Annotated in this window: 44 protein-coding genes, 6 tRNA genes and 1 pseudogene; 48 read left to right on the forward strand and 3 right to left on the reverse strand. The window is 41.0% G+C overall.

The annotated features are described in order from the left end of the window. Positions 1 to 17 precede the first annotated feature (17 nt). The 6 genes from ACUW6H_RS09035 to ACUW6H_RS09060 all read left to right on the forward strand — a co-directional run bounded on the left by ACUW6H_RS09035 (position 18) and on the right by ACUW6H_RS09060 (position 535). Positions 18 to 90 (forward strand) — tRNA-Phe (locus ACUW6H_RS09035). A 17-nt stretch (positions 91 to 107) separates the two neighbouring features. Next, positions 108 to 188: transfer RNA gene (locus tag ACUW6H_RS09040), tRNA-Tyr, on the forward strand. Between the two features lie 11 nt (positions 189 to 199). Further along, positions 200 to 270 (forward strand) — tRNA-Trp (locus tag ACUW6H_RS09045). A 14-nt stretch (positions 271 to 284) separates the two neighbouring features. Continuing rightward, positions 285 to 357, forward strand: a tRNA-His gene (locus tag ACUW6H_RS09050). A gap of 13 nt (positions 358 to 370) precedes the next feature. Then, a tRNA-Gln gene (locus ACUW6H_RS09055) sits at positions 371 to 442 on the forward strand. Between the two features lie 9 nt (positions 443 to 451). Continuing rightward, positions 452 to 535, forward strand: a tRNA-Leu gene (locus ACUW6H_RS09060). Positions 536 to 607: 72 nt separating this feature from the next. Here the strand turns inward: ACUW6H_RS09060 and ACUW6H_RS09065 are convergent. After that, positions 608 to 859, reverse strand: a pseudogene (locus tag ACUW6H_RS09065) (tyrosine-type recombinase/integrase); the annotation flags it as partial. A 138-nt stretch (positions 860 to 997) separates the two neighbouring features. Here ACUW6H_RS09065 and ACUW6H_RS09070 point away from each other — a divergent pair. From ACUW6H_RS09070 to ACUW6H_RS09105, 8 genes are all read left to right on the forward strand, one after another. Beyond that, positions 998 to 1,687: a hypothetical protein gene (locus ACUW6H_RS09070; protein ID WP_231906650.1), complete on the forward strand. Its 690-nt coding sequence runs from the start codon at positions 998 to 1,000 to the stop codon at positions 1,685 to 1,687. Then, entirely contained in the window at positions 1,684 to 2,493 is an 810-nt protein-coding gene (locus ACUW6H_RS09075) for an Nmad3 family putative nucleotide modification protein (RefSeq protein ID WP_096405899.1), read from the forward strand. Before ACUW6H_RS09070 ends, ACUW6H_RS09075 begins: the two co-directional genes overlap by 4 nt. 37 nt (positions 2,494 to 2,530) lie before the next feature. Further along, entirely contained in the window at positions 2,531 to 2,728 is a 198-nt protein-coding gene (locus ACUW6H_RS09080) for a hypothetical protein (RefSeq protein WP_096405901.1), read from the forward strand. A gap of 522 nt (positions 2,729 to 3,250) precedes the next feature. Beyond that, a complete protein-coding gene (locus ACUW6H_RS09085) occupies positions 3,251 to 4,528 on the forward strand; it encodes a glutamate--cysteine ligase family protein (RefSeq protein WP_096405902.1) in 1,278 nt (425 codons plus the stop codon). Positions 4,529 to 4,603: 75 nt separating this feature from the next. Beyond that, positions 4,604 to 6,088 (forward strand): threonine synthase, encoded by a 1,485-nt coding sequence (thrC, locus tag ACUW6H_RS09090; protein ID WP_096405904.1) that lies wholly within the window; start codon positions 4,604 to 4,606, stop codon positions 6,086 to 6,088. 60 nt (positions 6,089 to 6,148) lie between these two features. Continuing rightward, a complete protein-coding gene (locus ACUW6H_RS09095) occupies positions 6,149 to 7,429 on the forward strand; it encodes an MATE family efflux transporter (protein ID WP_454364234.1) in 1,281 nt (426 codons plus the stop codon). A 3-nt stretch (positions 7,430 to 7,432) separates the two neighbouring features. Next, positions 7,433 to 8,053: an HAD family hydrolase gene (locus ACUW6H_RS09100; RefSeq protein ID WP_454364236.1), complete on the forward strand. Its 621-nt coding sequence runs from the start codon at positions 7,433 to 7,435 to the stop codon at positions 8,051 to 8,053. 165 nt (positions 8,054 to 8,218) lie between these two features. Further along, the gene (locus ACUW6H_RS09105) at positions 8,219 to 9,427 is read left to right on the forward strand and encodes a LysM peptidoglycan-binding domain-containing protein (RefSeq protein WP_096405908.1); all 1,209 of its coding nucleotides are present in this window, start codon (positions 8,219 to 8,221) and stop codon (positions 9,425 to 9,427) included. Positions 9,428 to 9,538: 111 nt separating this feature from the next. Here ACUW6H_RS09105 and ACUW6H_RS09110 read toward each other — a convergent pair whose 3' ends face one another. After that, entirely contained in the window at positions 9,539 to 10,396 is an 858-nt protein-coding gene (locus ACUW6H_RS09110) for a DUF975 family protein (RefSeq protein ID WP_454364238.1), read from the reverse strand. A 116-nt stretch (positions 10,397 to 10,512) separates the two neighbouring features. On the opposite strand from ACUW6H_RS09110, the gene tgt reads away from it, so the two are divergent. The 29 genes from tgt (at position 10,513) to gap (ending at position 39,641) form a co-directional block, all read left to right on the forward strand. Further along, the gene (gene tgt / locus ACUW6H_RS09115) at positions 10,513 to 11,655 is read left to right on the forward strand and encodes a tRNA guanosine(34) transglycosylase Tgt (RefSeq protein ID WP_001285237.1); all 1,143 of its coding nucleotides are present in this window, start codon (positions 10,513 to 10,515) and stop codon (positions 11,653 to 11,655) included. A gap of 101 nt (positions 11,656 to 11,756) precedes the next feature. Further along, complete coding sequence (locus ACUW6H_RS09120) at positions 11,757 to 13,574, forward strand: acyltransferase family protein (RefSeq protein WP_454364241.1); 1,818 nt, start codon at positions 11,757 to 11,759, stop codon at positions 13,572 to 13,574. 140 nt (positions 13,575 to 13,714) lie between these two features. Further along, complete coding sequence (nagA, locus tag ACUW6H_RS09125; RefSeq protein ID WP_268703441.1) at positions 13,715 to 14,866, forward strand: N-acetylglucosamine-6-phosphate deacetylase; 1,152 nt, start codon at positions 13,715 to 13,717, stop codon at positions 14,864 to 14,866. A 421-nt stretch (positions 14,867 to 15,287) separates the two neighbouring features. Continuing rightward, positions 15,288 to 15,974, forward strand: coding sequence for a hypothetical protein (locus tag ACUW6H_RS09130; RefSeq protein WP_268706020.1), 687 nt, complete (start codon positions 15,288 to 15,290; stop codon positions 15,972 to 15,974). 92 nt (positions 15,975 to 16,066) lie between these two features. After that, positions 16,067 to 18,685: a CAP domain-containing protein gene (locus ACUW6H_RS09135; protein ID WP_454364244.1), complete on the forward strand. Its 2,619-nt coding sequence runs from the start codon at positions 16,067 to 16,069 to the stop codon at positions 18,683 to 18,685. A 200-nt stretch (positions 18,686 to 18,885) separates the two neighbouring features. Next, on the forward strand, positions 18,886 to 19,251 hold the full coding sequence (locus tag ACUW6H_RS09140) for a DUF1033 family protein (RefSeq protein ID WP_409003188.1): 366 nt from the start codon (positions 18,886 to 18,888) through the stop codon (positions 19,249 to 19,251). Between the two features lie 64 nt (positions 19,252 to 19,315). Beyond that, a complete protein-coding gene (gene comGA / locus ACUW6H_RS09145) occupies positions 19,316 to 20,257 on the forward strand; it encodes a competence type IV pilus ATPase ComGA (protein WP_454364246.1) in 942 nt (313 codons plus the stop codon). Further along, positions 20,205 to 21,221 carry a competence type IV pilus assembly protein ComGB gene (gene comGB / locus ACUW6H_RS09150; RefSeq protein ID WP_268703458.1) on the forward strand — a complete coding sequence of 339 codons (1,017 nt, stop codon included), beginning with the start codon at positions 20,205 to 20,207 and terminating at the stop codon, positions 21,219 to 21,221. Before comGA ends, comGB begins: the two co-directional genes overlap by 53 nt. A 1-nt stretch (position 21,222) precedes the next feature. Then, positions 21,223 to 21,546 (forward strand): competence type IV pilus major pilin ComGC, encoded by a 324-nt coding sequence (gene comGC / locus ACUW6H_RS09155; protein ID WP_268703438.1) that lies wholly within the window; start codon positions 21,223 to 21,225, stop codon positions 21,544 to 21,546. Then, positions 21,509 to 21,943: a competence type IV pilus minor pilin ComGD gene (gene comGD, locus ACUW6H_RS09160; protein ID WP_454364249.1), complete on the forward strand. Its 435-nt coding sequence runs from the start codon at positions 21,509 to 21,511 to the stop codon at positions 21,941 to 21,943. The genes comGC and comGD overlap by 38 nt, the downstream gene beginning before the upstream one ends. Next, positions 21,906 to 22,208: a competence type IV pilus minor pilin ComGE gene (comGE, locus tag ACUW6H_RS09165; RefSeq protein WP_454364251.1), complete on the forward strand. Its 303-nt coding sequence runs from the start codon at positions 21,906 to 21,908 to the stop codon at positions 22,206 to 22,208. The genes comGD and comGE overlap by 38 nt, the downstream gene beginning before the upstream one ends. After that, positions 22,171 to 22,632 carry a competence type IV pilus minor pilin ComGF gene (comGF, locus tag ACUW6H_RS09170; RefSeq protein ID WP_454364253.1) on the forward strand — a complete coding sequence of 154 codons (462 nt, stop codon included), beginning with the start codon at positions 22,171 to 22,173 and terminating at the stop codon, positions 22,630 to 22,632. Before comGE ends, comGF begins: the two co-directional genes overlap by 38 nt. Beyond that, entirely contained in the window at positions 22,610 to 23,023 is a 414-nt protein-coding gene (comGG, locus tag ACUW6H_RS09175; protein WP_454364255.1) for a competence type IV pilus minor pilin ComGG, read from the forward strand. The genes comGF and comGG overlap by 23 nt, the downstream gene beginning before the upstream one ends. 32 nt (positions 23,024 to 23,055) lie before the next feature. Further along, positions 23,056 to 23,646, forward strand: a complete 591-nt coding sequence (locus ACUW6H_RS09180) for a class I SAM-dependent methyltransferase (protein ID WP_454364257.1) — start codon at positions 23,056 to 23,058, stop codon at positions 23,644 to 23,646. A gap of 58 nt (positions 23,647 to 23,704) precedes the next feature. Then, a complete protein-coding gene (locus ACUW6H_RS09185; protein WP_454364259.1) occupies positions 23,705 to 24,658 on the forward strand; it encodes a class I SAM-dependent methyltransferase in 954 nt (317 codons plus the stop codon). A gap of 50 nt (positions 24,659 to 24,708) precedes the next feature. Then, positions 24,709 to 25,899 carry an acetate kinase gene (locus tag ACUW6H_RS09190; RefSeq protein ID WP_454364261.1) on the forward strand — a complete coding sequence of 397 codons (1,191 nt, stop codon included), beginning with the start codon at positions 24,709 to 24,711 and terminating at the stop codon, positions 25,897 to 25,899. A gap of 160 nt (positions 25,900 to 26,059) precedes the next feature. Continuing rightward, positions 26,060 to 26,431: a ribonuclease P protein component gene (gene rnpA, locus ACUW6H_RS09195; protein WP_454364263.1), complete on the forward strand. Its 372-nt coding sequence runs from the start codon at positions 26,060 to 26,062 to the stop codon at positions 26,429 to 26,431. Beyond that, positions 26,406 to 27,233 carry a YidC/Oxa1 family membrane protein insertase gene (locus ACUW6H_RS09200; protein WP_192833044.1) on the forward strand — a complete coding sequence of 276 codons (828 nt, stop codon included), beginning with the start codon at positions 26,406 to 26,408 and terminating at the stop codon, positions 27,231 to 27,233. The genes rnpA and ACUW6H_RS09200 overlap by 26 nt, the downstream gene beginning before the upstream one ends. A 14-nt stretch (positions 27,234 to 27,247) precedes the next feature. Then, positions 27,248 to 28,234, forward strand: coding sequence for an RNA-binding cell elongation regulator Jag/EloR (jag, locus tag ACUW6H_RS09205; RefSeq protein ID WP_454364265.1), 987 nt, complete (start codon positions 27,248 to 27,250; stop codon positions 28,232 to 28,234). A gap of 51 nt (positions 28,235 to 28,285) precedes the next feature. After that, positions 28,286 to 28,909, forward strand: coding sequence for an HI_0552 family protein (locus ACUW6H_RS09210; protein WP_454364267.1), 624 nt, complete (start codon positions 28,286 to 28,288; stop codon positions 28,907 to 28,909). A 118-nt stretch (positions 28,910 to 29,027) separates the two neighbouring features. After that, on the forward strand, positions 29,028 to 31,004 hold the full coding sequence (gene tkt / locus ACUW6H_RS09215; RefSeq protein ID WP_454364269.1) for a transketolase: 1,977 nt from the start codon (positions 29,028 to 29,030) through the stop codon (positions 31,002 to 31,004). A 117-nt stretch (positions 31,005 to 31,121) separates the two neighbouring features. After that, positions 31,122 to 31,442: a preprotein translocase subunit YajC gene (gene yajC / locus ACUW6H_RS09220; RefSeq protein ID WP_454364271.1), complete on the forward strand. Its 321-nt coding sequence runs from the start codon at positions 31,122 to 31,124 to the stop codon at positions 31,440 to 31,442. Between the two features lie 48 nt (positions 31,443 to 31,490). Further along, the gene (locus tag ACUW6H_RS09225; RefSeq protein ID WP_454364273.1) at positions 31,491 to 31,934 is read left to right on the forward strand and encodes a low molecular weight protein-tyrosine-phosphatase; all 444 of its coding nucleotides are present in this window, start codon (positions 31,491 to 31,493) and stop codon (positions 31,932 to 31,934) included. Continuing rightward, positions 31,921 to 32,334 (forward strand): MORN repeat-containing protein, encoded by a 414-nt coding sequence (locus ACUW6H_RS09230; protein ID WP_268706006.1) that lies wholly within the window; start codon positions 31,921 to 31,923, stop codon positions 32,332 to 32,334. Before ACUW6H_RS09225 ends, ACUW6H_RS09230 begins: the two co-directional genes overlap by 14 nt. 296 nt (positions 32,335 to 32,630) lie before the next feature. Next, on the forward strand, positions 32,631 to 35,282 hold the full coding sequence (adhE, locus tag ACUW6H_RS09235) for a bifunctional acetaldehyde-CoA/alcohol dehydrogenase (RefSeq protein ID WP_096405936.1): 2,652 nt from the start codon (positions 32,631 to 32,633) through the stop codon (positions 35,280 to 35,282). A 124-nt stretch (positions 35,283 to 35,406) separates the two neighbouring features. Beyond that, complete coding sequence (locus ACUW6H_RS09240; RefSeq protein WP_454364276.1) at positions 35,407 to 36,327, forward strand: XRE family transcriptional regulator; 921 nt, start codon at positions 35,407 to 35,409, stop codon at positions 36,325 to 36,327. 175 nt (positions 36,328 to 36,502) lie between these two features. Next, positions 36,503 to 37,186 carry an ABC transporter ATP-binding protein gene (locus ACUW6H_RS09245; RefSeq protein WP_061410128.1) on the forward strand — a complete coding sequence of 228 codons (684 nt, stop codon included), beginning with the start codon at positions 36,503 to 36,505 and terminating at the stop codon, positions 37,184 to 37,186. Continuing rightward, positions 37,155 to 38,456, forward strand: a complete 1,302-nt coding sequence (locus tag ACUW6H_RS09250) for an ABC transporter permease (protein ID WP_454364278.1) — start codon at positions 37,155 to 37,157, stop codon at positions 38,454 to 38,456. The genes ACUW6H_RS09245 and ACUW6H_RS09250 overlap by 32 nt, the downstream gene beginning before the upstream one ends. Before the next feature lie 177 nt (positions 38,457 to 38,633). Next, positions 38,634 to 39,641, forward strand: coding sequence for a type I glyceraldehyde-3-phosphate dehydrogenase (gene gap, locus ACUW6H_RS09255; protein WP_000260681.1), 1,008 nt, complete (start codon positions 38,634 to 38,636; stop codon positions 39,639 to 39,641). 78 nt (positions 39,642 to 39,719) lie between these two features. Here the strand turns inward: gap and ACUW6H_RS09260 are convergent, their stop codons facing one another. Continuing rightward, positions 39,720 to 40,595: an RluA family pseudouridine synthase gene (locus ACUW6H_RS09260; RefSeq protein ID WP_454364281.1), complete on the reverse strand. Its 876-nt coding sequence runs from the start codon at positions 40,593 to 40,595 to the stop codon at positions 39,720 to 39,722. Between the two features lie 86 nt (positions 40,596 to 40,681). On the opposite strand from ACUW6H_RS09260, the gene pbp2a reads away from it, so the two are divergent. The 5 genes from pbp2a (at position 40,682) to ACUW6H_RS09285 (ending at position 44,451) form a co-directional block, all read left to right on the forward strand. Further along, on the forward strand, positions 40,682 to 42,877 hold the full coding sequence (gene pbp2a, locus ACUW6H_RS09265) for a penicillin-binding protein PBP2A (protein ID WP_454364283.1): 2,196 nt from the start codon (positions 40,682 to 40,684) through the stop codon (positions 42,875 to 42,877). A 52-nt stretch (positions 42,878 to 42,929) separates the two neighbouring features. Beyond that, positions 42,930 to 43,082: a 50S ribosomal protein L33 gene (gene rpmG, locus ACUW6H_RS09270; protein ID WP_001809375.1), complete on the forward strand. Its 153-nt coding sequence runs from the start codon at positions 42,930 to 42,932 to the stop codon at positions 43,080 to 43,082. Between the two features lie 9 nt (positions 43,083 to 43,091). Then, a complete protein-coding gene (gene secE / locus ACUW6H_RS09275; RefSeq protein ID WP_000505776.1) occupies positions 43,092 to 43,268 on the forward strand; it encodes a preprotein translocase subunit SecE in 177 nt (58 codons plus the stop codon). Positions 43,269 to 43,320: 52 nt separating this feature from the next. Continuing rightward, positions 43,321 to 43,857 carry a transcription termination/antitermination protein NusG gene (gene nusG, locus ACUW6H_RS09280; RefSeq protein ID WP_000376729.1) on the forward strand — a complete coding sequence of 179 codons (537 nt, stop codon included), beginning with the start codon at positions 43,321 to 43,323 and terminating at the stop codon, positions 43,855 to 43,857. Between the two features lie 120 nt (positions 43,858 to 43,977). Next, positions 43,978 to 44,451 (forward strand): sigma-70 family RNA polymerase sigma factor, encoded by a 474-nt coding sequence (locus ACUW6H_RS09285; RefSeq protein WP_454364289.1) that lies wholly within the window; start codon positions 43,978 to 43,980, stop codon positions 44,449 to 44,451. Positions 44,452 to 44,551: the final 100 nt, after the last annotated feature.

Consider the following 44,551-nt stretch of genomic DNA (forward strand, 5'->3'; position numbering starts at 1 on the left):
TCCTGCTCCCGCAATTTGGCTCGGTAGCTCAGTTGGTAGAGCAATGGATTGAAGCTCCATGTGTCGGCGGTTCGATTCCGTCTCGCGCCATATTTTATTTATAACTTGGAAGGGTAGCGAAGAGGCTAAACGCGGCGGACTGTAAATCCGCTCCTTCGGGTTCGGGGGTTCGAATCCCTCCCCTTCCATTACTTTAGTTACGGGCATAGTTTAAAGGTAGAACTAAGGTCTCCAAAACCTTCAGTGTGGGTTCAATTCCTACTGCCCGTGTTAATATGATTATGGCGGGTGTGGTGAAGTGGTTAACACACCAGATTGTGGCTCTGGCATGCGTGGGTTCGATCCCCATCACTCGCCTATTTTATATTATTGGGGTATAGCCAAGCGGTAAGGCAAGGGACTTTGACTCCCTCATGCGTTGGTTCGAATCCAGCTACCCCAGTTACTATTTGCCGGCGTGGCGGAATTGGCAGACGCGCTGGACTCAAAATCCAGTGTCCGCAAGGACGTGCCGGTTCGACCCCGGCCGCCGGTATAGTAATAAAGACAAGGTTTTTGCACCTTGTCTTTTTTTATCAGTTTTTGTTGAGTTAGCAATTTTTCCATTTTAAAATAAATCATCAAGTTTATTAGCCAATGTTTTCTGTTTGCTAGGGTACAAATGAGAATAAGTATCAATTGTTGTTGTAATAGATGCGTGTCCTAATCTTTCTTTGACAACAAGATAATCCTCTCCTTGATTTATAAGTAATGATGTATGAGAGTGTCTCAAATCATGTATTCTTATTTTCTTTAAATCTTTACCCCTTTCTAGTATTTGCTTAAACTTCTTATCAATCATATTTTTTGTAATTGTTATTCCTTGAGGTTATCCGAACGTTAAATTATCTTCAGCATGTATTTACAAAAGAGTATAATCCCTTTCATCAACAGAGCATTTTTGATATACTATATTTAATTAGAATATAAAAACTTTTGGAGAGAAGGAGGTAAAAGAGTGGACAAACAAACCATTTTTTACTGCTATAGAATGACTCATGATTATGGTATCAATCCTTGTGTCTTTACAGAAAATTATGATACAACTCCTCATCTTCTTACCGAAGGAGGATGTATGCTTCAGCTAAGAAGGAATATTAAAAAGAACTGGGCGGATAAAATAAACTCTAAGTCTGTAGATGCTTACATAATGGCTGTAGCAGGGCATTCAAATGATGGGAAAAAATGGAGAGATGATCAAGGAATGTTTATCACTCCAAAATATAATCATCTAATTTTTGTTGCTAAAATTAGTGAAATTTTAACAATGAAAGAATATTTACTTTCTCCAAAATCTAATAATAGAAGAGATGCTTATACTTATCAATGGCTGATTGAAAAGTATGGATTAAACCAATCAAGTTTTATGAAAGAAATAGTGATTCTTGCAGACCGTTTTAATTATTTTGGCAAGTCTCCACTTAAAATTCCTAAAGAAATTTTAGACTTTTTTCCGATGGGAGAACGAGCAAGAATGAATGGGAAACCATTCCCAAGATGGAATGCTAAAAATGGATTTTATAATTCGGAAGAGAGATTTACTGATGTGTTAGAATTAATGGAATTTGCTGAAACTATACTAGGTTCACAAAACAAAGTAATGGATTTGCCCTATCATCCATTCTTTATACGAGGAAAAGAATTGTGAAAATAATTTTATCAAGAAAGGGATTTGATTCATCCAATGGTTCCATCCCGAGTCCTATATTACCTGACGGGACGCTACTTTCATTGCCAATACCTGCCAAGTTTGATAGTATCTCTTTTGACGACTTAAACTATAACGGAGTATTATTTTCAGATATCTTAAGACAACTAAAAGGGAAAGAAGATAAAACAAATCATTATAATTGTCATCTTGATCCAGATATAAGAGGAAATCTTAGGAATACTCCTGTTTCTAACTGGAGAGCAGCATTTGGTCAAATTAAAAGCTCACAGGGATTATTAAGAAATCAAAATGTTTCTATCGGCGATCTTTTTCTATTTTTCGGATGGTTTAGACAAACCGAAGGAGATATTTACAACGGAACATTGCATTTTAAAAAAGATGCCCCGGATCTAAATATCATTTATGGTTATTTGCAAATTGGTAATATGATGAATGATAAAGAATCTCTGCAAAATATGTATCCATTTCATCCTCATTCTTGCGACCATATGAGTAATTTGCAATCAAATATGCTTTATATCCCAAGTGAAAACTTATCATTTTTACCTCAAGAAAAAGGATATGGAACTTTTAATTTTCACGATGACAGAGTATTAACAATGAATGGTAAATCAAGAAGTGTATGGAAAGAGATACCAGCGCTCATGCCTGAAAATATAAATGGGAATCATAAAAATTCTGCTAAAGATTGTGGTTTAAAATATTCTGGTATATGGCAAGAAAAAGTTTTGTTAGAAAATGAATTATCAAATTTTTGGGCTAAAGAGTTATTTTTGTTATAATAAAAAAACACTTACCCTAATTAAAGGAGAAAATAAAATGATTACATTAACTGTTGAAAAAGATTGGACTGGGAAATACACGTTTATAGTTTCGAATGGATTTGATAGTCAAAGTTTGACACCAGGAACATTTGTTTCAGATTTTCAAATCGACCAAGCTAAACAAAACATTCAGTATGCCGGAAGTATTGATGATGGTATTAGAGTAGTAAAAAATGCTTTAGGAATTATCTAAAAGAAAAATATTAGAGTCATTTATACAAAAATTAGACCTAATTTATGTCTAGTTTGTTAATATTCTATATACCTCAAATAATCGTACAAGTGTCTTGAATACCTCTGGATGAATATAACCTGTTGGGATATATCGTCTATTCTCTGATGATGCTCTTAGAACGATACGGTATGGAGTGTTACCAAAAAGTTACAAAAATTTGAAAAATGAGTCTATTTTGCAAGATTCAAAAGTCCTAAAACCCTATTAAATCAAGGTTATAAGAGTTAAAAAATGTATTCATAGAACTCAAAATCCAGTGTCCATTAGGACGTGCCGGTTCGACCCCAGCCGCCGGTATAGTATGAAATACAAGGTTTTCGGACCTTGTTTTTTGATTTAGTGAAGATTTTGATATTTTTCTTTAAGTACAGATAACTGATGAATGATCTTTTTCTTCTTATTCTAGTCATTTTTAGTGTATTTTTGGTATAATATTACTTATTCACAATTTATTTTGATTATGAAAGAGTTTGGTGATTAATGTCTCGGTCTGTTGAATTACTAAAGAAACGTTACTTAAAGAATATAAAAGAGAACCCAGATTTATTTATTGGGATTGAGTTAGAATTTCCGATTGTAAATTTAGAGGGTAAAGCTACAGATGGTGAAGTTGGTAAGGATCTCTTTCGGTATTTACCATCAGTACTGGGATTTACTATCGAAAAAGTGGATGATTTTGGGAATCCAATTCAGTTACTTGATCCAGTTAGCCAAGATACTATCTTATTCGAAGTCTCCTATACAACTATCGAGTTTGCATTCGGAAAGGCCGAATCTATCCAAGAGGTAGAAGAACGCTTTAACTTCTATATGGCTACGATTCAGAATAAGTTGGGCGAAGCTAATCATGCTATTGTTGGTTGTGGTATTCATCCCAACTGGGATAAAAATGAGAATTGTCCAGTGGCTTATCCCCGCTATCAGATGTTGATGGATTATTTGAATTTGAGTAGAAATGTTACTAAATCAGATTTACATCAATTCCCTGAGTATGGAGCCTTTATCTGTGGGAGTCAGGTTCAACTAGACGTTTCAAGGTCCAACTACCTGCGTGTTATCAATGCTTTTACGCAAATTGAAGCAGCAAAAGCCTATTTGTTTGCAAACTCTGAGTTTTCAGGGGCAGATTGGGATACTAAGATTTCCAGGGATATTTTTTGGGAAGAATCCATGCATGGTATCTATCCAGAGAATGTCGGTGTCAATACTAGACTCTTTAAAGACGAGGATGATTTTTTTGACTATCTAAATTATTCTGCGATTTTTACTGCGGAGCGTGATGGGCAGACCTATTATTTTTATCCGATTCAGGCTAGAGATTATTTGGCTACACCTGAAATTCAGGCATTTACCCTTAATGGGGATGAAGTTCTTATTTACCCTCGGGAGAAGGATTTTGAAACCCATCGTAGTTACCAGTACCAAGACTTAACGACTCGAGGAACAGTTGAATTTCGTAGTGTTTGTACGCAAGCTCTAGATAGAACTTTTACTTCTGCTGCCTTTCACTTGGGATTGTTGGTTCATTTAGACAAGCTTGAAGCTTACTTGCGAACTGCTCCATTTTTTACCACAGCTGGTCGTGATTATAAGTTTTTAAGACGACATTTTTCTAAAAAACAACTCACAGGTGAGGAAGAAGCTGCGATTCGAGAATTTTCTAAAGACTTACTCATCCTAGCTGAGGAAGGACTGGAGAAGAGAGGCAAGCAAGAAATGACCTACTTACAGCCTTTGAAAGAAGAATTGGGCCTATAATTTCTCTGATAAAGGGAGAATTTTCTGAAAAATCATGATATAATGGAAAAGACTATAGATAAAGGATAGAGATTCATGACATTAGTTTATCAATCAACGCGTGATGCGAACAATACAGTAACTGCCAGCCAAGCGATTTTGCAAGGTTTGGCGACGGATGGTGGTTTGTTTACACCGCTTACTTATCCAAAGGTGGATTTGGACTTTGAAACATTAAAAGATGCTTCTTACCAAGAAGTGGCTAAGTTAGTTTTGTCAGCCTTTTTAGATGACTTTACAGCTGAGGAGTTGGACTACTGTATCAACAATGCCTACGATAGCAAGTTTGATACTCCAGCTATTGCGCCATTGGTGAAACTGGATGGGCAATACAACTTGGAATTGTTCCATGGTTCAACGATTGCCTTTAAGGATATGGCCTTGTCTATCTTGCCATACTTTATGACGACGGCTGCTAAAAAGCATGGTTTGGAGAACAAGATTGTCATTTTGACAGCGACATCGGGTGATACTGGGAAAGCTGCTATGGCAGGGTTTGCCGATGTGCCTGGAACTGAGATTATCGTCTTTTATCCAAAGGATGGTGTCAGCAAGGTGCAAGAGTTGCAAATGACTACTCAGACTGGCGACAATACTCATGTTATTGCTATTGATGGTAACTTTGACGATGCGCAAACTAACGTCAAACATATGTTTAACGATGTAGCTCTGCGTGAAAAGTTGGCTGCCAATAAACTGCAATTTTCATCAGCTAACTCTATGAACATTGGTCGTTTGGTACCACAGATTGTCTACTATGTTTATGCCTACGCTCAGTTGGTCAAGTCTGGTGAGATTGTGGCTGGTGATAAGGTCAACTTCACAGTACCAACAGGAAACTTTGGAAATATCTTGGCTGCCTTTTATGCTAAACAAATCGGTCTGCCAGTTGGTAAATTGATCTGTGCTTCAAATGACAATAATGTTTTAACTGACTTCTTCAAGACACGTGTTTACGATAAGAAACGTGAGTTTAAAGTAACAACTAGTCCATCTATGGATATCTTGGTATCTTCAAACTTGGAGCGTTTGATTTTCCATCTTTTGGGGAATGATGCGGTTAAGACAGCTGAACTCATGAATGCCTTGAGTACACAAGGACAATATGAATTGACAGACTTTGATGCAGCGATTCTGGAACTCTTTGTAGCTGAATATGCGACTGAGGAAGAAACTGCGACAGAAATTAAACGTGTTTATGATACAGATGCCTACATCGAGGACCCACACACAGCTGTTGCCTCAGCTGTTTATAGAAAATACCAAGTGGCTACTGGCGATGCGACTAAGACAGTGATTGCTTCAACAGCTAGTCCATACAAGTTCCCAGTGGTTGCCGTAGAAGCGGTAACAGGAAAATCAGGCTTGACTGACTTTGAAGCCTTGGCTCAATTACATGACATTTCAGGAGTGGCAGTGCCACCAGCGGTTGATGGGCTTGAAACAGCTCCGGTTCGTCATAAAACAACAGTGGCAGCTGCTGACATGCAAGCAGCGGTGGAGACTTATCTAGGACTTTAAGACAGAGGAAGTAAACTCGGTTGGGAAACCAACTGAGTTTCTTTTCATCAGGAGGAGAGATTGTTTAAGAAAAATAAAGACATTCTTAATATTGCCTTGCCAGCTATGGGTGAAAACTTTTTGCAGATGCTCATGGGGATGGTGGACAGCTACTTGGTCGCCCACTTGGGCTTGATCGCTATTTCGGGTGTTTCAGTAGCTGGCAATGTTATCACGATTTACCAGGCCATTTTCATCGCTTTGGGGGCTGCTATTTCCAGTGTTATTTCAAAAAGCATGGGGCAGAAAGACCAGTCCAAGCTAGCTTATCATGTGACTGAAGCGCTGAAGATTACCTTGCTACTGAGTTTGCTTTTAGGAGCCTTGTCTATCTTTGCTGGGAAAGAGATGATAGGACTTTTGGGGACTGAACAGGCTGTAGCCGAAAGTGGAGGACTCTACCTTTCTTTGGTGGGAGGTTCAATTGTTCTTTTGGGCTTGATGACCAGTTTTGGGGCCTTGATTCGTGCAACGCATAATCCACGTCTACCCCTCTATGTTAGTTTTTTATCCAATGCCTTGAATATTCTCTTTTCGAGTCTAGCTATTTTTGTCCTTGATATGGGGATAGCTGGTGTTGCATGGGGGACTATTCTGTCTCGCTTGGTTGGTCTTGTGATTTTATGGTCGCAATTAAAACTGCCTTATGAGAAGCCATCTTTTGGTCTAGATAAGGATTTGTTGACTTTGGCTATACCGGCAGCAGGAGAACGTCTCATGATGAGGGCTGGAGATGTCGTTATCATTGCCTTAGTTGTTTCTTTTGGGACGGAGGCAGTAGCGGGGAATGCAGTCGGAGAAGTCTTGACCCAGTTTAACTATATGCCTGCCTTTGGCGTCGCTACGGCAACAGTCATGCAGGTGGCTCGAGCAGTTGGAGAGAATAATTGGGAAAGAGTCGCTAGTTTGAGTAAACAAACCTTTTGGCTTTCTTTCGTCCTTATGTTGCCCTTAACACTTAGCATCTATGCCTTGGGGACACCACTGACACATCTCTATACGACGGATCCTGTTGCGGTTGAAGCTAGCGTTTTGGTGGCACTTTTCTCACTACTAGGGACTCCCATGGCGACAGGGACAGTTATTTATACGGCAGTTTGGCAGGGCTTGGGAAATGCTCGCCTCCCCTTTTATGCGACAAGTATTGGGATGTGGTGTATCCGCATTGGGACAGCCTATCTGATGGGGATTGTGCTTGGTTGGGGCTTACCTGGTATTTGGGCTGGAACGTTATTGGACAATGGTTTTCGATGGTTATTTCTACTCTACCGTTACCAGCGTTATATGAGCTTGAAAGGATAGGAAATGGGAAAAACAGCTTTTATTTGGGATTTAGATGGAACCTTATTGGACTCTTACGAAGCGATTTTGTCAGGAATTGAGGAGACATTTGTTCAGTTTTCTATTCTTTATGATAAGGAGAAAGTGAGAGAGTTTATCCTCAGGTATTCGGTGCAGGATTTGCTGGAGCAGGTGGCAGAAGAGCGAAAGCTGGATGCGGAAGTACTCAATCAGGTACGTGCCCAGAGCTTGTCTGAGAAAAATGCCCAGGTAGTTTTGATGCCAGGTGCGCGTGAAGTGCTAGCTTGGGCAGATCAAGCAGGGATTCAGCAGTTTGTCTATACTCATAAGGGGGACAATGCTCTTACCATTCTAAGAAACTTGGGTTTGGAATGTTATTTCACAGAGATTTTAACCAGTCAGAGTGGCTTTGAGCGCAAGCCTAGTCCAGAAGCGGCGACATATCTGCTAGACAAATATCAGCTGGATCCTGATAACACTTATTATATAGGGGACCGGACTTTGGATGTGGAATTCGCTCAGAATAGCGGCATTCAAAGCATTAACTTTTTAGAATTGTCCTATGAAGGGAATCAGAAGATTCAAGCACTAGCAGATATTCCTCATATTTTTGAGGATAAGTGACGAGAAAATTGTGTCAGTTTTGTGACAGAAACCTAACAAACTATTTCAAGTAATAGTGTTTGTTACAAGGAATAGACAGTTCTGTTAAATAGGCCCGAGGGGGCTTTTTTTGTGCTTTTTTTGTGTTATGATAGACAGGTACTCATTTGAAAGGAATGTGAAAGAATGAAGAAAAGAATTATTTTAGCCTCAACAGTAGCCTTGTCTTTTGCGCCAGCATTGGCAACTCAAGCGAAAGAAATTGCATGGACAGCACGTACCGTTGAGCAAATCCAAAATGACGTGACGAAAAACGAGAACAAAAACAGCTATACAGTTCAGTATGGTGATACCCTGAGCACGATTGCAGAAGCTTTGGGGATAGATGTGACGGTTCTTGCCAATTTGAACAAAATCACTAATATGGACTTGATTTTCCCAGATACTGTCCTCACTACAACTGTCAATGAGGCAGAAGAGGTGACGGAAGTTGAAATCCAAACTCCTCAAACAGATGCTAGTGAAGAAGTGACGACTGCGACAGCTGATTTGACGACTAATCAAGTGACCGTCGATGAACAAACAGTTCAAGTAGAAGACCTTTCTCAACCAATTGAGGATGCTCCAACTGCAACAGAGACTGAAAAACCAGTAGAAGTAGCGCCAAGTTCAGAAGTTTCTGAGACAGCGACAGTTGCTGAAGAGACACCATCTACAGAAACACCTGTAGCTGAAGAAACAGCTGAAACGACTCCAGCGGAAGCACCAGTAGCAGCAACAACTCGCCCAGTTGAAGAAGCTCCTCAAGCAGCGACTACAGTAACCGAAGAAACGGCAGCAACAACTCCAGCAGAAGCACCAGTAGCAGCTGCTCCAGCAACTGAAACACCTGCTGATACAGCAGGATCAAGTGCAACAGAAGAAGCAGCATCAACAGCAACTTCTGACACTGCAACTTCGACTTATCAAGCAGAGCAAAGCCAAACTCCTTCAAGAACGTATTCAGCTCCAGCGGCTCCTGACTATGCAGGACTTGCTGTAGCTAAGTCTGAGAATGCTGGTCTTCAACCGCAAACGGCAGCCTTTAAGGAAGAAGTAGCCAACTTGTTTGGGATTACATCCTTTAGTGGCTACCGTCCTGGTGACAGTGGGGACCATGGTAAAGGTTTGGCCATCGACTTCATGGTTCCAGTGAGTTCAGCACTAGGGGATCAAATTGCAGAATATGCAGTCAAAAATATGGCTAGCCGTGGTATCAACTATATCATTTGGAAACAACGTTTCTACGCTCCATATGATAGTAAATATGGGCCAGCCTATACGTGGAATCCAATGCCAGACCGTGGAAGTGTGACCGAAAACCACTATGACCACGTTCACGTTTCAATGAACTAATCATTAAAATGGAAGTTGGGAACTGATTAAGTTCCCGCTTCTTTTTTGTGTGTAAATTCTTCAGGATAATAAGAAAAGCCGCATCCTGCAAGATGCTGCTTTTTTAGGTTTTTATCCATTTCGACGTTTACGGGCTAGTAGGGCTCTGTAAAAGAAGATGTGATTGTTTTGGATATAGGGAAGGATGGAGAAACTAGCAATTCCAAAAGTGATCCAATTGAGGAAGTGCCAAGGAAGTAGTTGTAGGTCGAGGACAAAGCGTTGAAATTTGTAACCTTTCACCAAGAATCGACTGGTTTTCAGAATTTGACTGGGTTTAGCCTGGCCTAAATCCAGAGTGTCGCAGAGGAGGAATTCTACCTGCGAGTAGGCATAATGTTGCGGGATATAGAGGGCATTTCCTACAATCATCAAGATGAGGCTCGCGAAAAAGTAGAGACCAAAGGTCATAAGGAATTGCTCGGTTTCAAGCGACGAGAGGTCTAGTTTTGGAAACTCAGGATGTAGGGCAACAAATCTACGAGCCAAGAGATTGCTATAAAAGAGGAAATAAACGCCTACTAAGTTTGGAATGCTCCATAAAAAAAGGTAGAAGCGTTTGAGGAGCAGAGTTAGGAAGGTTTGCGAGAAGCGCTCTTCAGCAAAGAGGGCCAGGCTTGATTTTACTGAGAGTTCTGTATCAGGATCCTTGAGGAGTCGGAGTGTCGCAAAAGCAGCACCTGCTAGAAAAATCGTGCTCATAAAAGAAACCACTAGCGGGAAGAGATAGGCTTGGAGCACTTGTGCCAGCATGCTGAAAAAGGATTGCTCTAAAACACTTTCTTGGAGACGAGCCAAGGGGTTGAGAAAGCCTGATAAGATGACCAGCATACTAGGAAGGAGATAGACCAGAAAGAGGCGGGGATTTTCAGCCTGAAATTGCCTCGTCTGCAGACGAATAGTTTTTAAATCAATTTTTGGGTATTTCATTCTCTCATTATACCATAGTTCGTGACAGTTCCTGGTTTTTTTGATAAAATCATACAGTATGCCTTTGGGCACAAAGTATGAACTGGGACTGTCTTTCCCAGCTTCGGAGGTAGAAAATGTCAGATTCACCAATCAAATACCGTTTGATTAAGAAAGAAAAACACACGGGAGCTCGTCTGGGGGAAATCATCACCCCTCACGGCACCTTCCCGACACCTATGTTTATGCCGGTTGGGACCCAAGCTACGGTCAAGACCCAGTCACCAGAGGAGTTGAAGGAGATGGGATCAGGAATTATCCTGTCTAATACTTATCATCTCTGGCTTCGTCCTGGAGATGAACTCATCGCTCGCGCAGGTGGTCTCCACAAATTTATGAACTGGGACCAGCCAATCCTGACGGATAGTGGTGGTTTCCAGGTTTATTCCCTAGCAGATAGCCGTAATATCACCGAAGAAGGAGTAACCTTTAAAAACCATCTCAATGGTTCCAAGATGTTCCTATCGCCAGAAAAAGCCATCTCCATCCAGAATAATCTGGGCTCAGACATCATGATGTCCTTTGACGAATGTCCTCAGTTTTACCAACCCTATGATTACGTTAAGAAATCAATCGAACGTACCAGTCGTTGGGCTGAACGTGGTTTGAAGGCTCATCGTCGTCCGCATGATCAAGGCTTGTTTGGGATTGTGCAGGGAGCGGGATTTGAAGATCTTCGTCGTCAGTCGGCTCATGACCTTGTCAGCATGGATTTTCCTGGCTACTCTATCGGTGGTTTGGCAGTAGGAGAAACCCATGAGGAAATGAATGCAGTCTTGGACTTCACAACCCAACTTCTCCCTGAAAACAAACCTCGCTACCTGATGGGAGTGGGAGCGCCAGATAGTTTGATTGATGGGGTTATTCGTGGGGTGGACATGTTTGACTGTGTCCTACCGACTCGTATCGCTCGTAACGGGACTTGTATGACCAGCCAAGGGCGTTTGGTTGTCAAGAATGCTCAGTTTGCGGAGGACTTTACACCGCTGGATCCAGAGTGTGACTGCTACACATGTAAGAATTACACACGCGCCTACCTTCGTCACCTGCTCAAGGCTGATGAAACCTTTGGTATCCGCTTGACTAGCTACCACAATCTCTACTTCTTGCTCAACCTTATGAAGCAAGTCCGTCAAGCCATCATGGATGACAATCTCTTGGAATTCCGTGAGTATTTTGTGGAAAAATATGGCTACAATAAGTCGGGCCGCAATTTCTAAAATGGAATTTATAGAAGCTAAAAAATCCTGCGTTTTCTCGTAGGATTTTTCTTCTTTTTTTGATAGAATAAAGTGTATAACGAAAGGGAGAATAAACTCGTATGCGCATTAAATGGTTTTCCTTGATTAGGATTACAGGTTTACTACTGGTACTCTTGTACCACTTCTTTCAGACCATCTTTCCTGGAGGCTTTTTCGGGGTAGATGTCTTTTTCACATTTTCAGGATTCTTGATTACCTCTCTCCTCTTGGAAGAGTTTGGTAAGAAAAGCCAGATTGATTTGCTGGGCTTTTTTAAGAGACGGTTTTACCGTATCGTACCACCTGTGGTTTTGATGGTTTTGGTGACCATGCCCTTTACTCTCTTAGTTCGTCAAGACTATGTTGCAGGTATTGGCGGTCAGATTGCTGGAGTTTTCGGCTTTGTGACCAACTTCTATGAAATGCTTACGGGGGGCAGTTACGAATCTCAGTTCATTCCCCACCTCTTTGTTCATAACTGGAGTTTGGCTGTTGAGGTTCACTACTACATCCTTTGGGGTTTGGCTGTCTGGTTCTTGTCTAAACGATCAAAATCTAGTAGTCAGTTGAGAGGAACCGTCTTTCTCCTGTCTGCGGGAGCATTCATCCTTAGCTTCTTCTCTATGTTTATTGGTAGTCTCATGGCTAGTTCCTATTCGTCTGTCTATTTTTCAAGTCTAACCCATGTCTACCCTTTCTTTTTAGGAAGTATCCTTGCGACAGTTGTGGGAGTTCGTCAGACGACTGATTTGGTCAAACAATTTGATCGAATGTGGAATCTTCGTCAGAATCTACTGGTGTTTGCTGCAGGGCTTTTGGTATTGTTGCTTCTGACTTTCTTTGTTAAGTTTACCTACCTGTTCGCTTACTTGTTTGGTTTCTTACTTGCCAGCTTAGCAGCCGTGGTCATGATTTTCGCTGCACGTGTCTTGCATGAGAAGACTCCAGAGATACAAGAACCTAGGATAATCACCTTTCTAGCGGATACCAGCTATGCGGTTTATCTCTTCCACTGGCCTTTCTATATTATCTTTTCTCAATTAATGGGGAATCTATTAGCTGTTATCCTGACAGTTATCTTTTCCTATTTCTTTGCTATCTTGTCCTTTTATATTATTGAGCCATTGATTGCTGGTAGGACCAATCCTTTCATTAGGAAAATCAGTAAACTGCCTCATATCAAATCCATTAGTGCTTCTAGTGTGGGAATCCTTGTAGTGATTGCTTTGGTGATTACTATTGTATCTCCCCAAGTTGGAGCCTTTGAAACAGACTTGATGGTCAATGGTTTTAAACAAGCGCAAACTAATATAGGACAAACAAAGACTCTTGCTGAACAAGCCGAACTGAGTCGCCTGGGAATTTCTGAGGGAACAAGTCTGATAGGAGATTCGGTAGCCTTGCGTGCCAATACAGCCTTACAAGAGGCGCTTCCTGAAGCAAATATCAATGCCCAGGTTAGTCGGACGACCAAGCAAGCCAATGACATCATGCTCAATAATAGTCAGAACAAGGCACTACTAAAAACAGTTGTCATTGCAACGGGAGTCAACAATCCTGAAGGTTATAAGAATGATTTGGACAGCATCGTTAGCAATCTACCGAAAGGACACCATCTCATTCTTGTTACACCTTATGAGGGAGATAAGAGCAAGGACACTTACACATCAGTGGAGCAGTATGCGGCTTATGCACGGGAATTAGCTGAAAAGAATCCTTACGTGAGCATCGCTGACTGGAATAAGGTTGCTAAGGAACACCCTGAAATCTGGGCTGGAACCGACCAAGTCCACTTTGGAAATGATAGCAACATGATTGAAGAAGGTGCTAAACTTTACGCAGAGACGATTGCAGCTGCTGTTAAGGCCGCTCAAGAACTACCTGTGAAATCAAAATAAAATCAAAGAGTTGGAGATATCCAGCTCTTTTAAAATATCTCTAGAAAATAGGTCTATACCATTTACAAATGAAAAAGAAAGGTTTATAATGTAATTGACATAATAAATTCTAGAAACAATCTATCAAGGAGGTTATCATTATGCCTAATTATATTAAAGCGGATCAGTTTTTCTATCCACACGGAGTTCGTCGTGGCGGCTACTTGGAACTTGTGGATGGTAAGTTTGGAAAGCATGTAGAAGAGATTCCTGAAGGAGCTGAGGTGATTGACTATACAGGTTATAGCATTGCCCCAGGACTTGTGGATACCCACATTCATGGATTTGGCGGTGTGGATGTCATGGATAATAACATCGAAGGAACGCTTCATACCATGAGTGAAGGGCTCCTCAGCATGGGAGTAACGAGCTTCTTGCCAACTACTTTGACTTCTTCTTATGAGCAATTGCTCGCAGTAACAGAAAATATCGGTGCCCGTTACCAGGAAGCAACTGGAGCCAAGATTCGTGGTATCTATTTTGAAGGTCCGTATTTCACAGAGAAATACAAGGGAGCTCAAAACCCTGCCTACATGAAAGATCCTCGTATGGATGAGTTTCGTGCTTGGCAAAAAGCAGCAAATGGCTTGCTCAATAAAATCGCCCTTGCGCCAGAACGTGAAGGTGTAGAAGACTTTGTTCGTACGGTTACGGGCGAAGGTGTGACGGTTGCTCTTGGACACTCAAATGCGACTTTTGATGAGGCTAAAAAAGCAGTTGATGCTGGAGCAAGTGTTTGGGTACATGCCTACAATGGGATGCGTGGGTTGACTCACCGTGAACTCGGTATGGTTGGAGCCATGTATCAATTACCTCATACCTATGCAGAGTTGATCTGTGACGGTCACCACGTGGATCCGAAAGCCTGCGAAATCCTTATCAAACAAAAAGGAACAGAAAATATTGCTCTTATCACAGACTGTATGACAGCTGGTGGATTGGAAGACGGCGACTACATGTTGGGAGAATTCCCAGTTGTCGTTGCAAATGGAACTGCTCGTCTCAAATCCACAGGTAACTTGGCGGGTTCTATTCTCAAACTCAAAGACGGTTTGAAGAATGTGGTTGACTGGAACATTGCCTCTCCACATGAAGCAGTCATGATGGCCAGCTTCAACCCAGCAAAATCTGTTCACATTGATGATGTCTGTGGACAAATCCGTGAAGGCTACGATGCTGACTTTATCGTGCTAGATAAAGATTTGGAATTGGTAGCTACCTATCTAGATGGTGTGAAACGTTATCAAGCATAAGAGGGAAAGCAGAAGTTAGAGACTAGCTTCTGCTTTTTTATTTTAAAGACTTTTCCCAGCCTCTTTTGTGTTGTTTAAAAAAATTAGATGGTGGTTTATCTAACTATATGTTTCAGATTCTTAAATTGATTGGTGAATTTCATGCAATCAAATTTGATTTGATAGTGATTGAAACTAAAAGTAATGATTTTAAACAATAATTTTTAAATGAAACTATTTTTTGATCAGTTTTGAGTGTTGTGACATACTCGATATCAATCATTTTCAGATAACAAAAATCTAGATAGATGGCAATAAAATATTTTATTGAAAGTAATAGAAATCGCTTGACAAAGGCATTCGGGGGGGGGGTATAATAGATAGTTGTATGATAAATATACTCAAAAATCGGATTATGGCTATAGGGAAATATTAAACCAATATGAATAAATACAATAGAGAAGAATTGCTTTATATGTTTGGGTATTGTTTTCAAGTTTTAAAAACAGTATCGGATTTGGACAAGGCCATTTCGGCTGAACAAAATAAAGCCTATGATGGTATTATGGATAAATATTATAGAATTAAAAAAGTATTTAACATAATTATTATCAGTTTTATTTTGATAGTAAATATATTCGGGCCCATTATATATAGAGAACCTATAACTTCGTTAATTATTTTACAAATACCTCTATCTTATGGATTCTTTCAATTGCTGTTTTTTCCTATTTTTGCTATCGTAAAAGCATTTTATAATCAGTCTGCCAAGAAGGAATTTTCAAATGCTTATGATAATGATGCTTCTAACAAATATCGCCAAAAAGGTGTAGAACTGTTGAGAGATAAGCAGTTCCTTGACTATAAAGAAGAAATTCCAGAAGATTATTTTAATATGGATGACCTATATCTCTTATATAGTTATCTAGAAACTTATAGAGCTGATAACTTTAAAGAAGCAGCTAATTTACTGGCGGAAGAAAAACACCGTGAAAGAGTGGAATACAATCAAGAATTGATGCAAAGTAGTTTAGCTACTATCCAAGATAATGTTCGCTATCAATCTGTAATTCAGACAATTCAATTATTAGAGACAAGGACTCATCATAGGATTATAGAAAACAGATAATGAGAGTATTAGAATACCGAACTTTGTTTCTCTTTTGAGAACAGGTTATAATGTGGAATTGAATCATTTTGAATTTTATACTAGGAGAAAATATGCAAAAGAAAGATATTTTATTAGGTGCTGGTTTAACTTCTGTTCTTGTCGGTGCTGGTGTTGTTAATACAACTGTTCAAGCAGATGAGTTTACACAACCTACCACACCAACAACCGTACAAAAAGCAGTAGTGACAGGTCAAGATTTGAGTAGGGCTCAAGAGGTTGCAAGATCTGCACAAACAACCATTGATCAAAAGACTAATGATGTTAAAGTTGCAGAAGGTCAACAGTCAACCGCTGAAAAAGCTGTAGCGGATGTCAAAGAAGACATCAAGATGGCGCAAAAAGCAGCTACAATTGTTGAAGAACAAAATAAGGTTATTGGCACCAAAACTGAACAGAAATCAGAACTCAATGCTGAACTTTCAGACGCAAAAATCGCCGAACAAACAGCAAAAAGTGAATTCGTAGCAGCTCAACAAGCGCATGATAATGCTACAAAAGCTGTTACAGTTGCGGAAAAAACTGTCGAAGAAAAGAAAGCTGCTTTGAATCAAGCAACTGCAACAACCAGTCAAGACCCTAAAGAAATTCAAACAGAATTGGATGACGTTAATAGTCAAGTGACTGCGAAATCTGCACAAATTGCGGCTACCAGCACTCGTATCGACGCTAAACAGCAAGAAGTGGATAATTACAAACCAGTCATCAAAACAATTGATTTGAATCCATCAGAACGTAATGTGGTAGCTCATGATAATCTTATGGATTACGCGCACAACCGTAATAACACACCAAAAGACCCATCAGGAAACCCAACAATGGAACCTGTAAACTTCCAAGGTGTTAAGGTTGTTGAAATCGAAGCGACTCAAGATATGTTGGATTTCCAAAAAGCTCTTGAAGAATATAACAAAGAGCCATATGACGTTGCCACTCGCACCTACAAGAAACGCCCAGTATTCCGCTACAAAGTGGACAACCGTGGATTGTCTCAAGCATTTGTGAAATTGCTTAATGAATTGCGTGAAGCAAATGGTGTAGCTGGAAATATGCAAGTGGATGAAGCTTACTTAGATTATGCCCAACAACGTGCTAATGAAATGCAACGTAACAATGTCTTGAGTCACGCGACATCATTGACTGCCCCAGGACACAAGAACGAAAAAGGTCTTGAAAATGTTATTGCTGGATATGGTGATGTCACATCATCCGAAGATGGATACATCAATTTTAACAATATTGTGACCAACGAAACATTGGCTTATGATATGTTGTTGAACTGGTATGATGACTACACAAACGTAACAGGTGCTAACCATGGTCACCGACGTGCCCTCCTAACACCTATGGGTGGTAAAATGGGTCTAGCTCTCGCTAACATCACGGGTTCTAACGACACATCACGTTATGCCGCATTTGAGAACAATGCGCACACAGGTAGCACTTATTCGACTGACGAGGATGGTACGACTTATCTAGAAGAAGAAAGTGAATCTAGTAAGAAGTTTTGGGATAACTACAATAACTTCAAGGATGATGCGCTCAACCCAACCTTCTATGGTCGCAAAATGAAATTTATCGCAGACCATCACTTTGTATTTGTGACTCACAAACAAGAAGGTGATGACAGCGCTATGGTAAGTGCCCTCAACGATTTAAAAGCCCTCAAAGCTCGTCAAGAAGGTGAACGAAATACCCTTGCCGCGCGTCAAACGGCATTGTCTGGTAAATTGTCAGCCGCTACACGTAGCAAAGAACAGCGTGCTACAGCTATTGCAAACGCAGCAAACGAATTGAACAAAGCGACTGCAACTCTTGCAACTGCTAAGTTGGCTGCTAAAGCAACTGCAACAACTCTAGCAGAAAAGAGAATTGCTGCTGACCGCGCTACAAGTTATGTAGGTCACTTATCTAACCGCTTGGCGGCTATTCAAGATGAAATCGATAATGCAACTGCAATTCGCAATAAAGCTGTTCGCTTGCAAGGTCGATTAGGTGAATTGAATGCCAAATTGACTAAGGCTGAAGATGATAAGATTGCTGCTGATAAACGTGTAGCCGATGCTAAAGTAGCATACGCACAAGCTCAAAAAGAGCTTTCTGACGCCAAATCTAGTGTTCAACGTTTGACTGATATTCTCGCAATCGACAAAGCCCTTGCAGTTTATCAAGACATGACAGGTGTTGTTTCTGCAGTCACTCGCGAAACACCAACTGTGACACCAACTGAACATCCAACTTTCGATTTGAATGCTGAATTGAACGGTTACAAAGTAACTCAAAATGAAGACGGTATTGGCGCAACTACAATTGTGACACCGACCGTTGACGAATTACCAACTCTTGATTTGAGTGGTGAATTGAACGGTTACAAAGTGAAGCAAAATAAAGATGGTATTGGGTCAACTCCAATCACTACACCAACTGTAGATGAACTCCCAACCTTTGATTTGAATGGCTACAAGACAAGTCCAAAACATGCAGGTGCTGGACCGAATGACACGCCATCTCAAACATTATCTACGTTTAGTAGAAAAGATGCGACTAAACAGGAGTTACCAAATACTGGTAGTTATTCTCGAGTGGAACGTCAGATAGCTCTCGGTGGATATACTATTTTGGGATTAATTTTAGGATTTACAATTCAACGTAAACGTAAACGTGAACGCTAAAAGGGATAAAATTTGTCATCTTTATAAGATTGTTTTAAGAGTCTGAGACAAAATAGTTCTCAGTCACAAAAAAGCTAGAGATTTCCAATAGCGGAACTCTAGCTTTTTAATTTTTTATCAAAAAATTAAGAAATGAGCATATTTCTTTCCTTGTTCAATGGAATTAGTTATAATATACGATACAAAGGAAATGAATGAATATGTATCGTGTTATAGAAATGTATGGGGACTTTGAGCCTTGGTGGTTCATGGAAGGTTGGGAAGAAGATGTCATCATGAGTCAACGGTTTGACAAGTACTATGATGCTCTAAAATATTATAAATCATGCTGGTTTGAGCTGGAAAAGAAGAATCCTCTTTATAAGAGTCGGAGTGATTTGATGACTATTTTTTGGGATCCTGCTGATAAACGCTGGTGTGATGAGTGTGATGAGTATTTGCAACAATATCACTCCCTCCTCCTTCTCGAAGACGAAGGCATCATACCCGATGAAAAACTACGCCCAGGTTATGAAAAACAAACAGGTCAAGAAAAGCACCGTTCTTGCCGCATAAAATTGAGATAAAAAAGCAACTTTTAAAAGTTGTTTTTTTATTTTTTTTGCGAATAGTCTAGATAAGGAGGGAGCTATGGTACAAGAAATTGCACAGAAAATGATTGCGACCGCTAAGGAAAAAGGAGCTCAGGATATCTATTTCATTCCCAAGGAAAAGTCCTATGAGCTTCACATGCGGGTTGGAGACGAGCGGTGTCTAGTTGACTCCTATGAGTTTGATGTTTTAGCTGCTGTGATTAGTCATTTCAAGTTTGTGGCGGGGATGAACGTAGGAGAAAAACGCCGTAGTCAGCTGGGCTCTTGTGACTACCAGTATGGAGAGAAGGTGTCTTCTCTGCGCTTGTCAACCGTAGGAGATTATCGGGGACATGAGAGTTTGGTCATTCGTTTGTTGCACGATGAGGAGCAGGAGCTACATTTCTGGTTTCAGGATATGAACGAACTGGGTGAGCAGTACAGGCAAAGGGGGCTCTACCTTTTTGCCGGTCCAGTCGGCAGTGGTAAGACGACCTTGATGCACGAATTGGCCAAGTCCCTCTTTAAGGGGCAGCAGGTTATGTCCATCGAAGATCCTGTCGAAATCAAGCAGGACGACATGCTCCAGTTGCAGTTGAATGAGGCGATTGGACTGACCTATGAAAATCTGATCAAACTGTCTCTCCGACATCGCCCAGACCTCTTGATTATCGGTGAAATTCGTGATAGCGAAACGGCACGTGCAGTGGTTAGAGCCAGTCTGACAGGGGCGACTGTCTTTTCAACCATTCATGCCAAGAGTATCCGAGGTGTTTATGAGCGCCTTCTGGAGTTAGGTGTGACGGAGGAGGAACTAGCAGTTGTCCTACAAGGAGTCTGCTACCAGAGATTAATTGGGGGAGGAGGAATCCTTGACTTTGCAAACCAAGACTATCAAGAACACCAGCCAACTAGCTGGAATGAGCAGATTGACCAGCTTCTTAAAGATGGACATATCACAAGTCTTCAGGCTGAAACGGAAAAAATTAGCTACCGCTAAGCAGAAGAAAATTATCACCCTGTTTCATAATCTCTTCTCCAGTGGCTTTCATTTGGTGGAAATCATTTCTTTCTTGGGCAGAAGTGCGCTGCTGGAAAAGGACTATGTAGCCCAGATGTACCAAGGCTTGTCTCAGGGAAAATCTTTCTCAGAAATGATGGACAGCTTGGGCTTTTCAAGTGCTATTGTGACCCAATTATCTCTAGCTGAAGTGCATGGGAATCTTCATCTGAGCCTGGGGAAGATAGAAGAATATCTGGACAATCTGGCCAAGGTCAAGAAAAAATTAATCGAAGTAGCGACCTATCCTTTGATTTTGCTAGGATTTCTCCTGCTAATCATGCTGGGGTTGAGAAACTATTTGTTGCCTCAACTGGACAGTAGCAATATCGCCACCCAAATCATCGGTAATCTGCCACAAATTTTTCTGGGCATGCTAGGGTCTGTTTCCGTACTCTCCCTTTTAGCACTCACTTTTTATAAAAGAAGTTCCAAGATGCGTGTCTTTTCTATTTTGGCACGGATTCCTTTCCTTGGAATCTTTGTTCAGACCTATCTGACAGCCTATTATGCGCGTGAATGGGGCAATATGATTTCACAGGGGATGGAGCTGATGCAGATTTTTCAGATTATGCAGGAACAAGGCTCTCAGCTCTTTAAAGAAATCGGTCAAGATCTAGCTCAAGCCCTGCAAAATGGCCGTGAATTTTCTCAAACCATAGAGACCTATCCCTTCTTTAAAAAGGAGTTGAGTCTCATCATTGAGTATGGGGAAGTCAAATCCAAGCTGGGGAGTGAGTTGGAAATCTATGCTGAAAAAACTTGGGAAGCCTTTTTTACCCGAGTCAACCGCACCATGAATCTGGTGCAGCCACTGGTTTTTATCTTTGTGGCCCTGATTATCGTTTTACTTTATGCGGCAATGCTTATGCCCATGTATCAAAATATGGAGGTAAATTTTTAAAATGAAAAAACTCATGACAAAATTAAAAAAAGCCAAGGTTCAAGCTTTCACTCTGGTAGAAATGTTAGTCGTCTTGCTCATCATCAGCGTACTCCTCTTACTCTTTGTGCCCAATTTGACCAAGCAAAAGGATGCCGTTGATGACAAAGGAAAAGCTGCTGTTGTCAAGGTGGTGGAAAGTCAGGCAGAACTCTATAGTCTGGACAAGAATGAAGATGCTAGTCTTAGCAAATTACAGGCGGACGGGCGTATCACAGCAGAGCAAGTCAAAGCTTATAAAGACTACCATGCGAAACAAAAAACAAGTCAAGCTGTTGCAGATTAAGGCCTTTACCATATTTGAGAGTCTCTTGGTTTTGGGACTTGTGAGTATCCTTGCTTTGGCTTTATCAGGTTCAGTCCAGTCAAGTTTCGCGGCGGTAGAGGAGCAGATTTTCTTTATGGAGTTTGAAGAACTCTACCGTGAAACTCAAAAACATAGTGTAGCTAGTCAACAAAAGACAAGTTTGAGCATAGAGGGACAGACCATTAGCAATGGCAGTCAAAAATTGATCGTTCCCAAAGGAATTCAAGCACCATCAGGACAGACGATTCACTTTGACCGAACTGGTGGGAATAGATCTCTGGCTAAGGTTGAATTTCAGACCAGCAAAGGAGCAATCAGCTATCGATTATATCTAGGAAATGGAAAAATTAAACGCATTAAAGAAACAAAAAATTAGGGCAGTGATTTTACTGGAAGCGGTAGTTGCTCTAGCCGTGTTTGCCAGCATTGCGACCCTTCTTTTGGGGCAAATTCAGAAAAATAGACAAGAAGAGGCAGAAATCTTGCAAAAGGAAGAAGTCTTGCGTGTGGCGAAGATGGCTCTGCAGACAGGTCAAAATCAGGTAAAGATAAACGGAGTTGAGATTCAGGTGTTTTCTAGTGAAAAGGGATTGGAGGTCTACTATGGTTCAGAACAGTTGTTGGCTATCAAAGAGCCATAAGGTCAAGGCTTTTACCCTGTTAGAATCCCTGATTGCCCTCATTGTCATCAGTGGAAGTTTACTCCTCTTTCAAGCCATGAGTCAGCTCCTCATTTCAGAAGTTCGCTACCAGCAACAGAGCGAGCAAAAGGAGTGGCTCTTGTTTGTGGACCAGTTGGAGGTAGAATTAGACCGTTCGCAGTTCGAAAAAGTGGAGGGCAATCGCCTATACATGAAGCAGGATGGCAAGGAAATTGCGATAGGTAAGTCAAAATCGGATGATTTTCGAAAAACTGATGCTAGTGGACGAGGATATCAGCCTATGATTTATGGACTCAAATCTGCGCAGATTACAGAGGAGAATCAACTGGTTCGCTTTCGTTTTCAATTCCAAAAAGGCTTAGAAAGGGAATTCATCTATCGTGTGGAAAAAGAAAAAAGTTAAGGCAGGTGTTCTCCTCTATGCAGTCACCATGGCAGGCATCTTTAGTCTTTTATTACAATTTTACTTGAACCGACAAGTCGCCCACTATCAAGACTATGCTTTGAATAAAGAAAAATTGGTTGCTTTTGCCATGGCCAAGCGAACCAAGGATAAAGCCGAGCAAGAAAGTGGGGAGCAGATCTTTAATCTAGGTCAGGTGAGTTATCAAAATACGAAAACAGGTTTTGTAACAAGTGTTCGTAGGAATAAGAGCAACTATGAATTTCTCTTTCCTTCGATGAAAGCCAAGGAAAAGAAAACGGATAAAAAGCAACAGCTAGGGACTGATTTAAACCCAGAACAAAATCAACAAAAAACAGAAGAAAAGCCTGAAAAGAAAGCCAATTCCTAGGCAATTCAACTTCTTTGTGTTACACTAAAAGCATGAAACACGATTTTAATCACAAAGCAGAAACCTTTGATTCGCCCAAAAATATCTTTCTTGCAAACTTGGTTTGTCAGGCAGTTGAAAAACAGATTGATTTTCTATCAGATAAGGCAATACTGGACTTTGGTGGTGGGACGGGTCTGTTAGCCTTGCCTCTAGCTAAGCAAGCCCAGTCGGTTACCCTAGTAGATATCTCGGAGAAAATGCTGGAGCAAGCCCGTTTGAAAGCAGAGGACCAAGAAATCAGGAATCTTCAACTCTTGGAGCAGGATTTACTGGCAAATCCCTTGGACCAGCAATTTGATCTGATTGTTGTCAGTCGGGTTCTTCATCATATGCCTGATCTAGACGCGACCCTTGCCATGTTTCACCAACACCTTAGGGAGAATGGACAAGTCCTCATTGCTGATTTTGTCAAGACAGATACCAACCATCACGGCTTTGAATTGGCTGAACTGGAAACCAAACTCGACCAGTTTGGTTTTTCGAGCATTGACAGTCAGATTCTTCATAGTGCTGAAGGTCTTTTCCTAGGAAATTACGCAGAGCTCTTTTTAACTGTAGCCCAAAAATCACTCGCTCACTAAAGCAGTGATTTTTTCTCTTCAGATGGAAAAAATAGGGGAATTTTGATAAGATAGGAATATGGATTTTGAAAAAATTGAACAAGCTTATACGTATTTACTAGAGAATGTCCAAGTCATCCAAAGTGATTTGGCGACCAACTTTTATGACGCCTTGGTAGAGCAAAATAGTATCTACCTAGATGGTGAGACTGAGCTAGAGCAGGTCAAGGAGAACAATCAAGCCCTTAGGCGCTTAGTCCTTCGCAAGGAAGAGTGGCTCAAGACCTACCAGTTTATCTTGATGAAGGCAGGGCAAACGGAGCCTTTACAAGCCAATCACCAGTTTACACCGGATGCCATTGCCCTCCTCTTGGTACTTATTGTGGAAGAGTTGCTTCATAAAGAGGAAATTAGCATCCTCGAAATGGGTTCTGGCATGGGGATTCTGGGGGCTACCTTCTTGACTTCTCTTGCTAAAAAAGTGGATTACTTGGGAGTCGAAGTGGATGATTTGCTAATTGATCTGGCAGCCAGTATGGCAGATGTGATTGGTTTGCAGGCAGGTTTTGTTCAAGGTGATGCCGTTCGACCGCAAATGCTTAAAGAAAGCGATGTGGTCATCAGCGATTTGCCTGTCGGCTATTACCCAGACGATGCCATCGCTTCACGCTATCAAGTGGCTTCTAGTCAAGAACATACCTATGCCCATCATTTGCTGATGGAACAAGGTCTTAAGTACCTCAAGTCAGATGGCTATGCTATTTTTCTGGCTCCGAGTGATTTGTTGACCAGTCCCCAAAGTGATTTGTTAAAAGCTTGGCTCAAAGACGAAGTCAGTCTGGCTGCTATCATCGCCTTACCAGAGGATATTTTTTCAACGGCCAGTCAGGCCAAGAGTATTTTTTTCTTACAAAAGAAAAGAGACAAGGAAACAGAACCTTTTGTCTATCCTCTAACAAGTCTGCAAGATCCGTCAGTATTGTTGACCTTTAAAGAAAATTTTCAAAATTGGAGCAAAGGTACTGAAATATAAGGTAGATTTTGTTATAATAGGTGAAAACGCTTAAAAAGGGGTATCATGTTATGACAAAAACAATTGCAATCAATGCTGGAAGTTCAAGTTTGAAATGGCAACTGTACCAAATGCCAGAAGAAACTGTATTGGCGAAAGGCTTGATTGAACGTATTGGCTTGAAGGATTCGATCTCAACTGTAAAATTTGACGACCGTTCTGAAAAACAAATTCTTGATATTGACGATCACACACAAGCCGTTAAAATTTTATTGGATGATTTGATTCGTTTCGATATCATCAAATCTTATGATGAGATTACAGGTGTTGGACACCGCGTTGTAGCTGGTGGTGAATACTTCAAGGAATCAACGATCGTTGAGGGCGATGTTTTAGAGAAAGTCGAAGAGTTGGGACTTTTGGCTCCTCTCCACAATCCAGCCAACGCAGCAGGAATTCGTGCATTCAAGGAATTGCTTCCGGATATTACTAGTGTTGTTGTGTTTGATACCTCATTCCACACAACCATGCCAGAGAAGGCTTACCGCTATCCTCTACCAACTAAGTATTACACTGAGAACAAGGTTCGTAAATACGGAGCCCACGGGACAAGTCATCAGTTTGTAGCTGGAGAAGCAGCAAAACTTTTGGGACGCCCTCTAGAAGATTTGAAATTGATTACCTGCCACATCGGTAATGGTGTTTCGATTACGGCAGTTAAGGGCGGTCGTTCGGTTGACACTTCTATGGGCTTCACACCGCTTGGTGGAGTGATGATGGGAACTCGTACAGGAGATATTGACCCAGCTATCATCCCTTATTTGATGCAGTATACTGAGGACTTCAACACGCCAGAAGATATCAGTCGTATTCTCAATCGTGAATCAGGACTCATGGGTGTTTCAGGCAAGTCAAGTGATATGCGTGATATCGAAGCAGCTGTAGCAGAAGGTAACCACGATGCGAAATTGGCTTATGAAATCTATGTTGACCGTATCCAAAAACACATCGGTCAATACCTTGCTGTCCTAAACGGAGCAGACGCAATCATCTTTACAGCAGGTGTTGGTGAAAATGCAGTAAATTTCCGTCGTGATGTTATTTCAGGCATCTCTTGGTTTGGATGTGATGTAGATTCAGAGAAGAACGTCTTTGGCGTAACTGGAGATATCTCAACAGATGCTGCATCTGTTCGTGTCTTGGTTATCCCAACTGATGAAGAATTAGTGATTGCGCGTGATGTGGAACGCTTGAAAAAATAAGCTGTTTTAACATTTTATTGAGCAAATAATAGAAGAAAAGAAGGTCGGAAAACGTAGTTTTCCACCTTTTTTTATAGAGAAAATCTCTAAAACCTTGCTGTTATTGGCTTTTTGGAAAAATATGGTATAATAGTAGTAATTTAATAGATGGAGTTGAGTTTTGAAGAAAAACTTTCGTGTAAAAAGAGAGAAAGATTTTAAGGCAATTTTCAAGGAAGGAACAAGTTTTGCCAATCGAAAATTTGTTATCTACCAATTGGAAAACCAGCAAAACCATTTTCGAGTAGGACTGTCCGTTAGTAAAAAACTGGGGAATGCAGTTACCAGAAATCAAATTAAGAGACGAATCCGACATATCATACAAAATGCAAAGGGGAGTCTGGTAGATCATGTCGATTTTGTTGTGATTGCTCGAAAAGGGGTGGAAACCTTGGAATATGCAGAGATGGAGAAAAATCTACTCCACGTATTAAAGTTATCAAAGATATACCAGGAAGGAAATGGGAGTGAAAAAGAAACTACAGTTGACTAGTTTGTTGGGTCTGTCCTTGTTTACCATGACGGCCTGTGCAACAAATGGTACAGCTAGCGACATAACGGCAGATTCGACAGATCTTTGGAGCAAATTTGTCTATTTTTTTGCTGAAATTATCCGCTTTTTGTCCTTTGACATTAGTATCGGAGTGGGGATTATCCTCTTTACAATCCTGATTCGTACGATTCTATTACCAGTCTTTCAGACTCAGATGGTTGCCTCTAGAAAAATGCAAGAGGCTCAACCACGCATCAAGGCGCTACAAGAACAATATCCGGGTCGTGATATGGAAAGTAGAACCAAGCTAGACCAGGAGATGCGGAAGGTCTATAAGGAATTGGGGGTCAAACATTCGTCCTCTATTTGGCCGATTCTAATACAAATGCCGGTCCTCTTGGCTTTGTTCCAAGCCTTGAGTCGAGTGGAATTTTTAAAAACAGGGCACTTCTTATGGGTGAACCTAGGGGGAGTAGACACAAGCTTTATCCTTCCGATTTTGGCGGCAGTCTTTACCTTCTTGAGCAGTTGGTTATCAAATAAGGCTTTGCCTGAAAGAAGTGGAGCTATGACAGGGATGATGTACGGGATGCCGGTACTGATCTTTATCTTTGCCATCTCTGCGCCTAGTGGAGTTGCCTTGTACTGGGCAGTATCCAATGCTTATCAAGTTTTGCAAACCTATTTCTTGAACAATCCTTTCAAGATTATTGCTGAAAGAGAAGCAGTAGTCCAAGCAGAAAGAGATTTAGAAGGCAAGAAGAGAAGAGCCTTGAAGAAAGCACAGAAAAAGAAAAAATAAGGAGGAATCTGGTAATGGTATTATTTACAGGTTCAACGGTTGAAGAAGCAATCCAAAAAGGGTTGAAAGAATTAAATATTTCAAGAATGAAGGCCCACATCAAGGTCGTTTCAAAAGAGAAAAAAGGTTTCTTGGGCTTGTTTGGTAAGAAGCCAGCTCAAGTTGATATCGAAGCAATCAGTGAAACAACAGTGATTAAAGCCAATCAACAGGCTGTCAAAGGTGTTCCAAAAGAAGTCAATGAAAAGAATGAACCAGTGAAAACCGTCAGCGAAGCGACAGTTGATTTGGGATATGTGGTTGAAGCCATCAAGAAAATTGAAGAAGAAGGTCAGGGTGTCTCTGAAGAGGTCAAGGCTGAAATCTTGAAAAATGAAAAACATGCCAGCACGATTTTGGAAGAAACAGGGCATATTTCAATTTTAAATGAACTGCAAGCAGAAGATGTTTCTGAGGAAGTTAAGCCTGCTCCAGAAAAAGAAGCTGAAACGCAAGAAGTAGCGAGCCAATCCTTGGAAGATTTGGGATTAAAAGTAGAGCCAAGTTATGATACCGAACAAGTGGCAACAGAAGTAGCTAGCTACGTTCAAACCATTGTGGATGATATGGATGTTGAAGGTACGATTTCGAGCGACTGCAATCGTCGTACCATCAATCTTCAAATTGACACCAACGAACCAGGTCGTATTATCGGCTATCATGGAAAAGTCTTGAAGGCCCTTCAACTCTTGGCACAAAATTATCTTTATAATCGCTATTCAAGAACTTTCTATATTACGATTAATGTCAATGATTATGTTGAACACCGTGCAGAAGTGTTACAAACCTACGCTCAAAAATTGGCGAATCGCGTTTTGGAGGAAGGCCGTAGCCAGCAAACAGATCCAATGTCGAATAGCGAACGCAAGATTATCCATCGCATTATTTCACGCATGGATGGAGTGACTAGCTATTCTGAGGGTGATGAGCCAAATCGCTATGTTGTCGTAGATACAGAATAAACAAAATCAGGTTTGACCTGATTTTTTGCTAGAAAAAAGGAGAAGAGACCGATGATGGAAACCATCAGAAACTATCTATCTTACGCGGGGATCCAGTATCGTAATCCAGATAAGTCTGGGGATGAGCGAGAGAAGATGCTGGAATTGCGCCACAAAGGGCAGGAGGCTCGTAAGGCTTTTACAAACCTGGCCAAAATCTTCCAAGCAAGTCATCCCGAATGGCAATTGCAACAGACTAGTCAGTGGATGAATCAAGCGCAGCGCTTGCGACCGCATTTCTGGGCCTATCTACAGAGAGAGGGGCAGGTAACAGAACCCATGTTAGCCTTGCGTTTGTATGGGGAACCCTCAGATTTTGGGATTTCCTTAGAAGTCAGTTTCATCGAGCGCAAGAAGGATGAGCAGACGCTGAGCAAACAAGCCAAGATTTTAGAGCTTCCACCAGTAGAAGGAATCTATTATCTAACATACACCGATGGTCAAAGTCAAAAGGTAGAAGCTAATGAAGAAAACCGTCTGCTCTTACGCGAGAAGGTGCGCAATCAGGAAGTTCGTAAAGTCTTAGTCAAGTCAGATGTTTCCTTCATTGAAAATCAGTCAGTAGAAGCGATATTGGAGGAGCTAGAAGACGCTTATACTCGCTTGCTCCCGTACTATGAAGTGACGAGGGGATAGACAAATCAAATGTGATAGATGAACGCAAATTGTTTTATTGCTATTCTATACATTTTTTCATATAATAGTAAAATAGGATGTGTGATTCATTAATCACCTCAAAGAGAAAGGAAATTCTATGTCAAATCTATCTGTTAATGCAATTCGTTTTCTAGGTATTGACGCCATCAACAAAGCAAACTCAGGTCACCCAGGGGTGGTTATGGGGGCTGCTCCTATGGCCTATAGCCTCTTTACAAAGCAACTTCGTATCAATCCAGCTCAACCAAACTGGATCAACCGCGACCGCTTTATTCTTTCAGCAGGTCACGGTTCTATGCTTCTCTATGCCCTTCTTCACCTTTCTGGTTTTGAAGATGTCAGCATGGATGAAGTCAAGAACTTCCGCCAATGGGGTTCTAAAACACCAGGTCACCCAGAATTTGGTCATACTGCAGGGGTTGATGCTACAACTGGTCCTCTAGGACAAGGGATTTCGACTGCTACTGGTTTTGCCCAAGCAGAACGTTTTTTGGCAGCCAAATATAACCGCGAAGGCTTCAATATCTTTGACCATTATACTTATGTGATCTGTGGCGACGGAGATTTGATGGAAGGTGTTTCAAGCGAGGCAGCTTCATACGCAGGTTTGCAAAAACTCGACAAGTTGGTTGTTCTTTATGATTCAAATGACATTAACTTGGATGGTGAAACAAAGGATTCCTTTACTGAAAGTGTTCGTGACCGTTACAATGCCTACGGTTGGCATACAGCCTTGGTTGAAGATGGGACAGACTTGGAAGCAATCCATGCCGCTATCGAAACAGCTAAAGCTTCAGGAAAACCATCTTTGATTGAAGTGAAGACTGTTATTGGATACGGTTCTCCAAATAAACAAGGAACGAATGCGGTACACGGTGCTCCTCTTGGAGCAGATGAAACTGCGGCTACTCGCCAAGCTCTCGGTTGGGACTATGAACCATTTGAAATTCCAGAACAAGTTTACGCTGATTTCAAAGAAAATGTTGCAGATCGTGGCGCATCAGCTTATCAAGCTTGGACAAAATTAGTTGCTGATTATAAAGAGGCTCATCCAGAACTGGCTGTAGAAGTAGAAGCCATCATAGACGGACGCGACCCAGTTGAGGTAACTCCAGCAGACTTCCCAGCCTTAGAAAACGGCTTCTCTCAAGCAACTCGTAATTCAAGCCAAGATGCCTTGAATGTTGTGGCGACTAAGTTGCCAACCTTCTTAGGTGGATCCGCTGACCTCGCTCACTCAAACATGACTTATATCAAGACTGACGGACTTCAAGATGATGCCAATCGCTTGAACCGCAACATTCAGTTTGGTGTTCGTGAATTTGCAATGGGAACGATTTTGAACGGGATGGCCCTTCATGGTGGACTTCGTGTATACGGTGGTACTTTCTTTGTCTTCTCTGACTATGTGAAAGCAGCTGTCCGTTTGTCAGCCTTACAAGGACTTCCTGTGACTTATGTCTTCACCCATGACTCTATTGCGGTTGGTGAAGATGGTCCAACTCACGAACCAGTTGAACACCTAGCAGGTCTTCGTGCTATGCCAAATCTCAATGTTTTCCGCCCAGCAGATGCGCGTGAAACTCAAGCAGCTTGGTACCTTGCAGTGACAAGCGAAAAGACACCAACTGCCCTTGTCTTGACACGTCAAAACTTGACTGTTGAAGAGGGAACAGACTTCGACAAGGTTGCGAAAGGTGCCTATGTTGTCTATGAAAATGCAGCTGACTTTGACACGATCTTGATTGCAACAGGTTCTGAGGTAAATCTCGCTGTCGCAGCTGCCAAAGAATTGGCTGGTCAAGGTGCAAAAGTCCGCGTAGTTAGCATGCCATCTACAGATGTCTTTGACGCACAAGATGCAGCTTACAAGGAAGAAATCCTTCCAAATGCAGTCCGCCGTCGTGTTGCAGTCGAAATGGGAGCAACTCAAAACTGGTACAAATATGTTGGTCTTGATGGTGCAGTTCTCGGTATTGATACCTTTGGAGCATCTGCCCCAGCACCAAAAGTATTGGCAGAGTACGGATTTACAGTTGAAAATCTAGTCAAAGTTGTTCAAAACTTGAAATAATCACAAAAATCAGAGTGAAAACTCTGATTTTTTATAACCATAAAAACAAGGTACAACCTTGTAAAAGTAGCTGAAATTTGATATAGTAGTTCTATGTAAAATACAAAGGAGAAAACAATGAATCCAAATATTACTTTTTTTATCATGCTTGTAGGGATGTTTGCCTTGATGTTCTTTATGCAACGTTCTCAAAAGAAACAAGCTCAAAAGCGTATGGAAAGCTTGAACAAGCTTCAAAAAGGCTATGAAGTGATCACAATCGGTGGACTCTACGGAACAGTGGATGAAGTAGATACTGAGAAACGAACAATCGTACTGGACGTAGATGGTGTTTATTTGACTTTTGAATTAGCTGCTATCAAGACAGTGTTGCCACTCAAAGAAGCTGTGACACCAGAAGGAGCAGTTATCGACGAAAGTGGAGCAATCGAAGAATAAAACGGGATCCTATCACTCCCGTTTTTCTATGATATGAGAGGAAAAGGGATGAAAAAAATAGTATTTGTGTGCTTAGGAAATATTTGCCGCAGTCCTATGGCAGAGTTTGTGATGAAGTCCATGACGAGTGATTATCAAGTTGAGAGTCGTGCAACTTCGTCTTGGGAACATGGCAATCCGATTCATAAGGGAACGCAAGGGATTTTCCAGCAGTATCAGATTCCTTATGACAAAGACAAAACATCGCTTCAGATTAGCAGAGATGACTTTGAGTCGTTTGATTATATTATCGGTATGGATGCTTCAAACGTTTCAGATTTGCGTCAAATGTGTCCTCAGGAACAAGAGCACAAGATCTATGCTTTTGCATCTGAAAGTGTTCCAGATCCATGGTACACAGGAGATTTTGAGGAAACCTATGCGCGCATCACAAGTGGATGCCAAAGCTGGTTAGACCGTTTAGAAAATGAGAGTGACAATGGAAAAGTTTAAAGAAATCTTCGAAAAATATCGAGTATATCTAACTCGCCCGCGTATAGAGATTGCAAGCGTTCTTCTAATCGCTATCTGTGCCGTATCAGTTTTTCTACTAAACATACCAAAAAAAGGAGTACTGACACTTGACAATGGTGCCCTTGTTTATGATGGAACCTTGGTAAGAGGAAAGATGAATGGTCAGGGGACTATGACCTTTGAAAACGGGGACCAATACACAGGAGAGTTCAATAATGGGGCTTTCAATGGTAAAGGAACCTTCCAGTCCAAATCTGGCTGGAAATACGAAGGCGATTTTGTAAACGGCCAGGCCGAAGGTCAAGGGAAATTGACAACCGAGCAAGAAGTTGTCTATGAAGGAAGCTTTAAACAAGGTGTTTTCCAACAAAAACAATAACCTCCTGATTAGGGGGTATTCTTACAGACGGGAAAGAAAGCGCTTACCAGAACACTTGTTAGAGAAGAATCCTCAATGTAGAAAAAGTTTGTGAAATAAAAATATTTTTATTCTAATTTCACAATCATTAGAGTAAAATCCCGTAGCACCGCGACATTGATAATAATTTCACAAATGAATAAGATTTCTTTGTGAAATCTGCATGAAACTGTTTACAAAGTCTGAAAAAAGAGTTATAATAAACTTGTGAAAAAATTAACAAAGGGTTTAAATCCTTTAAGGCTATGGAGGAAAATATGGCTGATAAAAAAACTGTAACACCTGAGCAAAAACAACTCGCTGCTGAAAAGCATGTAGACGGACTAGTACAAAAAGCTTTGGTTGCGCTTGATGAAATGCGCAAGTTGAACCAAGAACAAGTTGACTACATCGTAGCGAAAGCTTCAGTTGCAGCTCTTGATGCGCACGGTATCCTAGCACAACACGCAATTGAAGAAACTGGTCGTGGTGTATTTGAAGACAAGGCTACAAAAAACCTTTTTGCCTGTGAACATGTTGTGAATAACATGCGAGGAGTTAAAACTGTCGGAGTTATCGAAGATGATCCCGTTACAGGATTGACTAAAATTGCAGAACCTGTCGGTGTTGTGTGTGGTGTCACTCCAACAACAAACCCAACATCAACAGCAATTTTCAAATCATTGATTGCTTTGAAAACACGTAATCCAATCGTGTTTGCCTTCCACCCATCAGCTCAAGAATCTTCTGCTCATGCAGCACAAATCGTTCGTGATGCGGCAATCGCAGCTGGAGCTCCTGAAAACTGTGTTCAATGGATTACAGAGCCATCTATGGAAGCAACTGGAGCGCTTATGAACCACGAAGGTATTGCGACTATCCTTGCAACTGGTGGTAATGCCATGGTTAAGGCGGCTTACTCATGTGGGAAACCAGCTCTTGGGGTAGGTGCCGGAAACGTTCCTGCCTATGTAGAAAAATCTGCCGACCTTCGTCAAGCTGCCCATGACATCGTTATGTCTAAATCCTTTGATAATGGTATGGTCTGTGCATCAGAGCAAGCGGTTATCATTGATAAAGAAGTGTATGACGAATTTGTAGAAGAATTCAAATCATACCACACTTACTTTGTAAACAAAAAAGAAAAAGCACTTCTTGAAGAATTCTGTTTCGGCGTTAAAGCAAACAGCAAAAACTGTGCTGGTGCTAAACTAAATGCCAACATCGTTGGTAAACCAGCTACATGGATTGCAGAACAAGCAGGATTCAGCGTTCCAGAAGGAACAAATATCTTGGCTGCAGAATGTGCAGAAGTAGGACCAAAAGAACCATTGACTCGTGAGAAATTGTCACCAGTTATTGCTGTCCTAAAAGCTGAAGACACAGAAGATGGTCTTACAAAAGCTCGTCAAATGGTTGAGTTTAACGGACTTGGTCACTCAGCAGCTATCCATACAAAAGACGAAGAGCTTGCTAAACGCTTTGGTACAGAAATCAAAGCTATGCGTATTATCTGGAACTCTCCATCTACTTTCGGTGGTATCGGTGACGTATACAATGCCTTCATCCCATCATTGACACTTGGATGTGGTTCATACGGACGCAACTCAGTTGGTGATAACGTGAGCGCTATTAACCTTCTAAACATCAAGAAAGTAGGGAAACGTAGAAATAATATGCAATGGTTTAAAGTTCCTTCAAAAATTTACTTCGAACGCAACTCTATCCAATACCTTCAAACATGTGAAGATATTGAGCGCGTTCTGATTGTTACAGACAAATCTATCGAAAAACTCGGTTTCGTACAACGTGTTATCGATCAATTGAACGCACGTAGCAACCGTGTAACTATTCAAGTCTTCTCAGATGTTGAACCAGATCCAGACATCACAACTGTAGAACGTGGTGCTGAAGTGATGAAAGCATTTGAACCAGATACAATTATCGCTCTTGGTGGTGGTTCTCCAATGGACGCTGCGAAAGTGATGTGGCTCTTCTACGAACAACCAGAAATCGACTTCCGTGACTTGGTTCAAAAATTCATGGATATCCGTAAACGTGCCTTCCGCTTCCCATCACTTGGTAAGAAAGCGAAGTACATCGGTATCCCAACAACTTCAGGTACAGGTTCAGAAGTAACACCATTTGCCGTTATCTCTGACAAGAAAAACAACCGCAAATACCCATTGGCTGACTACTCATTGACACCAACTATTGCGATTGTTGACCCTGCTTTGGTTGAATCAGTTCCAGACTTTATCGCTGCTGATACAGGTATGGACGTCTTGACACACGCTACTGAAGCCTACACTTCAAACTTCGCTAACGACTACACAGACGGTATTGCGCTTCAAACAATCAAACTTGTCTTTGAATGGTTGGAAAAATCAGTTAAGACAGCTGACCCAGAAGCTCGTGAGAAAATGCACAATGCGTCTACAATGGCTGGTATGGCCTTCGCCAACGCCTTCCTTGGTATGAGCCACTCAATGGCCCACAAGATTGGTGGTGTTCACCATACTGTTCACGGACGTACAAACGCAATCTTGCTTCCATATGTTATCCGTTACAACGGAACTCGTCCATCTAAGACAACTACATGGCCTAAATACAACTACTGGAAAGCTGATGAGAAATTCCAAGACATCGCGAAAATGCTTGGCTTGCCTCACTCAACTCCAGAAGAAGCAGTTGAAGCATACGCTAAAGCTGTTTACGAACTTGGTGTTGCAGTAGGTATCAAGATGAACTTCAAGGATCAAGGAATTGATGAAAAAGCTTGGAAAGACAGCTTGCATGAAATTGCCTTGCTTGCTTATGAAGATCAATGTTCACCTGCTAACCCACGCTTGCCAATGGTAGCTGACATGGAAGAAATCATGGCAGATGCTTACTATGGTTATGCAGAACGTCCAGGACGTCGTAAATAATCGTTTATCAGCCTAGAGACAGGAGAAATCCTGTCTCTTTTTTGTACATTTTTTTGAAAAATGGTATAATAAGCGCATATATTTATTTGAACATCAAACATTTTTATGGCATTGTGAGGAAGACATGGGACAAGTGAATGAATTAGGAGAGAAGGTACGGCTTCTTAGAGAGAAGAAGGGTCTTAGTCGTCCAGTTTTTTGTGGGGATGAGTCAGAATTGTCAGTCCGTCAGTTGGTCCGCATCGAAAAAGGAGAATTTCGTCCTACGATAAAAACACTAGAATATATAGCGAATAGGCTAGATATTCCAACCTATATTCTGATGCCAGACTATAAGGAATTACCCAAGCGTTACCAAGAATTAAAATACTTTCTTCTTCATCATCCTGACTATGGAGATAAAGAGTTACAGGAACAGAAGGAAGAATATTTTGATGAGATTTTTGAATATTTTTATGATGATTTGCCACGTGATGAGAAAGTGGTAGTGGATTGTCTTCAAGCTATAGATGCAGTGAGAGCGACTGGTAATTCCTTGTATGGTGATAGTGTGCTTGAGAATGGTTTACGAGACTTACTATCCAGAGATGTATATAAGGCCGAGGACTTGTTGAAATTGAGACTGTATTTCAACTGTCAGTTAATGGATGGTTTAAATGTGGGTGAGATAGAAGAATCTGAGCATGAAACCATTCTTTATTTTCATGACAAATTAAGTTCTCAGGTTGATAAGATAGAGTTCGATTGTTTGGACTTACTTAGAGACTCCTTGTTAGCTTCTTTAGCTTGTATAGAGATTATGGGGTTGCTTCATTATTTTAAGAGGGCAGTCGAGACCTTAAATAAAATAGGGCAAAAAACACGAGATTTTCAAAAACAACCGATTGTCTTGATGGTGGAGTGGAAATATTATATTCAGACGGATTATGAAACAGCCAAACAAAAGTATGAAGAAGCAAAAATGATGGCAAGGATGTTTGGCAATGAGAAGTTAATCGTTAGTTTAGACAATGAATGGACGGAGGATCTAGAAAGATATCGTTAAAGGGTTTATAGGAGTGACATTTCTGTCATTGGGGAAATGTCGCTTTTTTGTTACAATGGATTCGAAAAAAGAAGGAATTTTTTTGAATCTGATTCTGTTAGATTAATTTATATTAGCATTGTTTATTTTAGTTTGTATCGGTACACGATAACACAAGTGATTAAAGGAGATTATAATGTCTATTTTATCCATGAAAAATATTTCAAAATTTTACGCTTTGGACGGCAAACATAAAGAACAGGCTCTAAGAAATATTAACCTGCAGATTTCTGAAGGGAAAATTACAGCGATTTATGGTCCGTCAGGCTGTGGCAAAACCAGTCTACTGAATATCATCAGTGGTCTTGATAGGGAGTACGAGGGAGTTTTAGATTTTAAAGGGGAGTCTCTCAGAGAACTATCGGAGATTGAATTGACTCAATTTCGCAAAGACAACATTGGGTTTGTCTTTCAAAACTTCAATCTCATCCCCCATCAATCGGTTCTGGATAATGTCAAGTTGCCTCTCTATGTCAAAGATTTATCGGATAAAGAAATGACAAGGATCGCTCAGGAGCAACTTCATAGTCTAGGGATGGAGCCTTTTATGGCTAAGAATGTAAAACAGCTTTCTGGTGGGCAAAAGCAACGTGTAGCCATTGCACGTGCTCTGGTAAACCAACCAGATATGATTGTAGCTGATGAGCCGACTGGATCACTCGATTCTCAATCTCAGGAGATGGTTTTGGAAGTGTTCAAAAGTTTGGCCCAAGCTGGGAAAACAGTACTGATTGTTACTCATAACCCAGAGGTTACTGAATACGCAGATGTGATTATCAAAATGAAGGATGGTGAAGTCGTTGAAGAAGTCAAAAAATAAAGGATTGTCCTTTAAAAACAAATTCAAACTTTCTTTAAGTAACTTTTTAGAAAGAAAGTGGCGTAACTTGTTGATTGCAGTAGCAACCTCGATTGGTTTTGTAGGCGTGTTGATTTCTTTTGGTTTAGGAAATGCCTTGATTTCGATGATTGATGAAAATACCAACGGAGGCAAGCTTCCTTCCCAAGTTCAGATTGCACTGAATTCTAGTGTTGCTGGAAGAGGTTTTCTAAACCAAGATGATAAGAACTACATCACAGATACGATTGGGAAAGAAAATATTAAATATCTAGAGAGTCCTTTTGGTATGACCATGTCAAAGATCAGCATAGACGGACACGAAGTGGATTTTAGCCAAGCCCTGCCTTCTTATGCTCAAATCGTGAGTTTATATGAAGATACAAGTATTTCTGTTAGTAGCAATGAAAAAGAAAAAGTGCTAGCAGGCTCTCTTTATACGGATGTTAACGAGCAGGGATTGACGATTCCGATGAGTTTGCTCAAAAATTGGAATGAACAAACCGGGAACAATCTGACGACTAGTGATGTGATTGGCAAACCAGTATCGGCAAGCATTGTAGAAAATGCTGCTGAAGGTAGCAAGTTGGCAGGTTTTCAGACTCATATTGTGCGTGTCATCAATGACGAAGATGATACAGAGGATAGTAATAGTTTTATGGCTTCCAAGCAGATGGAAACGATTTTAAAAGAAGCTGAATTCACAAAGGCCGTATCCTATTTTATTTTGGAGCTTAAAGACCCATCTCGTACGAAAACAGTAACAGAAGAATTGCAGAAAAATAAGAAGTACACAGTTCTTTCTCAACAGGCTGTTCTTGATATTGTGATTACCTTTATTCGTGTCATCCAGGGATTACTGATTGTGCTTTCTTCACAAGCGATTGTGGTGGCAGCAGTTATGATAGGCATCATCATTTATATCAATATCATGCAACGTTCTAAGGAAATCGGTGTCATGAAGGCTGTTGGCTATCAAAATAGAGATGTGAAAGGAATCTTTATCTACGAAGCTCTTTGGATTGTAGGAATTGCCTTGTTTATAGCTTTCATCATTGCTCAAGGGATAGGTAGTCTAGCGAATGTTATTGTTCACCATTTCTATCCATCAATCTCTAAAGTTTTTGAATTAAATCTTCTCTCTATTTTAGGGACCTTCATTTTTGCTTTGTTTCTTGGCTATATTTCTGCCTTCTTCCCAGCACGTAAGATTAGCAAAATGGATCCAGTGGAATCCTTACGCTATGAGTAGAGAAAGAAATTACAGAGGCTTCCTATCAAAAAGAAACTGACATAGAAAATCAAGGTCAGCACTTGCAATTAAGCTCAAATAGTTATATAATAGGTTCGTTGAAAGGTGATTTGTAGTGATTCAAGTTACTCTTTTCACAATAAAAATTTCATGATTTTCATAAGGAGGAAATCACTAATGGTAGTTAAAGTTGGTATTAACGGTTTCGGACGTATCGGTCGTCTTGCTTTCCGCCGTATCCAAAACGTAGAAGGTGTTGAAGTTACTCGCATCAACGACCTTACAGATCCAGTTATGCTTGCTCACTTGTTGAAATACGACACAACTCAAGGTCGTTTCGACGGTACTGTAGAAGTTAAAGAAGGTGGATTCGAAGTTAACGGTAAATTCGTTAAAGTTTCTGCTGAACGTGATCCAGAACAAATCGACTGGGCTACTGACGGTGTAGAAATCGTTCTTGAAGCAACTGGTTTCTTCGCTAAGAAAGATGCAGCTGAAAAACACCTTAAAGGTGGAGCTAAGAAAGTTGTTATCACTGCTCCTGGTGGAAACGACGTTAAAACAGTTGTATTTAACACTAACCACGACGTTCTTGACGGTACTGAAACAGTTATCTCAGGTGCTTCATGTACTACAAACTGCTTGGCTCCAATGGCTAAAGCTCTTCAAGACAACTTCGGTGTTGTTGAAGGATTGATGACTACTATCCACGCTTACACTGGTGACCAAATGATCCTTGACGGACCACACCGTGGTGGTGACCTTCGCCGTGCTCGTGCTGGTGCTGCAAACATCGTTCCTAACTCAACTGGTGCTGCTAAAGCTATCGGTCTTGTAATCCCAGAATTGAACGGTAAATTGGACGGATCTGCACAACGCGTTCCAACTCCAACTGGATCAGTTACTGAATTGGTAGCAGTTCTTGAAAAGAACGTTACTGTTGATGAAGTAAACGCAGCTATGAAAGCAGCAGCTAACGAATCATACGGATACACTGAAGATCCAATCGTATCTTCAGATATCGTAGGTATGGCTTACGGTTCATTGTTCGACGCAACTCAAACTAAAGTTCTTGATGTTGACGGCAAACAATTGGTTAAAGTTGTATCATGGTACGACAACGAAATGTCATACACTGCACAACTTGTACGTACTCTTGAATACTTCGCAAAAATCGCTAAATAATTCATGAGTCGATAAAAGCAAGACTAATAGGTCTTGCTTTTTCTATTTTTAGATAAAACAAAATGGATGATTTAGCGGTCATCCATTCTTTTTTAATTCTCTCTCAAATGTATCAGAAAAGGCAGTGAAGCTAAACTCTTCTAAGGTGAGTGGATGAGTAAAGGAAAGTCGAAAGGCATGAAGCATCAGCCTGCTCGTTTTTAATCTAGAGTTATAGAGAGGATCGCCCAGAATAGGGTGTTTATGGTGAGAGAGGTGAACACGGATTTGATGGGTTCGACCGGTCTTTAGTTTGCAACGGACAAGGGTAGTCTGATTTGGAAATTGTTTTAATCGACTTACCTGGGTTTCGGCATGTTGCCCATTTTTGGGATCTACCACTCGTTTTCTGCGATCGTGTCGATCACGACCGATTTTATCTCGGAAGATAAGTTCTTTACTCCCTACTTGCCCCTCTACGAGTGCCCAGTACTCACGAGCGATTTCCTTTTTCTCCAACAAACGATTGAGAATGGGAAGGATAAAAGGATTTTTGGCAAAAAGCACTAAACCGCTTGTTTCCATATCCAGACGATGAACAACATAGCAAGTGTGACCAACGTAGGCAGAGACATGGTTGAGTAGGGCAATTTCATCTGGTTGATTGCCGTGAGTTTTCATGCCTTCGGGTTTGTTGACAACAATGAGATGTTGATCTTGATAAACTTCTTGAACGAGGTCTGGCTTGCCCCAAAGGATTTCCTTTGGGGGATAATCTTCCTCGTCAAAAGTTAACTGGCAAATATCCCCTGACTTGACCATCTCGTTCCAGTGAACTTCTTCGTGGTTAATTAAGATGTTCTTCTTTATTCTCAAAAAATGACGGATCTTTCTGGGAATGAGGAGTTGTTCCTCTAGGAATTGCTTGACCGTCATTTGAGGCAAGGATTCGGGTAGTGTAAATGTGAATTGCATACAGATATTGTAACAAAAAAAGCCCTATTTGGATAGGGAGTAGCTAAATTCTTGAGTTCCTATGGTGAAGATGATAAAATAAACGCATGAAATTAGATAAATTATTTGAGAAGTTCCTTTCTCTTTTTAAAAAAGAAACGAGTGAATCAGCAGAGTCTGATTCTACTAGTATGCGTCGTTCTCGGAGCGATAGAAAAAAAATAGGTCATGTAGGTCCGATACGGAAATTTTGGCGCCGCTATCACTTAACAAAAATTGTTCTTATCATCGGATTGAGCACAGGATTGTTGGTGGGTACCTATCTGTTTGCCATAGCCAAGTCCACTAATGTCAATGATTTGCAGAATGCCTTGAAAACAAGAACTCTTATTTTTGACCGCGAAGAAAAAGAGGCTGGCGCCCTATCCGGTCAAAAGGGAACTTATGTTGAGCTGACAGATATTAGTAAAGACTTGCAGAATGCCGTCGTCGCGACAGAGGACCGTTCCTTCTATAAAAATGACGGGATTAACTATGGTCGCTTCTTCCTAGCTATTGTCACAGCAGGTCGTTCTGGAGGCGGTTCTACCATCACCCAACAGTTGGCGAAAAACGCCTATCTGTCTCAGGACCAAACCGTTGAACGGAAGGCCAAGGAGTTTTTCCTAGCTTTAGAATTGACAAAAAAATACAGTAAGGAGCAAATCCTTACTATGTACCTCAATAACGCTTACTTTGGGAATGGTGTCTGGGGTGTAGAGGATGCGAGTAAGAAATATTTCGGTGTATCGGCTGTGGAATTAAGCCTTGATCAAGCGGCAACTCTAGCTGGGATGCTCAAGGGGCCAGAGTTGTATAATCCTTTGAATTCCATTGAAGATTCAACTAACCGCAGGGATACTGTATTACAAAATATGGTTGCGGCGGGCTATATTGATAAAAATCAAGAGACCGAAGCGGCTGGAGTAGATATGGCTTCTCAACTGCAAGATAAGTATGAAGGTAAGATTTCTGATTATCGTTACCCATCCTATTTTGACGCAGTTGTCAACGAAGCAGTCTCCAAGTACAATCTCACGGAAGAAGAGATTGTCAACAACGGCTATCGAATCTACACAGAGCTTGACCAAAACTACCAAGCAAACATGCAGGTTATTTATGAAAACACTTCGCTATTTCCAACAGCAGAAGACGGAACGCATGCCGAATCAGGTAGTGTCGCTCTAGAACCCAAGACTGGTGGAGTGCGTGGAGTTGTTGGTCGTGTAGCTGGGGATGACAAACCAGGCTTTCGTAATTTTAACTATGCCACTCAGTCTAAGCGTAGCCCAGGCTCAACCATTAAACCTTTAGTTGTTTATACACCCGCAGTAGAAGCAGGATGGGCCTTGAACAAGCAACTGGATAATCATACGATGCAGTACAACAGTTATCAAGTAGACAACTATGCGGGTATTAAGACTTCTCCTGAAGTACCTATGTATCAAGCCCTGGCAGAATCACTCAACCTACCAGCGGTTGCGACTGTAAATGATTTGGGAATCAATAAGGCTTTTGAAGCTGGAACGAGATTTGGTCTGAATATGGAGAAAGTTGACCGCGTTCTCGGAGTTGCCCTGGGTGGAGGAGTCGAGACAAATCCTCTTCAAATGGCACAAGCCTATGCAGCCTTTGCTAACGAAGGTCTGATGCCCGAGGCGCATTTTATCACTCGTATCGAAAATGCCAGTGGACAAGTCATTAAGAGTCATAAGAACTCTCAAAAACGAGTGATTGATAAGTCGGTAGCCGATAAAATGACTAGTATGATGCTAGGAACATTTACTAATGGGACAGGGATTAGTTCATCGCCAGCAGATTATGTCATGGCAGGGAAGACAGGTACTACTGAGGCTGTTTTCAATCCGGAATATACCAGTGACCAGTGGGTGATTGGTTATACTCCAGATGTGGTAATTAGCCACTGGCTTGGCTTCCCAACGACAGATGAGAACCATTATCTAGCAGGTTCGACCTCTAATGGTGCTGCCCATGTCTTTAGAAGCATGGCCAACACCATCTTGCCTTATACTCCTGGTAGCACCTTTACAGTTGAGAATGCTTATAAGCAAAATGGTATTGAACCAGGAAATACCAAGCAACAAGTCGTTGAAAATGAAACAAATCAGACGGAAGACCCAATAGGAGATATTCGTAGTCGTGCTCAAAATCTTGTAGATGAAGCAGGCCGGGCAATTTCAGAAGCGAAGATAAAAGAAAAAGCCCAGACAATATGGGACTCAATCCTCAATCTATTTCGCTAAGAGGCTTGTCAAAGCCTAGGTTTCTTGTTATAATAGATAAGATGGAGGCGTTATGGCACTAAAAAAAGCAAGCCTAGCATGTGCAGTTTGCGGTTCAAGAAATTACTCAATCAAAATTAGTGGGAACCCCAAGCCAACACGACTAGAAGTAAATAAATTTTGTAAACATTGTGGAAAATATACGACACATAGAGAAACGAGATAGGAGAGAACGATGGGTTTTATTAAGGATATTTTTAAACTTCTTAAAGAAACAACTTGGCCAACTCGCAAAGAAAGCTGGAGAGATTTTCGCTCCATTATGGAATATACAGCCTTCTTTGTGGTCATCATTTACATTTTTGACCAGTTGATTGTTTCAGGTTTGATTCGATTTATTAACATTTTTTAGAAGAAAAGCGGAGAACTTCTGCTAGCTTTCTTCTATTATGAAAGGAAATATCATGGATAGTTTTGACAAGGGATGGTTTGTTCTACAAACTTATTCTGGCTATGAAAATAAGGTAAAAGAAAATCTATTGCAACGTGCGCAAACTTATAACATGTTGGATAATATTCTACGCGTTGAGATTCCAACACAAACTGTGCAAGTTGAGAAAAATGGAAAGAAAAAAGAAATTGAAGAGAATCGCTTTCCGGGTTATGTCCTTGTAGAAATGGTCATGACAGATGAAGCATGGTTCGTTGTTCGAAACACACCTAACGTAACAGGATTCGTCGGGTCACACGGTAACAGATCAAAACCAACTCCACTATTGGAACAAGAAATCCGTGATATTCTGGTTTCAATGGGACAAACTGTTCAGGAGTTCGACATTGACGTTGAAGTTGGTCAAACCGTCCGCATCATTGATGGTGCTTTTGCAGACTACACAGGTAAAATTACTGAAATTGATAACAACAAAGTGAAGATGATGATTTCTATGTTTGGTAATGATACGATTGCAGAAGTGAATCTCAACCAAATTGCAGAATTATAACCCCCGAGAGGCGCTGCCTCTCTTTTTATGTGCCGTTGAGGGAGAAAGAAGTATAGAATAGAGGAAGTAGACCCATAGGCTCTCGCATTCTGCTAGACTAAAGGCAGAAAGGAGAGAACTATGAATCTAAAAGAATTGTACGAAGAAAGCAAAGGGATTGTCCATAAGTGTCGAAAAGATTATCACCTGCATTTGTGGGAGAAAGAGGACTGGGACCAGGAGGGTATGTTGTGCCTCTATGAGCTAGTCAGTCACCATCCAGAATTGATAGAAGGCGAACGTCACCGACTATATGTCTGCTTTAAAACCAAATTCCGGAATCGTATCCTAGATAAGATCCGTAAACAGGAAAGTCACAAGCGTCGTTTCGATAAAGAACCCTATGAGGAGGTGAGTGAGATTAGTCACCGCTTAGGAGAAAAAGGGCTGAGACTGGATGATTATTATCTCTTTCACGAACTTCTGAAGACATACAAATCCGAGCAGAGTAAGGAAAAACAAGAGTTGGTTGACCGTCTCATGGGAGGAGAAATCTTCAGAGGACGCAAGGCCCTACTGAGGGAGCTTTCTATCGTCTTCCAAGAATTTGTATAGGATGTAAAAAAGTTCTTGACAAAGGGAGAAAAGAAGGTATAATAGAAAGAGTCGAAAAGCTCAGGTCCGTTGGTCAAGGGGTTAAGACACCGCCTTTTCA

It is taken from the genome of Streptococcus sp. 151470009-6 (assembly GCF_053628175.1).

Coding starts and splice junctions, on each gene's coding strand:
- comGA (WP_454364246.1), top strand. CDS start 19,316: ATGGTACAAGAAATTGCACAGAAAATGATTGCGACCGCTAAGGAAAAA.
- thrC (WP_096405904.1), top strand. CDS start 4,604: ATGACATTAGTTTATCAATCAACGCGTGATGCGAACAATACAGTAACT.
- ACUW6H_RS09180 (WP_454364257.1), top strand. CDS start 23,056: ATGAAACACGATTTTAATCACAAAGCAGAAACCTTTGATTCGCCCAAA.
- ACUW6H_RS09140 (WP_409003188.1), top strand. CDS start 18,886: ATGTATCGTGTTATAGAAATGTATGGGGACTTTGAGCCTTGGTGGTTC.
- pbp2a (WP_454364283.1), top strand. CDS start 40,682: ATGAAATTAGATAAATTATTTGAGAAGTTCCTTTCTCTTTTTAAAAAA.
- ACUW6H_RS09110 (WP_454364238.1), bottom strand. CDS start 10,396: ATGAAATACCCAAAAATTGATTTAAAAACTATTCGTCTGCAGACGAGG.
- ACUW6H_RS09245 (WP_061410128.1), top strand. CDS start 36,503: ATGTCTATTTTATCCATGAAAAATATTTCAAAATTTTACGCTTTGGAC.
- ACUW6H_RS09105 (WP_096405908.1), top strand. CDS start 8,219: ATGAAGAAAAGAATTATTTTAGCCTCAACAGTAGCCTTGTCTTTTGCG.
- comGB (WP_268703458.1), top strand. CDS start 20,205: ATGGACATATCACAAGTCTTCAGGCTGAAACGGAAAAAATTAGCTACC.
- ACUW6H_RS09130 (WP_268706020.1), top strand. CDS start 15,288: ATGAATAAATACAATAGAGAAGAATTGCTTTATATGTTTGGGTATTGT.
- yajC (WP_454364271.1), top strand. CDS start 31,122: ATGAATCCAAATATTACTTTTTTTATCATGCTTGTAGGGATGTTTGCC.
- tkt (WP_454364269.1), top strand. CDS start 29,028: ATGTCAAATCTATCTGTTAATGCAATTCGTTTTCTAGGTATTGACGCC.
- ACUW6H_RS09120 (WP_454364241.1), top strand. CDS start 11,757: ATGCGCATTAAATGGTTTTCCTTGATTAGGATTACAGGTTTACTACTG.
- comGC (WP_268703438.1), top strand. CDS start 21,223: ATGAAAAAACTCATGACAAAATTAAAAAAAGCCAAGGTTCAAGCTTTC.
- comGF (WP_454364253.1), top strand. CDS start 22,171: ATGGTTCAGAACAGTTGTTGGCTATCAAAGAGCCATAAGGTCAAGGCT.
- jag (WP_454364265.1), top strand. CDS start 27,248: ATGGTATTATTTACAGGTTCAACGGTTGAAGAAGCAATCCAAAAAGGG.
- ACUW6H_RS09240 (WP_454364276.1), top strand. CDS start 35,407: ATGGGACAAGTGAATGAATTAGGAGAGAAGGTACGGCTTCTTAGAGAG.
- nagA (WP_268703441.1), top strand. CDS start 13,715: ATGCCTAATTATATTAAAGCGGATCAGTTTTTCTATCCACACGGAGTT.
- ACUW6H_RS09250 (WP_454364278.1), top strand. CDS start 37,155: ATGGTGAAGTCGTTGAAGAAGTCAAAAAATAAAGGATTGTCCTTTAAA.
- ACUW6H_RS09285 (WP_454364289.1), top strand. CDS start 43,978: ATGAATCTAAAAGAATTGTACGAAGAAAGCAAAGGGATTGTCCATAAG.
- ACUW6H_RS09080 (WP_096405901.1), top strand. CDS start 2,531: ATGATTACATTAACTGTTGAAAAAGATTGGACTGGGAAATACACGTTT.
- adhE (WP_096405936.1), top strand. CDS start 32,631: ATGGCTGATAAAAAAACTGTAACACCTGAGCAAAAACAACTCGCTGCT.
- ACUW6H_RS09260 (WP_454364281.1), bottom strand. CDS start 40,595: ATGCAATTCACATTTACACTACCCGAATCCTTGCCTCAAATGACGGTC.
- ACUW6H_RS09185 (WP_454364259.1), top strand. CDS start 23,705: ATGGATTTTGAAAAAATTGAACAAGCTTATACGTATTTACTAGAGAAT.
- nusG (WP_000376729.1), top strand. CDS start 43,321: ATGGATAGTTTTGACAAGGGATGGTTTGTTCTACAAACTTATTCTGGC.
- ACUW6H_RS09085 (WP_096405902.1), top strand. CDS start 3,251: ATGTCTCGGTCTGTTGAATTACTAAAGAAACGTTACTTAAAGAATATA.
- ACUW6H_RS09190 (WP_454364261.1), top strand. CDS start 24,709: ATGACAAAAACAATTGCAATCAATGCTGGAAGTTCAAGTTTGAAATGG.
- gap (WP_000260681.1), top strand. CDS start 38,634: ATGGTAGTTAAAGTTGGTATTAACGGTTTCGGACGTATCGGTCGTCTT.
- comGD (WP_454364249.1), top strand. CDS start 21,509: ATGCGAAACAAAAAACAAGTCAAGCTGTTGCAGATTAAGGCCTTTACC.
- tgt (WP_001285237.1), top strand. CDS start 10,513: ATGTCAGATTCACCAATCAAATACCGTTTGATTAAGAAAGAAAAACAC.
- ACUW6H_RS09230 (WP_268706006.1), top strand. CDS start 31,921: ATGGAAAAGTTTAAAGAAATCTTCGAAAAATATCGAGTATATCTAACT.
- ACUW6H_RS09135 (WP_454364244.1), top strand. CDS start 16,067: ATGCAAAAGAAAGATATTTTATTAGGTGCTGGTTTAACTTCTGTTCTT.
- ACUW6H_RS09100 (WP_454364236.1), top strand. CDS start 7,433: ATGGGAAAAACAGCTTTTATTTGGGATTTAGATGGAACCTTATTGGAC.
- ACUW6H_RS09210 (WP_454364267.1), top strand. CDS start 28,286: ATGATGGAAACCATCAGAAACTATCTATCTTACGCGGGGATCCAGTAT.
- rpmG (WP_001809375.1), top strand. CDS start 42,930: ATGGCACTAAAAAAAGCAAGCCTAGCATGTGCAGTTTGCGGTTCAAGA.
- comGE (WP_454364251.1), top strand. CDS start 21,906: ATGGAAAAATTAAACGCATTAAAGAAACAAAAAATTAGGGCAGTGATT.
- secE (WP_000505776.1), top strand. CDS start 43,092: ATGGGTTTTATTAAGGATATTTTTAAACTTCTTAAAGAAACAACTTGG.
- ACUW6H_RS09225 (WP_454364273.1), top strand. CDS start 31,491: ATGAAAAAAATAGTATTTGTGTGCTTAGGAAATATTTGCCGCAGTCCT.